Genomic DNA, 57,671 nt, shown 5'->3' on the forward strand with positions numbered 1-57,671 from the left:
GGTTTTTATTTAGTACCATGTGGTCATTTTCAACATTAAACTCTAAGTTTACCTGGTTGCTGGTTTGTTTGAGTAATTTTACTTGCAGTGTGATATTTGCCTGATGACTGAAACGGATAGTGATATTCAAAATATTGAGAATAACCTGTGCCAATCGCATTTCATCGCCTAACAAAATGTTGGGTACATTGTTTTCAACGGAAATAGATAATTCAATTTGTTTTTCTTTCAGTTTGTCAGCAAGGCCTTTGTTAATATTTATCAATAGATCGTGCAGATTAAATCGTGATGATTCCACGGTGATATTACCTGACTCAATGGCTGAATAGTCTTTAATATGATTAAAGAAGATGGCAATGTTCTCAGATGATTCAAGCATCCGGTGTAAACTACCACTTTGGTCAGATGAGGTCAGATTTTTATCAATTTTATTACCATTACTAATGAGTGTTTCTAATAACGTCTGTGTCTCTTTTATGGCATTAGCCAGGAACTTGAACTTGCTTTTGGTGATATTTTTTTGGACTTTAATTATGCCATTGCAACGACTAATGAGAAGTAGGAGATAAGCGATAATGATGACTGTGATGATAAAACAGGTTAACTCAATCCAATACATCTTGATAATGGAACTGAAATTAAAGCTATTTTTTTCTGCATAAGAACCTATTTTTAATTCTTTCATTAATTCATGAACCGGTTGATAATCGCTCGGTACAGTCCATTCTGAATAGTGTCCCTGACGTGCTACAGAAGAGGTTTGTTGAATCTGTAATAGAGCAATAATCACTTTTTTAGCGACTTTCAAGGGGACATGCTGTGCTTTTGAAAAAGGCCATTCAGGATAGAGTTCACTACTGAGTAAAAAAGGGAAGCCTTTAACTTTTTTGGCATTAATGATTTTGATGTCTTCGAGTTTTATCTTACCCTTACGCGCTAATCGCTCCAGAGAATCTGTACGCATCGTACCACCATCCACCTTGCCTTCTAAAACAGCATAAGCAATATTATCCTGAGGAAAACCACTGAATGAAAGGCTGGAGAAATCGCTGAAGGGGTCAATACCGGCACGTTTGAATTCGCGCCAAGCTACCTGAAAGCCACCAAAACCATTTTTGTTGACACCCATGAATGATTTGCCTGAAAAATCTTTAAGTTTGTTAATATCACTGCGGTCTGAACGAGTAAAAATAACAGAACCAAAATTATCCAGAGCTTTACCCTGACGAAGATTTCTTAAGGTGGCGAGGCGTGATACGCCGTATAGCCTTTCGAGTAGGACATAGTGTCCGGTGTTGGTGAGAATAAAATCAATGTCTTTATCTTTCACTAATTCATTTAATGTTTTGATGTTTTTTGGCACTAAGTTGAAATGGTATTCCGGTAGTTGTTGGTTCAGATATTGAATGGTTGGTCCCCAGCGTTTTTTGGCGACATCAGGTCCTCGAAAAGCAAGCACACCAACGGAGATGTTTTTGGGATTGAAATTGGCATAGACGCTGGAAAAAATCCCGGCACATAGAAAAAATATTACCAATAGAAGTAGGGCTTTGATTTTATTATGGTGATTCATTATAAAATTTCTCTTTTTATTTTATTTTTTTGAGTAATGAATGGGTAGCTAAAAATAATGATAAACATTGATAAATATCCGTAAAAATCAATCTGTTTATGATTAGCTTATAAATTTTTATTATTTGTTACTTGTTATTGTTATTGTTATTGTTCATGAGTCAGTATCAGTATAGTCACTGATTAACTTTTTGCCTGAAGACTCCTTCAAATTTGATATTTAAGAGCTACTAGTTTGCCTACTGGGTAGCTGAATGTCCACTTAATTTCTGAGTTTTTATGTCGGAAATTAATTTTTAATCACACTTAATTTTAATTTTTATTTAGATTGTTGCTAATCTCTTATTCTATAAAGCATTTTTCATCATTAATAAATCACTTAATTGGTCTTCTGCACCATTATGTTATGCTAATCTTCTAACAAAGATAGTATAATGCACTATATTGGTGCTTGTTTATGGTGCAATGGTTTATTATTAAAAACCTACTATTTATGTTGGTTTTTAAGTGACTGAATATTAGTATAAAAGATAGAATGTTAGTAAGTGGCATAATTAATGCTAGATAGTAGGAAATATTAATATTGAAGCTTACACTAAAAACAAGATATAAATTTATTTCAAAGTCCTCATGCAGAGAGAATGGAGCATAAAATGAAAGAAAAGCTGGTTATGATCGGTAATGGTATGGCTGGTATGCGTACTATTGAAGAAGTGCTGAAAATAGCACCTGATATGTATGACATTACTGTCTTTGGCGATGAGCCGTACGGCAATTATAATCGTATCCTACTTTCTCCTGTATTGGCTGGTGACAAGACTATTGATGAGATTATGCTCAATACCATCGACTGGTATGAAGAAAATAACGTCAAATTGCACTCAGGTGACGGTAAATTGGTCACTGAAATCAATCGTATCACTCGTACGGTCACCTCTGAAGACGGTACGGTAGAAGAATATGATCGTCTCTTGATTGCCACCGGTTCTAAGCCTTTTATTATTCCTGTACCGGGGCATGATAAGGAAGGTGTGATTGCTTTTCGTGATATTAAAGATGTCGATACCATGTTGGATGCGACCAAAAACTATAAGCATGCCACCATTATCGGTGGCGGTTTATTAGGTCTGGAAGCCGCCAATGGCATGATGCAGCATGGCATGAAAGTGACTGTAGTGCATTTGGTTGATACCCTGATGGAACGTCAGATGGATACCGTGTCAGGCAAAATGTTAAAAACATCGCTTGAAGAGAAGGGTATGGAGTTTCTTATGGAAACTCAGACGGCAGAAATCACTGGCAATGGCCGTGTTGATGGCATTAATTTTGCGGATGGTACATCCATCGATACTGACTTAGTGGTTATGGCTGTCGGTATTCGCCCTAATATCGAATTAGCACAAAAAGCAGGCTTACATTGTGAGCGCGGCATTTTGGTTAATGATACGTTGCAGACCTATGACCCAAGAATTTATTCTGTCGGTGAGTGTGTTCAACATCGTGGCAATACTTATGGTTTAGTTGCGCCTTTATTTGAAATGGCAAAAGTCTGTGCAAATCATTTGGCTCAGATGGGAATAGGTCTTTATGAAGGTTCTGTGACTTCAACCAAATTGAAAGTTACTGGCATTGATTTGTTTTCTGCCGGAGACTTTGTTGGTGATGATACAACCGAAGAAATGGTTATGCAGGATGAGACCAGTGGTTTGTATAAGAAACTGGTCTTAAAAGACAATCAATTAGTCGGTGCAGTCTTATACGGCGACACTAAAGAAGGCGCTTGGTACTTCCAGTTGATGCGTTCTGGTCAGGATATTTCAGATATTCGTGAAAAATTATTATTTGGTGAGTCGCACCTCGGTGATTCCGGTCATGGTGGCGATCACATTCAGGCGATGTCTGATGACACTGAAATTTGTGGTTGTAATGGTGTGACTAAGGGTGAGATTGTTCTCGCTATTACTAAAGAAGGACTATTTTCTTTAGATGAAGTTCGCGCACACACTAAAGCCTCGGCTTCTTGTGGTTCTTGTACTGGCTTGGTTGAGCAAATTCTGGAAACAACTTTGGGTAGTGATTATGAAACACCTGAAGCCAAGCCTATTTGTAAATGTACCACGCATTCTCATGAAGAAGTGCGTGAAGCCATTCGTGAGCGTAAGCTGACTTCGATTAAAGATGTCCGTCGTAGTCTTGATTGGAAAACCGAAGATGGCTGTCCCGCTTGTCGTATGTCATTAAACTACTATGTACAAAGTGCTTGGCATAATGAAGCGCAGGATGACCCACAGTCACGCTTCATTAATGAGCGTGCCCATGCCAATATTCAGAAAGATGGTAGATATTCGGTGATCCCTAGAATGTGGGGTGGCATGACGACACCGGACGAATTACGTGCTATCGCCAATGTCGCTGAAAAGTATGAAATTAAAGATGTTCACTTAACCGGTGGTCAGCGTATTGGTCTTTATGGTGTCGAAAAAGAAGTACTGCCAGCAATCTGGAAAGACTTAAATGATGCGGGCATGGTGTCAGGCCATGCTTATGGTAAGGCAATGCGTACGGTTAAGACTTGTGTCGGTAAGCAATGGTGTCGTTTTGGAACTCAGGATTCAACTGCCTTAGGTATTAAGCTGGAAGAACTTACCTGGGCATCATGGATGCCACATAAGTTCAAGTTAGCTGTTTCTGGTTGTCCAAGAAACTGTGCTGAAGCAACCATTAAAGATTTTGGTGTTGTCTGTGTTGATTCAGGTTATGAACTGCATATCGGTGGAAATGGTGGTATTAAAGTCCGTGCCACTGACCTGTTATGTAATGTTGCTAGCGAAGAAGAAGTTATGGAATATTGTGGTGCCTTCATTCAGTTCTATCGTGAAGATGCACATTATCTGGAACGAACTGCCCCTTGGGTTGAGCGTGTTGGCTTTAGTCGCATTGAAGAAGTTGTGGTTAAAGATGCTGAGAAACGTAAATATTATAATGAACGTTTCCTTGAAGCGCAGAAAATTTCTCAGGTTGATCCTTGGCAAGCACGTGCCACCGGCGGTGTTGCCAAGCATGAGTTTGCTTCAATCAAAGTGATTTCAGCTTAAGTATCAGTTTTCCCCTTCTGATGGAGGGGGAACTCAACATACCAAATTAATTTTTAGGATAGATAAAATGTCAAATTGGATAGAAGTCGGTCAACTAGATGAGATTCCTCAACAGGGTTCTCGCATCGTAAAAACTGCTGATTTTAATATTGCTGTGTTTCGTACTGTGAATGATGAAGTGTTTGCTATCAAAGATTCTTGCCCTCATAAACAGGGACAACTTTCTCAGGGCATCGTGCATGGCAATAAAGTCACTTGTCCTTTACATAACTGGACAATTAGCCTGGAATCCGGTGAAGCGTTAGGACCCGATGAAGGTTGTACCAATGTGTTTGCTACTAAAGTAGAAGATGGTCTGATTACAATTGACCTAGGCTAATCTCACATTAGACAAAAAAACCAATAATGTCAGCGTAAAACCGTAAGGATTCAAACCATGTTATTCGGCCGTAAGAAAAAAAATCCCATAAAGATTGTCGACAAGAAAGTTGTCGATTGGAAATACACGACTTGTGGTTACTGCTCAACTGGCTGCTCTATTCAGGTTGGCCTGAATGCAGAAGGTGAAGCCGTTTCCAGTCAGGGAGTTGCGGGCGCTGATGTAAATCGCGGTAAATTATGTGTCAAAGGTATTTTTGAACACGAATTATTTAAGTCTTCCGGACGGGGTGATATGCCTTTGGTGCGGGAGCAAATTTTTGAAGGCTATGCAGAAACTGATTGGGATTCTGCGCTGGATAAAATGGGCAGTGAAATCCAGCGAATTCAACAAACCTATGGTCGTGATTCCTTTGCGATTATATCTACCGGGCAATTACTCACTGAAGAATTTTATACCTTGGGCAAGCTCGCTCGTGGTGTCATAGGCACCAACAACTATGATGGCAATACGACTTTATGTATGGCCTCAGCCGTATCAGGCTATAAGCGTTCCTTTGGTTCCGATGGCCCACCAGGATGTTATGAAGACTTTGAACATACGGAATGTTTAATTGCCTGGGGTTCTAACCTGCCTGAGCAACATCCTATTATTTACTGGCGTATGCAAGAAGCGATGGAAAAACGTAAATTTCCATTAATTGTTGTTGATCCTCGCGTCACGATGCTGGCACAAAAAGCAGATATGCATCTGGCCATTAAGCCGGGTACCGATCTGGTTTTATTGAATGCCCTCTGTCATGTCATTCTTGAAGAAGGTCTGGAAGATAAGTCTTATATCGAAGCCCATACCAATGGTTATGAGCAATTTGAAAAGCTGGTCTCTGAGTATGATCCTACGACAGCAGCAGGCATTACGGGTATTGATGAAGATACTATTCGTAATGTGGCACGCTTGTATGCCAAGGCCGATGCTGCCATGAGCATCTGGACCATGGGTATTAATCAAAGTACTCACGGTTCTGATGGTGTGGTGGCAATTAATAATTTGAATCTGGTGACGGGTAATATTGGTAAGGATGGCGGTACCAGTCTGTCGATTACCGGACAGTGTAATGCGATGGGGACACGAGAGTGGTCTTCTTGTTCAGGTTTGCCCGGCTATCGAGCTCTGGAAAACCCCGAGCACCGTGAAGAAATTGCAGATTATTGGGGTATCGACCCTGAGTTCTTCCCGAAAAAGCGTGGACTGACTGAAACGGATATTTTTCCTGCGATTGAAACCGGACAAATTAAAGGCTTGTGGTTAGTGGCAACGAATCCCATGACCTCTATGCCTAATACGGCTCGTATTCGTAAAACATTGGAAAAACTAGACTTTCTAGTGGTTCAGGATTCTTATGCCGATGTCGAAACCACCCAATATGCACACATGTATTTACCAGCGGCGACCTGGGCAGAAAAAGAAGGCGTGTTCACTAATACGGAGCGACGTGTCAATATTGTCCGTCAGGTGATTAAGCCTAAGGGCAATTCTAAGTCGGATTTATGGATTTTTAATCATGTAGCAAAACGCTTTGCACAAGCAGAGCGAGTAAAATTTCCTGACGAACCTGAGCAAGTGTTCAATGAAATGAAGCATTTGTCCAAAGGACGTTTGGTCGATATTTCGGGCATGTCACATGATCTGATTGAAGAACAACGGGGTATACAATGGCCATTCCCTGAATCTAAATTAGCAGGTAGTGAACCTGATAATGTCACCGAGAAGGGCGATCAACGCTTATACAGTGATGGCAAATTCAGTTATGCCGATGGCAAGGCGAAATTAATTCCTTTGCCCTTTATTGATAAAAATGAAAAACCACAAAATGACTATCCGTTCTGGTTGAACACAGGTCGTGTAGTCGAGCATTTCCACTCTCGCACTAAGACCGGAAAGATTGGCAATAATAACAAATACAGTCCCATGCCTTATATGGAAATGAATCCCGATGCGGCACATGAATTAGGTGTGGTACATGGCGATTATGTACGCTGTGTGTCCAAACGGGGTGATGCGGTGGTGATGGCTCAGCTGACTCAACGTGTCCCTTATGATATGGTTTTTGTCCCATTTCATTTTCATGATTGTGTTAACCGTTTGACCTTGGGCTTGCTGGATCCACATTCCAGACAACCTGCCTTTAAACAATCAGCGGTTCGGGTAGAAACCATCGAAGATCAACAGGCAGCCTCAGAAACCTGTATGGAATCAAGGGAATTTTAAGCTATGTTTCAAATACGAGATGAAGAAAGACCCTATGCTTTTTTAACTGACAAAGAAAGCAAGAAAACAAATCGCTATGGCAAAAATATTGATTTAGTGCCCTCGGATGATGTCTTGACCGGGCAATCAATGAACATTAATGGCGATGAAGCCGTGCATGAAAATCCTAATCGCTATAAGCAGCATGGTTTTCATTTCAGTGCAGATAATTGCATTGGCTGTCATGCCTGTGAAGCGGCCTGTAGTGAAAAAAATGATAATCCTGCGCATATTGCTTTTCGTTCAGTGGGCTATGTAGAAGGCGGCACTTATCCTTCTTATCAACGCATTAATATTTCTATGGCTTGTAACCATTGTGACGATCCGGTTTGCTTAAAAGGCTGTCCTACCCGTGCTTATACTAAGTTTGCGGAATATGGCGCGGTATTACAAGATCCGGATATCTGTTTTGGTTGTGGTTATTGTACTTGGGTCTGCCCCTATAATGCACCGCAACTTGACCCCGTTAAGGGAGAAGTTTCTAAGTGTAATATGTGTGTTGATCGACTGGAAGTGGGTTTAAAACCTGCTTGTGTTTCTGCTTGTTTAGGTAATGCTTTAAATTTTGGTGTCATTGAAAATACTCCTGAAAATCGTGTCCAAGCTAAAACGGATATTCCCGGCTTGCCTAGAACCGATATCACTCAGCCAAATATCCGTTTTCAGCAGACCCGTTCAACGCATAGAGAAATGACTCGAACCGATTCTATGCCGATTAAATATCACCGTGACGATAAGACCAATAGTTTTACCTCCGTGGTGGATGATAAGCATGGTAAAAAACGAGAGTGGAATCTGGCCAAGTTGTCTTCCAGAGAAAATCCGCTGGTGCTATTTACTTTAGTCACCCAAGCCGTTGTTGGTGCTTTTATGTTATTTTTTGCCGGACCGATGCTGGGAATAGAAGCATTGGCTGTGGTTAGCAGTTCGGATGCCTTTATCTGGTTGCTAGGAATTATGCTGGGTATTGAGACTTTAGGTTTAGTGATGTCTACCATGCACTTAGGTAAGCCGCATCGTTTTTATCGTGCCTTTAATAACTTACGTTATTCACCCGTGAGTCGTGAAGTGGCTGGAGTGGCATTGTTCTTTAATAGTTTGTTGGGCTATGCCTTTTTCAGTTTGTTTAGCGCTACGCAATGGAGCGATTATACCAATCCATTAATGACTTTATGTGCTTATGCGGCATTGATAACAGGACCTATAGCGCTGTATTTCATGCATAAAATTTATCGCATTGAAGCGCGTCCTTTTTGGAATCATTGGCAGGTACTCACAGCATTTTATGGCTCTATGTTTAGCATGGGTGCCTTATTGCTGGGCTTGACTATTGTGCCTTATTTAGCTTGGCAGGCATTGCCTTATACTGAATTATTAGTTACCTTGAGCATTGTTATGGTATTGGGCTTGGGTATTGAAGCCATTGGTCATATCATGCATGCCCGTGACTTAAAAAATGCTCTATTACAAGGCAAGGGTGCTGAAGGCGCTGCGGCTCAGTTTGATCAAGAGACAAAATTTGGTAAAACTTATTGGTTGCGTAATGGCTTGCTCTTGGTGAATTTCCTGGCCTTGGTCTTATTGGGTAGTGGAGTTTTAAGTGGTGCAATTGCCTTATCATTCTGGATAGTGATTGCTATTAGTATGCTAGTCTCAGCAGTCATTGGCCGTGCTTTATTTTATGTCTTAGTGATTCCAACCACCATGCCGGGTGCTTTTTTCTGGAAGAACAAAGCCTTTCAGGAACATGCTCGTGATATCGGTTTAGCCCATCGCCAAGAGAGTGGTGTGGTTTATGAAAACCATTAAAATACGTGATCATACTCGTTCAAGAGTATCATAGAATGCTGCTGAGGCACGAAGCGCATCAACTAAACATTATTAGCCTGAGCAGAGCTTAGTCTGCTCAGATTAATATGCTTAGTACCTTAAAATAGAATGACAAGCAAATACAATGAGCAGCGAACAACCACTAAAAACCAAACTTACAAACATTATTGAAGCCTTGCAAGAAGACTTCATTGAGCGTGGTACTGCTGTTCGATTAGCCTTGTTATCCCTATTAGCCGGTGAACATTTATTGATCATTGGTGCACCCGGCACAGCAAAAAGTGAGCTCGCTCGACGCTTGCATCAAGTTATGGACGATGGGGATTATTTTGAGCGCCTATTAACAAAATTTTCTGTCCCAGAAGAATTATTTGGTCCTTTATCGATCAAATCTCTGGAACAGGATCGTTATCATCGACTCACCAAAAACTATCTACCTTCGGCTAATATTGCCTTTATTGATGAAATCTTCAAAGCTAATAGCGCTATTCTCAATTCATTACTGACGCTGCTCAATGAACGTGAGTTTGATAATGGTCAGGTGCGTGAAAAAGTCCCCTTACTCAGTGTCATTGGGGCGAGCAATGAGTTGCCGGAAGAGGATGAACTGGTCGCACTTTATGACCGTTTTTTATGTCGCTATGAAGTGCAAGCCGTTTCTGATGAAAAATTTCTGACCTTATTAACCTTGCAAGAACGTGATAGCAAGGCAATAAAAACGATGCCTAAGCTGTCACTCAATGTGCTGCATGATATTGCTCAACAATCAGCTAATATTATTTTGCCGGAAGAAGTGCTCAACCTTATTCAGTCATTAAGAATGTTTCTGGCACAGCAAAAATTGCATGTTTCAGATCGACGCTGGCGCAAAATTATAAAACTGTTAAAAGTCTCAGCCTATACCAATGGTCAGGCTCAAGTCAGTGTCTGGGATTGTTTTTTATTACAACATTGCCTATGGCAAGTGCCCGCTCAAAAACACCTTATTAATCATTGGTATCAATCCCATTTGGGTATAGGTTCAGGTTTTAATCAAGAACGCTTAGAAAAATTAGTGGCTACCTGGGAAGTGACTCTAAGTGATGAACAAAGCAAAAAAGTACAATTAAAAAATTCACTGAATGAATTACTTTATAGCAATCGTCAGGGCGAACAAACAACCATTGCTGAACAATACGCCACTCTTGAAAAGAATGGTGAGCCTTTATATCTAGCACCACCGGATAATGATGATAGAACGAACAATGAACAAGGCTATACTCGTCAAGCCTTGCGAGATGAGTTTTTTGATGATTATTATCAGCAATGTCATATTGATGGTCACTGGCAGCATATTGAAGATTATATTGCCCAGACCGACAACCAATTTCGCCAATTACTAGAAAACTCACCGCTTTATATTTCGCAACGCTATAGTCAAAGCTTTGTTGATAAGCGAGTGAGTGAAACTCAGACTTTATATGATGAGTTAAAACAATTTTCTCAAGCACTGGCTAAACAAACTGAAAATCTGGGCAATGAATTAAGTCAGCACTTGTGGGTGACTAACGATTTTATTCAACAGGCATCACAAAGTCTGCAAGAAACAATTGTAGCGGCTATGGATTTACAACAACGCTTAAAACAGGTTAATAATAGCTTTAAACGCCTGCCTGTTGAAGAACTTGAGCGTTCAGTGACTAATAACTAACATGAAGTTTCTGGCCTCTCTGGGACATTTAGATAATAAATTCCAGAGTTTGGATCAACTGCCTGATGAACTCTACCGTATAATTGTCACGCATCCTCATGGTGAACTCAGTGAACGCATCAGTGGAATTATGCAATGGCGAGAGGCCTTTTTAAACGGCCAACTCCCCGATGAAAAAAACTTACAATGGCCGGATAAAAGCATTCGACGCACGATTCTAAAACGTGTAGAAACACTGGATATTGTGCGTTATTGTGAAAATCAAATTGAACTGACTGATGCCATTTTAAAGGATGTCTGTGAAGCGATTATCACCGCCGAAGCTCATCAGGAAATTGATCCCGGCTTCGATGATAAACTGGCAAGACAACACAAACAACGTGATAAGGATACCCCCTTTGATGATCCTGATGCTACATCAGAACAGCCCGGCCAAAATAACAACACATCTCCTTCTCCTGAAACTCCATCTTTACCCCAGGAAGATTCTTCATTAGTTGAGGACTCTTTACCTGTTGAAGACTCTTTACCTATTGAGGACTCTTTACCTGTTGAAGACTCTTTACCTGTTGAGGACTCTTTACCTGTTGAGGACTCTTTACCTGTTGAGGACTCTTTACCTGTTGAGGACTCTTTACCTGTTGAGGACTCTTTACCTGTTGAGGACTCTTTACCTGTTGAGGACTCTTTATCTGTTGAGGACTCTTTACCCGTTGAAGATTCTTTAACTCTCGCTAGTAACTCTCCCCTAGAAAATGAATGGGCAGACCTAGCCAGCCAATGGCAACAACTCGAAGCCAATTTCTCCGAACTCAGCGGCTTCCTAGGACGCGGCTGGGATCTCACCCAAGGTCTACTCGCCAGCCAAGGCTGGCGTGACATTATCCGCTATCGAAAGTTGGTAAAATCACTCCCCTGGCTAGCAGATGTCATTGCCTCTTTAGGGCGCCTCAAAGAACGTCCTATTGATACCATAAATAACACCATTCAAGAATCCTCTCTTGAACAAATCACAGCCCCTATAAAACGCATTATAGAAACTGAAATCAAGCAACAATCCCCCCACATTGTCCATGAAACCTCAGGTATTCGTCGCAGTGATGATATCACCCGTATCCTACCGGCAGAATTAGCACAATTGGGACACCCGCAACTCAAGCTGCTCTGGCATGCCAAACGGGCAGAACATACCTTAATGACTTATCAAGTAGACGGTGTTTATTCAGAACATGAACCACAGGATGAAATTCAATTTGATGAGCAACTTGCTTCAGAACAAGAAACAGAAGTGATAAAAGAGACTGAACTTGCATACGGGCCTATTATTGTCTGTCTGGATAGCTCAGCATCTATGCAAGGAGAGCCTGAAAACATAGCCAAGGCAATTGTATTAGAAGCATTAAGAATAGCCTGGCAGGAACAACGTGCTTGCTATGTTTATTTGTTCAGTGGGGCTGAGCAAATGCTAACGCATAATTTAGATTTAACTCGAGGTGGTTTAGCTGAACTACTTGAGTTCCTAACACAGACTTTTCAGGGTGGAACAGACGTTGTGAGTCCTTTGTTACAAGCGATGGTAAAGCAAGCCGAAGCCGGTTGGCAGGCATCTGATATTTTATTGGTAACAGATGGCCGCTTCCCTCTGACTGATGAGCAAAAGCGACAAATCAATACTGCCAGAAAAAATTCTGAGCAACGCTTACATGCTGTATTGATAGGCAATTGGCAAGCTAATGACCTGCAAACACTCTGTGATTATTTTCATCGTGTGAGTGTGTAGCATGGGGATGCAACTAGCTTTTAATTGTTTCAGGCTTCAGCCAAACCATAAAGAGTGTATAGCCTAGTACCATGACCACTGCACCGATAAATAAGCCTACGATACCGGATAGTATCATGCCGCCAATGGCACCGATGAAGATGATTGCCATGGGCGCATCAACACCCTTGGCTAATAATATCGGTTTTAGAACATTATTCAGTAGCCCCACAGCGATATTCCAGACTAAAAAAGTCACAGCAGCGACGGTACCGGTTGTTTCGTCCGTGAAGGTATAGATTGAAATGGGAATTAAAACTAATAAAATATCAATTTGTACAATTGCCATAATAAGACAGATAAAGGCCAATACACCCGCAGCGGGAATATCCATGGCAATAAATCCCATGCCAGCTAATAAAGACTGAATAAGCGCTATACCAAGGATCCCAGTTACTACACTATTCACGGTTGATAATGACAAAGTGGTTAACTCGTTGCCTCTGCCATCGGCAACGCGATTAAAAATATTAATAAAAACGTTTTTTATTCCCTTGCCGGATACTAAGAATACCCCGGCAATGATAATTGAAATGACGAAAACAAGTATATTTAAACCGGCTCCGGCAGCTGCCGATACTCCCCATTTCATCAGCGTTTTTATTTCTGTTTTATATTGACCAATTAATGCCTTAGGATCCTGGGCGGCCTGTGACCAGATAGTATTCAGTTTTTCACCGACTAAAGGCCAGTCAGCAACACCTTCGGGGGGCGCAGGGATAACAAGCTGATCATTTTTAATGTGCTGAGACAGGGTTTGAGTGTTATCAATGAGCGCACTTGAAATGAGGATAGTCGGGGTGATGAGAATAACCAATAGAGTCAGGGTAATTATTGTGGCTGTCCAACCTGCTTTGAGCCCCACTTTCTTTTTTAGCCATAAAAAAATCGGATAAGTACCAATCGCAATGATACCAGCCCAAACAATAATACTGATAAAGGGTTTTGCTATCTGAAAACACCATAAAGATAAGATTGCTATCAAACTTATTTGAATGGCTATTTCTATGGGGCTTGAATTTTTTGTTGTCATCATGATTCCTTACTCAATGCCTTGAATATTCAGTTTTTTATTATTTATTGCCTGTATCCAAAACACTCTATACGTCGCCATCATAAACGGAAATTGTACTATCCTGGAGGAGAAGAGACAAATAATAAAAAAACAGTGATGAGAAATAGAAAGTACATAATCACTTAAGATGCTTTTCTAAATCTCAGATAGAATATTCTGATGTGTCAACACTTTTCCGGACAGTTTTCTAAATATTTTTTTGGCTGTTTCAAGTGATTTTTGTCATTTTGTATTTCCTATCATTTTAGTTTCTCATGTTAACTTTAAACAGATGAAGAGAAAGGGCTTTGCCCTCTGGAACGATAGAGCCGTTCCATTCACCCAAGGTATTTTCACAACGGTAATGATCCTGTTACAATATCTTCACGGCACAGGCTGAGGAGTCGATGGCCGTCAACGGTAATGGGCGGCATTTATGTCGCCTTTTACCCCTCTTCAATCAATCGATTTAAGCTATTTCCTGCTGTATTTCATAATCGACTGGTGACAAATAATCATTAGCCGAATGAAGTCGCTCCCGATTATAAAATACCTCAATATATTCAAATATTGCCTGCTTTGCTTCTACTCTGGTTTTGAATCGACAATGGTGCGTCAATTCAGTTTTCAAACTATGAAAAGCTCTCTGATACAGCATTGTCCCAGCAATTTCCTTTGCGGCTCATAGACTGAATTATGTTATGATCCGACAATATTTTTCTATGACTATCAGAGGCATATTGGCTACCTCGGTCAGTATGCCAAAGCAATCCATCCATTGGTTTACGCTTCCATATGGCCATCAGTAAAGCATCATTGACTAGCTTGGCTTTCATTCGCTCATCCATCGACCAGCCAACAATTTGCCTAGAGAATAAGTCAATGACAACCGCTAAATATAACCAGCCTTCCTTGGTGGCAATATAGGTAATATCACCCACATAGTAGCGATCAGGTTGAGAGACAGTAAACTCTCTTTCCAGTAAATTTGGAGATATACGCTTATTATGCTTGGAATTAGTCGTCGCTTTAAAGCGTCTCTTCGTTTTACAAAACAAACCGGCTTTTTTCATTAATCGACCAATTCTCCGGCGGCTTATATGAACGCCTTTTTCAGCCAGTTTTCTTTTAAGACGACGGGTTCCATAAGTCTTGCGACTGTCTTCAAACAGTTTTTTAGCTGCTCAGTAAGCGCTTCATTTTCTTTCTCTCTATCCGTTTTAGGAGAGCTAACCCAATCATAATAGCAACTACGGGAAACATCCATAAAACGGCACAGAATCGTTACCGGGTAATCTTTAGCCTGATCAGTTATCCATGCGTACTTCACAAAGTTTCCCTTGCAAAGTACGCTGTGGCCTTTTTAATAAATCACGCTCCTGAATCACTTTTGCCAATTCTTTTTTCAGACGTTTTACTTCATCATAAATGTGTTCATCACTTCTATTGGCTACCGTCTTCACCGGTTTGGAATATTTACTGATCCAGGTATGTAGAGTATTTACATTAACACCTAGCTCCCTGGCAGTCTGAGAAACGGGTTGATCCGTCTCATTAGCTAATTTGACAGCTGATTCTTTAAATTCTGATGTATAGCTTTTATTCGGTTTTTTTGTTTGATCATTCATTTTAGGTCACACTTTTTATCTTTTAGTTATTTTAAGTTGTGTGTCCGGTTAAGTATAGCCACATTAATTCAGGAACTACAATATAGCATAAAAGCATTTTAAAAAGTCTGTCCAATAAATATTTATAGGGCGGCCACGCTTTTTGAAACCACGCTGAAAGTGCACATAATAAACTCTTGAGTCAGCGTAGTCAGATAAAGCCATTGTGATGTGTCAACACTTTTCCGGACAGTTTTCTAAATATTTTTTGGCTGTTTCAAGTGATTTTTGTCATTTTGTATTTCCTATCATTTTAGTTTCTCATGTTAACTTTAAACAGATGAAGAGAAAGGGCTTTGCCCTCTGGAACGATAGAGCCGTTCCATTCACCCAAGGTATTTTCACAACGGTAATGATCCTGTTACAATATCTTCACGGCACAGGCTGAGGAGCCGATGGCCGTCAACGGTAATGGGCGGCATTTATGTCGCCTTTTACCCCTCTTCAATCAATCGATTTAAGCTATTTCCTGCTGTATTTCATAATCGACTGGTGACAAATAATCATTAGCCGAATGAAGTCGCTCCCGATTATAAAATACCTCAATATATTCAAATATTGCCTGCTTTGCTTCTACTCTGGTTTTGAATCGACAATGGTGCGTCAATTCAGTTTTCAAACTATGAAAGAAGCTCTCTGATACAGCATTGTCCCAGCAATTTCCTTTGCGGCTCATAGACTGAATTATGTTATGATCCGACAATATTTTTCTATGACTATCAGATGCATATTGGCTACCTCGGTCAGTATGCCAAAGCAATCCATCCATTGGTTTACGCTTCCATATGGCCATCAGTAAAGCATCATTGACTAGCTTGGCTTTCATTCGCTCATCCATCGACCAGCCAACAATTTGCCTAGAGAATAAGTCAATGACAACCGCTAAATATAACCAGCCTTCCTTGGTGGCAATATAGGTAATATCACCCACATAGTAGCGATCAGGTTGAGAGACAGTAAACTCTCTTTCCAGTAAATTTGGAGATATACGCTTATTATGCTTGGAATTAGTCGTCGCTTTAAAGCGTCTCTTCGTTTTACAAAACAAACCGGCTTTTTTCATTAATCGACCAATTCTCCGGCGGCTTATATGAACGCCTTTTTCAGCCAGTTTTCTTTTTAAGACGACGGGTTCCATAAGTCTTGCGACTGTCTTCAAACAGTTTTTTAGCTGCTCAGTAAGCGCTTCATTTTCTTTCTCTCTATCCGTTTTAGGAGAGCTAACCCAATCATAATAGCAACTACGGGAAACATCCATAAAACGGCACAGAATCGTTACCGGGTAATCTTTAGCCTGATCAGTTATCCATGCGTACTTCACAAAGTTTCCCTTGCAAAGTACGCTGTGGCCTTTTTAATAAATCACGCTCCTGAATCACTTTTGCCAATTCTTTTTCAGACGTTTTACTTCATCATAAATGTGTTCATCACTTCTATTGGCTACCGTCTTCACCGGTTTGGAATATTTACTGATCCAGGTATGTAGAGTATTTACATTAACACCTAGCTCCCTGGCAGTCTGAGAAACGGGTTGATCCGTCTCATTAGCTAATTTGACAGCTGATTCTTTAAATTCTGATGTATAGCTTTTATTCGGTTTTTTTGTTTGATCATTCATTTTAGGTCACACTTTTTATCTTTTAGTTATTTTAAGTTGTCCACATTATTCTTCGTAAAAGTCTTAATTCTGAACAACCTCAAAATCTCCTCGAATGTCAGAGCAAGTGTAATTTATATACTATGACGCCCTTGTTACATGATAACGGTGAAACGGGTATTTTATTGTTAGTGGTTTCTTTGCGAGATTTATTTGTTGAATTTGATGTGCGACTGGTGACAAATAATCATTAGCCGAATGAAGTCGCTCCCGATTATAAAATACCTCAATATATTCAAATATTGCCTGCTTTGCTTCTACTCTGGTTTTGAATCGACAATGGTGCGTCAATTCAGTTTTCAAACTATGAAAGAAGCTCTCTGATACAGCATTGTCCCAGCAATTTCCTTTGCGGCTCATAGACTGAATTATGTTATGATCCGACAATATTTTTCTATGACTATCAGAGGCATATTGGCTACCTCGGTCAGTATGCCAAAGCAATCCATCCATTGGTTTACGCTTCCATATGGCCATCAGTAAAGCATCATTGACTAGCTTGGCTTTCATTCGCTCATCCATCGACCAGCCAACAATTTGCCTAGAGAATAAGTCAATGACAACCGCTAAATATAACCAGCCTTCCTTGGTGGCAATATAGGTAATATCACCCACATAGTAGCGATCAGGTTGAGAGACAGTAAACTCTCTTTCCAGTAAATTTGGAGATATACGCTTATTATGCTTGGAATTAGTCGTCGCTTTAAAGCGTCTCTTCGTTTTACAAAACAAACCGGCTTTTTCATTAATCGACCAATTCTCCGGCGGCTTATATGAACGCCTTTTTCAGCCAGTTTTCTTTTAAGACGACGGGTTCCATAAGTCTTGCGACTGTCTTCAAACAGTTTTTTAGCTGCTCAGTAAGCGCTTCATTTTCTTTCTCTCTATCCGTTTTAGGAGAGCTAACCCAATCATAATAGCAACTACGGGAAACATCCATAAAACGGCACAGAATCGTTACCGGGTAATCTTTAGCCTGATCAGTTATCCATGCGTACTTCACAAAGTTTCCCTTGCAAAGTACGCTGTGGCCTTTTTAATAAATCACGCTCCTGAATCACTTTTGCCAATTCTTTTTTCAGACGTTTTACTTCATCATAAATGTGTTCATCACTTCTATTGGCTACCGTCTTCACCGGTTTGGAATATTTACTGATCCAGGTTGATGTACTTTGTTACTCAGCAAATTCTACATCTGCAGTGTAAACAAAATTTAATCTATGTCGAATAATTATGTAATTTTATTGTTTATGTGATGTTATTTTTGCAAAGTTTTATTTATAACTTGAAATTTAGGATCTAATTTTTTATTCTTAGCTCTTATATCTTAATGACAAGCAGAATATGACGACTCCTTTGAATAGTAGCAGTGTTACTCCCGTTCTACAGCAGTTCCTCCAAGATTATCGACATCAAATTCCTGAATTGCTTACCATTGAAAGTCAATTGTCTGAGCGATTAAGCCAAGAACGTTCCCAGAAACATTCCGATGTTATTGCCCTTTATGATGCAATTTATCCATTAGTAGAAAAAGAGTTATGGTCTACTCAGTCATTTGATGACTGCTTGCATTCATATCAACGTTTATTTCGTGAACAGGAATCTTTGCTTGCATTAGCTGAAGTTGATGAACGCCATGAGTTTATTTTAAGTATTCCTATCGCTGATAGACCGGCGCATTTACGCGGTTGTCTGGAAAGTATTTTTCAACTCTGTCAGCTCTATGCTTATGGTGGTCAAGAGCAAGGAAGTTTCTCAAAAGTTACTGTAGTCATTGTTGAGGATAGTAAGGAGCAGGTTCATATTGAGCAGGATATTCAATTAGCTCAGGAATATACTGAAAAAGGCTTAGTCGTTCATCATTATGGTTTGCAGGAACAATATGACTTAATGATGACGATTCCTGAGGTGGCACGACAAAGTGTAAGTTCAATCATTGGTGAGCCCTCGGTAGAAAATTTTTATCACAAAGGTCAGGCGGTCACACGTAATCTCAGTTATTTAAAAGCCTTGCAATTGACCTCTTTGAAGGGTGATCCTCAAGATGAAAATGTATTGTATTATTTTGTTGATAGTGACCAGCAGTTTCGTATTAATCGTACGACCGAAAAGGGTGATGAATATGTTTATGCTTTAAATTATTTCTACTATATCAACCGTGTTTTTTGTGAACATAAAATTGCCATGTTGACGGGAAAACTCATCTGTGATCCGCCTGTCTCACCCTCGGTCATGTCGGGTAATTTTCTTGATGACCTGCTGGCTTTTTTTCAGCAATTGGCAAGCTATGATGCCCATGAAAACTGTCAGTTTCATCCACAAGATAAAGTAAAACCTCATGATGCGGCCTATCATGATATGGCGCAGTTATTTGGCCTTAAACGTGATATAGATACTTATGATTATTGTTGTACGCTTAGTAACGAGCTAAAGAACGAACATAATAATATTGACTGCTTAAAAAATTTTTCTCAGCGCATTAATTATTTCTTTTTTGGTGAGCATTTAACCAGAAAAACTTATTTTACTTATGTCACACCGCAAATGAAAACCTTGCCTGCACGGACGATTTATCCGGGCAATTATATTTGTAATTTCGAGGGCTTGAAATACATCATTCCTTTTGGTGAATTACGTTTAAGAATGTCAGGTCCTACCGCAGGGCGTTTAATTCAGTCTGAAATTGGTGAGCGCTTTGCCTCTATTAATTTACCTATGTTACATGCACGTACATTGCAAGCTGACTTTAAGGACGAATATCGACCCGGGGTGGCAGAAAATGATGAGTTGATTGATTTAACCGATGAGTTTGAGCGGCAATTTTTTGGTGATTTAATGCTCTTTACTGTGGTACGTTTAAGTAAGGAAAATAGAGCGATCGAAGACTATGATGCTGAATTGTTAAGACAAGCGTTTAGTTGTGTGGAAATTGAATTATTGGCCTTGTATGAACAAAAGCACCAAAATGTATTAAATAAGTGTCAAGAATTACGGGATCTTGTTAATGATAAAAAATATTGGTGGAAGCAATCAACGCAATTGTCTGACTCGATTGAACAAGTAAATACTTTTATTAAAAGCATGCAACATAATTTCTCAATAGAGTCACAGGCTTACAAAAATATTCAATCAGCTGAGGCTCGACAAATACGCATTCAGCAGATGATTGATGTGTTGTTAAGTTATCGAAAAGACCGCGATGCTTGGGATAAGATGATCAGTGAATTTTCTTCCTATTAATGTTTTAAATGTTCATGCTATCTATTGCGTGAGCAATGATTAACTTTCTACATTGTTCAGTTTCATCTATAACTGTTTGTAATAAATGTTCTGGTAGTTCAATGTCGCTATAATTGTTTTCGTGTTTGATTATTTTTCCCTTAGTCATATTTTCAGATGAGTCTCCGACCCAGGCCTTTCCGGTTAAGGAAAATAATTGATATTCTTCTTTTAGTGGTGTTTCTAAATTGAGCCAGTTTTGTAGGCGAGGCAGGCTGTTTTGTGTATCATTACGAATAAGCTCAGCATCATAATAATAGTATGATTGTTTGTTCTTGTCGCAGAATTGAGCTAGCGCATTAATACGTTGACGGTAATATTCAAGCGCTTTTTCTGGTTCAGCATAAGGATGTGTGCCATGCTTTTTTTTAAATAGGCTAATAATGCTTTTTATACTTTGCTGAGGTTGACGAAGAGATACCAGAATTTTAATGTAGTTTGGGTCTGAGTCATATCTTAGATTTTCTAGTAATAATTCATAGCTATTATGTAATAATTTATCAAATACGTAGCGAATGCTATTAGGTTTTGTGGTATTGCTAAGTTCTTTGCTTTGTTCCAGTATTTGTTCCTGAGTTATCATATCCATTGCGGAACGATAGCTCGTATGCATTTCAAAATAGCCTTTGATCTGTGGGTGAGAGCCCAAAATATGGCCGATCAAACTGCTATTTGCCCGCATGTGACTTAATAAAAAAATATGTTTCTGGTTTTGAGGATTAACATTGTTGTTCATGTGGATACTATTTGTTTTTATTTTAGGCGTAGGATGTGGTGAGGAACGAACCGCATCAATGGTTTTAAATATGCGTCTTTGATGCGGTTCGTTCCTCACCACTGATGTGTCAACACTTTTCCGGACAGTTTTCTAAATATTTTTTTGGCTGTTTCAAGTGATTTTTGTCATTTTGTATTTCCTATCATTTTAGTTTCTCATGTTAACTTTAAACAGATGAAGAGAAAGGGCTTTGCCCTCTGGAACGATAGAGCCGTTCCATTCACCCAAGGTATTTTCACAACGGTAATGATCCTGTTACAATATCTTCACGGCACAGGCTGAGGAGCCGATGGCCGTCAACGGTAATGGGCGGCATTTATGTCGCCTTTACCCCTCTTCAATCAATCGATTTAAGCTATTTCCTGCTGTATTTCATAATCGACTGGTGACAAATAATCATTAGCCGAATGAAGTCGCTCCCGATTATAAAATACCTCAATATATTCAAATATTGCCTGCTTTGCTTCTACTCTGGTTTTGAATCGACAATGGTGCGTCAATTCAGTTTTCAAACTATGAAAGAAGCTCTCTGATACAGCATTGTCCCAGCAATTTCCTTTGCGGCTCATAGACTGAATTATGTTATGATCCGACAATATTTTTCTATGACTATCAGAGGCATATTGGCTACCTCGGTCAGTATGCCAAAGCAATCCATCCATTGGTTTACGCTTCCATATGGCCATCAGTAAAGCATCATTGACTAGCTTGGCTTTCATTCGCTCATCCATCGACCAGCCAACAATTTGCCTAGAGAATAAGTCAATGACAACCGCTAAATATAACCAGCCTTCCTTGGTGGCAATATAGGTAATATCACCCACATAGTAGCGATCAGGTTGAGAGACAGTAAACTCTCTTTCCAGTAAATTTGGAGATATACGCTTATTATGCTTGGAATTAGTCGTCGCTTTAAAGCGTCTCTTCGTTTTACAAAACAAACCGGCTTTTTTCATTAATCGACCAATTCTCCGGCGGCTTATATGAACGCCTTTTTCAGCCAGTTTTCTTTTAAGACGACGGGTTCCATAAGTCTTGCGACTGTCTTCAAACAGTTTTTTTAGCTGCTCAGTAAGCGCTTCATTTTCTTTCTCTCTATCCGTTTTAGGAGAGCTAACCCAATCATAATAGCAACTACGGGAAACATCCATAAAACGGCACAGAATCGTTACCGGGTAATCTTTAGCCTGATCAGTTATCCATGCGTACTTCACAAAGTTTCCCTTGCAAAGTACGCTGTGGCCTTTTTAATAAATCACGCTCCTGAATCACTTTTGCCAATTCTTTTTTCAGACGTTTTACTTCATCATAAATGTGTTCATCACTTCTATTGGCTACCGTCTTCACCGGTTTGGAATATTTACTGATCCAGGTATGTAGAGTATTTACATTAACACCTAGCTCCCTGGCAGTCTGAGAAACGGGTTGATCCGTCTCATTAGCTAATTTGACAGCTGATCGGTTTTTTTTTGTTTGATCATTCATTTTAGGTCACACTTTTTATCTTTTAGTTATTTTAAGTTGTGTGTCCGGTTAAGTATAGCCACATTACACATCCTACTAATGTAAATATAAATGAGCTTATTTGATCTATCCCTTTTTTACTAATATTCACACTATTTTACAATAGGTTAAAATTCAGTGATGATAAAGTGGAAGTCAGTGACTAAAAAAAATATAATAGCAGATTATTTAACCGTCTAAAATAATAAATTACTAATATTCTATGAAAATTGCTGTCAGTGAACTCATTGTTCGATTTATGGAAAATCTCGGTATTGACCATATTTTTGGTATGCCCGGCGCACATATTTTGCCTGTTTATGACAGCTTATATCATTCGTCAATTCAAACCGTATTAGCCAAGCATGAGCAAGGAGCCTCGTTTATGGCCGGAGGCTATGCGCGTGCTACGGGTAAAATTTCCGCCTGCATTACCACGGCTGGACCCGGTGCAACGAATCTGGTGACGGGGGTCGCCAATGCCTATGTCGATCAACAGCCCATGTTGATCATCACCGGTGAAACCTCGACCCATATTTTTGGTAAGGGAGGGCTACAGGAAAGCTCAGGAGAGGGGGGGAGTATTGATCAATGTGCCCTTTTTAGCAGTATTACCCAATACACAAAACTCGTGGAACGCACTGATTATTTCGCCAATGTGCTCAATCGTGTCGCTAAAATCCTATTATCGGATAATTCGGGGCCTGTTTTGCTCAGTTTTCCGTTTAATATTCAAAAAGAAATGGTTGATGAGAGCATTCTTGAGCAAATTTCAACATCGCGTAATAAACGCTATCATCAACAGCATGATATTTTAGCGGCCAATGAATTATTAACGATGATTCAAGCTGCGTCAGCACCTGTTATTGTGGCAGGTAATGGTTGTATTCTTTCCGGGGCTCAGCAAGCGGTAGCTGATCTCAGCGAGCAGTTGGGTATTCCGGTCACTTCAAGCTTAAAAGGCAAGGGCGTTGTCAGTGAGCACTCAGACTTGTCATTGGGGAGTTTGGGGGTAACCTCTTATAGTGGTGCTTATCATTATATTCTGGAACAAGCCGATCTGATTATTTTCCTAGGAGCTGGTTTTAATGAACGCACCAGCTATGTTTGGAATGAAGATTTATTAAAAAATAAGAAAATTGCTCAAATTGACAATAATTCTGAGCAGTTGGAAAAAGTATTTAAAGCCGATCTGGCAATTTTAGGTGATATTAATGTCATCATAAAGACAGTGAATGTCTCTTTGCGAAGCTTAATAAATGCTGACGAGCAAGAAAAACAACGCCAAACTATAGCCGCTACAGTGCATGCCTATCGCACCAAAGAAAATGGTCAGTCGGGCAGTGAAATTGCTCAATTGGGTTCACGCTTCCCATTAGTCGAACTGTTTTTTGCTGAATTAGAACAGCAATTTCCTGAAAAATTAATGGTATTTGATGATAATATCATTTTTGCGCAAAACTTTTTTCATGTTTCATCGGATAATCGCTATTTTCCAAACTCGGGCGTATCGTCATTAGGTCATGCAATTCCTGCTGCCATCGGTGCAGGATTTGCCTCTAAAAAACAGGGTGATAATTACCATGTTTTTGCTGTGCTGGGTGATGGTGGGTTTCAAATGTGCTGTATGGAAATTATGACTGCAGTGAATTATCAAATACCCATGACTATCGTCATGTTCAATAATTCCACCATGGGTCTGATTCGTAAAAATCAATTTCAGCAATACGAAGAGCGTTATATTGATTGTGACTTTGTTAACCCCGATTATGAGTTATTATCTCGCTCATTTGGCATTAACTATCATACCGTGAGCAATGCCGATGAAATGCAAGGCCTGTTAGCAAAATTCGACTATAAAGAGTCGATCAACCTGATTGAAATAATGATAGATAAAGATGTTTTCCCCGGCTATGTGTCACGACGTTAGTTAATACCTTAGTTAATAAAAGCAGAAGGCTGTATTTATGTTAAAAACCTTATTCCAAATCTCGTCCAACAAATGGTATTGGCTGGCTTTTCTTGCTCTGGGGATCAGTCTCGAAGGCGTGGCATTATTTTATCAATATGGCTTGGATTATATGCCCTGTGTGCTCTGCATACATATACGAGTCTGGGTTGTAGGGATGATAGCCGTGTCTTTACTTGCCTTATTTCTTTATAAGCAATGGCAGGGACTCTTATTGGCACAACTATTGATGTCTATTATAGGTGCTGGTATGTTGGAGCGTTCTTATCAGCTATTGGGTACAGAGCGTGGCTTCTTATCCGGTGCTTGTAGCATGGATTCCGGTCTGCCGGATTGGTTTGCACTGGATGTCTGGGTGCCAGTGATGTTTGAAGTGCAGGAGCCTTGCGGTTATACGCCAGAATTATTGTTTGGTGTGACAATGGCGGAGGCACTTATTGTTTTTTCTGCTATATTGTTTCTAATGAGTGCTTTATTTGTATGGGCTAATCTTGCCACTCAAATGGCTAAAAACAAATAAAGCAGGTCATGACTAAATTATCAACGACAAGGAGTGTGTTATGTCAGAACAAGCGTTTGCCAGTGGGCAGTGTTTATGTGGTGATGTTAAATTCACTATAGCTTCAGAACCAGCAATGATGGGGCAATGTCATTGTGATGATTGCCGTAAATCAACAGGTACCGGGCATGCGTCTATTGCTTTTTTTGTGAAAGATAATGTCAAAATAGACGGTAAACTGAGCACTTATACCTCAAAAGCTGATAATGGTGCGGGTATTAAGCGTTCCTTTTGTCCCAACTGTGGTAGTAGCTTATTTGCTGAAAGCACTGATAGGGACGGTGTCATTGGTGTTTTAGTGGGGGCGATTGATGATAATAGCTGGTTTAAGGCTAATTTCAGAGTGTATAACAAAAGTAAGCCAGCATGGGATCTGATGGATGATAATATTCCTGCCTTTGAAGAAATGCCGCCAGCGGCATAAGCCTTTTTAATTGTATACCCAAGTACCATGGTTATAGTTAATGCCCCGTCATTAGTTCGACCTTAATGTATTCAAGGTCTTCGGGACGGGCATGCATGACCAGAATATCATTTTCTTTTAACATTAAATCCGGGGTGGGCTCTTTGCCACGGATGCCACCACGCCTTAGGGCTGAGAAAACAATGTTTCGCCCACCTAAGTTAATATCGCCAATTTTCATTCCGATAGCACGCGATCCCGGATGCAATACTAGTGTATTAATATGCTCACTTAGCTTATTGGACTCTTCATGGGATGCTTGTTCGCCAGGAAAATAGCCTCTTAAAAAGTGATAGCGATCTTTACGCGCTCGAGCAATATCACGGGTAATTTCATTTAAGGGGACATCAAGATGTATTAATAAATGAGAGGCCATGATGATGGATGATTCTAAGGTTTCAGGGATCACATCGGTTGCGCCTTCGGCATAAAATTCATCGAGCTTAGTCTCATCAATGCTACGCACTAAGATAGGAATGTCAGAGCGCAGGCAACGCACTTGATGGATGATTTTTTTCGCAGCGGAACTATTTTTAATGGTGATTAAAATGACTCTTGCTTTCTCAATGCCGGCTGCCAATAAGATTTTTTTATGGGTGGGATCACCATAGAGTACTGTTTCACCAGCATCCTGTGCTTCTTGAATACGTACAGAATCGAGATCCAGAGCGACATAACTTTGATTTTTTTCTTCAATAAAACGCGATATATTTTGGCCTATATGGCCATAGCCACAAATAATGACATGTTGATCAATATCTGTCGTGTTGTGTTGAATATTTTCGACAATGTGTTGGCGATTTGAGCGATAGCTTTTGTTGAAAATTGCCTTGGTCCAGCGACCATTGTTAGTAATAATCCATGGCGTGAACATCATGCTAAGAATAATGGCTGATAATACTATCTGTATCGTGTCTTGCTCAATGACATTATAGGTGAGGGCTAAGGTTAATAAGGCAAAACCGAATTCACCACCCTGATTTAATACCAGTCCTGTGCGCAGAGAAACGCCTGGAGTGGCACCAAATAAATAACTCAGTCCAGCAACGATCAGTGTTTTGGCTACGATTAATAAGAGTGCAACAAGCAAAACCCAGTGTAATTGGGGTATTAGCGCACTGATATCCAGCAACATGCCCACAGTAATAAAAAACAGACCTAATAGAATATCTTGAAAGGGGCGAATATCTACTTCTATCTGATGGCGATATTCGGTTTCACTGAGCATCATACCGGCAATAAAAGATCCCAGCGCCAGTGATAGACCTGCGGCATGTGTGGCCCATGACGCAGACAGGGCAATCAGGAGAATGGATAAGGTAAATAATTCAGCAGAGCGAATATTGGCAATGGTTCTGAGTAAGGGGCGTAAAATCCAATGACCAATTGATAACATTAATAGCAAAATAGCACCACTTTTAATAAAGGCACTGATTTGCAATGATTCCATTAGGGGCTCATTACTACCCAAGGTGGGAATTAATACTAAGAGTGGGATGACAGCCAAATCCTGAAAAATCAAAATACTAATGGCGAGATGACCATGACGCGAATTTAATTCTAATTGTTCCGAGAGTTGTTTGGTCACAATGGCGGTAGAAGACAGGGCAATAATGCCACCAACAATGACGGCTTCTTTGAGGTTTTGACTAAAATACCAGTCAATAGAACCGGCAATAAAAGAAGTCAGCAGCATTTGTGTGCCACCCAGACCAAAGACCTCTTTTTTTAAGGCAATTAAGCGCGGTAGGGAAAACTCCAAACCGACGGTAAACATCAGAAAAACCACACCAAATTCGGCAATAAAACGCACACTGCCCGTATCTTCAATCAAGCCCAGAGCATGGGGGCTGACAATAATACCGACAATAAGATAGGCGAGAATAGGAGCGATATTAAAGCGTTTTAAACTGGCTATGGCGATGACTGCTAAGGTGAGCAGTAAAATGATATTTTCAAAAATAATGTTGTTCATCAATACAGTATAGCTGAGATAACTAGATGTTGGGTAGATGTTGGGTAGGAATGGACTGCTGTTGGAGAAAAAATGCTGGATTATTATTGGCGGCCAAAGACATCGTGGGTAATATTGTTAAACCATGAATGTGCATAGCGTGCTTCACGTTTTCTCATTGCTGGAGACGAATCCATGGGGGTGAGACCGCCAGCGCCTTTTATCTGCTGAATTTTATTGCCATCAAAGTGATAAACCATCGCAATAGAAATGCCATCATCTGGTGTAATAAGACTATAACAGGTGTTAATCAGTGTTGGAGTCGGGGCTGACTTGCCTTGTAGACTAGCCACGACCGCTGCTGCACAGACTTTGGCCTCAGAATTGGCGGCATAACCCGATTTAGGTAATGGAGATGCAACACTGGCATCACCAATAACATAAATATCCTGATGCCGAGTTGATTCGAAGGTTTGCTGATTAACCGGACACCAGCCTTGCTGGTTCACTAGATCGGCACTAAAGGCAATTTTTCCGGATTTTTGTGTGGGAATAATATTCAGTACATCAGCCTTATGCTCATTGCCACTGGCTAAAATCGTATTGGTCTGGGCATTAACACCCTCAATGATACCGCCTTCAGTGCCTTTAACCCATTCAATGAGGCTCTTGTCGGTGCCATAAGCATAATGCTTTTTCCAGCCTTGCATGAACAGGTCAAACTTTGCGAAGCTGTCCTTTGCATCTAAAATAAGTATTTTTGATTTGGGCTTATGATGTTTTAAATAGTGTGCGATTTGACTGGCGCGTTCATAAGGTGCTGGCGGACAACGAAAAGGGTTGGCTGGTGCTGCGATAATAACCGTCCCACCATCTTTCATTGTTTCGAGTTGTTGGCGCAGCAAAAGCGTTTGTGCTCCTGCTTGCCAAGCATGAGGTATTTTATTCGCTGCGATGTTGGCATCATAGCCATCAATTGTATGCCATTTAAAATCAATCCCTGGAGACACTATACAGCGATCATAAGCAATACGACCATTGTTTTTGGTCAGTACCTGTTTTTTATCGACATCAATGTTTTCAGCGTAGTCTTGGATAATTGTCACCCCCATTGAGGCTAAGTTTTTATAGCCAAATTTAAGCGTATCAATAGGGCGCTCGCCACTGATGACTTCATTGCTCATAAAACAAGTAAAGTAATTCGCCTTGGGTTCAATAATACTGATCTTGATATTTGGATCGGCTCTTTTTAGATAGCGAGCAGCCGTTGCACCACCAATGCCACCACCAATAATGACCACATGGCCTGCCTGCTTGCCAGCCAGCAGAATTTGGCTAAAACCTATTGTACTAACAGCGGCAGCAACACCGCTGAGTTGTATAAAATTTCTACGTGAAATTGCTGACATTATTATTTGCCTTTATTGCTGGCTAGCGTAAAAATGCATTAATGCTGAGAGGCCATCGTTGCCGGATCTTTTTAGTAGCCTGCGGACTTTTATTTTCATTTTTCTGGGCATTTTCCGGCGCTTATGTTGGAAGTCATCGAGGCTATAGCGTAAATATTCACGCCATTGTCCGGCCAGAATACCGGCATCATCGTCAGCGGAACGACCACCATCCTCGTGGCAGCGTTCACAATACTTGTCATGCAGTTTGGCACCATATTTGGCCTGTGTCACATCAAAGGCCTGAGTGTTATAACGCATTTTTTGTTGCGAAAAATAATCCGCCATCAGCTTAATTTCTTCGCTGCTATAAGCTGTTGCGATGCGACTCATAATGGTTGCATAACGGCCATCGGGATCTTTATAATCTGTCATTGCTGCAATGAAATACTCAGCAGAAATACCGGCCAAAGAGGGGGTGGCCGGACCTGAACTATTGCCGTCTGTGCCGTGACATCCCGCACAAGTATTGGCTAGGTCTAACGCTCTGTGTGGAGCAGAAAAACTATCACTTGTTATTATTAAACCAGCAAGGATTAATAAAAGGAATAATCGCTTATTCAATATTACACATACCTTTTAATACCATGTCCGTATAACTGACAATGCCGATAATTTTTCCATGCTTAACGACGGGTGCACGTGAGATGCCGAATTGTTCAAACAGACGGGCGCAATAACGGATATCCATGTCTTGACGAATCGTTAAGGCCGGTTTAGTCATCACCTCATAAACATTGGTGCGGTCTATTGATTTATCGACTGCGAGGACTTTGCGGGCAATGTCGGAAATAATCACGATACCCCATTCATCATTTTCATGGCGTTTATTGACGATGAGAGTTTTAGTTTCAACGTGCTGCATTTCATCAAGGGCCTGTTTAACGGTCTTCATGCCATCAACAAAATCCACATGATGTTTCATTACATCCTTAACGCTAATTCTTGTGGGTGTCATATTCTATCCTCTACTGTTTCACATAATTCTTTAATCTGATGAGAGACACCGACGGCATCTTCGACATCAATTTGAAAAGCAATACCGGTTCCCGGTGAATCATCAAAATGACCGACATCACTGATTATTTCCAGTACATCCCGACTCATATGTTCTTCTACTAACAGCAAGATAACATCCCGCTGGGTTTCCAGTGTCAGACCAAAAAAAGTTTTGGTTTTCTGTATGCCTTCACCTCGGGCATTATTAATGACGGTTGCACCTGTTGCACCTGCAACTCGGCTGGCATCCAGCACTGCATCGGTGACATCATCATTTACAAAAGCAATAATTAATTTAAATCGCATTGTCGCTCTCTCTTTTATTTATAGTGGATTTTGCTTGTTCATCGATGGCTTTTTTTCGCTTGCCATACCATTCGGATAATTGTGCATAGGCTAATACTGAAATAATAGGGAATAAACTGGCAAAGGCAATCAGTCCAAAACCATCTAATAACTCACTTCGTCCAGGTACTTTTGCTGCTAAGCCAATCCCTAGAGCGGCAACAATTGGTACGGTGACGGTTGAAGTGGTCACGCCACCGGAATCATAGGCCAGAGGAATAATTAATTTGGGTGAATAGAATGTTTGTATGACCACAATAATGTAGCCACCAATAATAAACCAATGCAGGGGCAATCCCGTCACAATACGCCATGAACCCAAAGAGATTCCAAAGGCGACGCCAATGGCCACGGCAATGCGTAAGCCCCAAATGCCAATTGAACCACCCGATACTTCATTGGCTTTAATGGCGACCGCCAATAGCGATGGTTCTGCAATGGTGGTACTAAAACCAATGGTAAAAGCAAACACGTAGACCCAGAAGTATTGACTCCAGTGAAAATCAATTGCCTGCATATTTTGAGCAATACTTTCAGATGCAGGGGAGAGAAAGGACTGTCGAATAAACTCAGGATCCGTTAATTGCGCTGCCATGAGTTTGCCAATTGGAAACAAGGCATCTTCTAGTCCTTGGAGAAATAAGGCTAAGCCAAATAGTACATAGAAAGAGCCAATGATAACGCGTTTAAGGTTAGGAATTTTTTTGCGGATCACAAAAAACTGGAAGCCAATAATAATGCTCGCAATAGGGAGTACATCGGTAATGGTGTGTAAAAATGTCCAGAAGAATTTAATTAATTCAGCTAATATGCCGTCCATTAATACAGCATCCCATAAGCCATGACAAAAATCATCGGTGTTAAAGACGCTAAAGCAATCAGTCCGAAACCATCCAACATAGGGTTTCGTCCCTTGATGCTTGAAGCCAGACCAATTCCTAAAGCCGTCATTAAAGGGACGGTAATTGTGGAGGTGGTGACACCGCCGGAGTCATAGGCTATGCCGATGATTTCCTTTGGTGCAATCATGGTCATGGCAACGACCAATACATAGCCTCCCATAATAATCCATTGCAATGGCCAGCCTTTGATAATCCGTAAGACACCAATTACAGCGGCAAGGCCAACGGAAAAAGCCACGGTAAACTTAAGGCCTTGAGCATATTGTTTAATGGCGATAGAGTGACCACGGGTAAGAATGTTCCAAATGAATTTAATGTCATTATTGAAATCCCATCACATAGTGATCCGGTTAAATATGAAGTAGACAAAGAGACCGGCGCAATGTTTGTTGACCGCTTTATCGGTACTGCAATGGTCTACCCTTGCAACTATGGTTATGTACCGCATACCCTGTCTGATGATGGTGATGCTGTTGATGTCTTGGTGGTTACACCGATGCCATTGCAGTTTGGTTCCGTGATTCAATGCCGTCCTATTGGTATGTTGCAGATGGAAGACGAAGCAGGAATGGATGCCAAAGTCTTGGCAGTGCCTATTGATAAATTAACCGGTATGTACTCAAACGTGAGCTCATTTCGTGATATGCCATCAACCCTACTCGATACCATTGCTCATTTCTTTGAACATTATAAAGATTTAGAGCCTGGGAAATGGGTCAAAATCAATGGTTGGGTTGGTGTTGAAGAAGCAAAGAGAGAAATCACTGAAAGCATTAAAAGCTTTCAGAACGCACCCGATAAACCTTGTTTTTAGATTGTTAGCTTGTCACTCTACAAAATACCCAGTATTAGGGTATTTGTAGGGAGCTGATGAGGCACAAAATTCACCCTAAAAACACAGTAAAATAGTATAGATTTATAAATGTCACTCTTCTTGACTTTTCTCAATAAAAATCCACTCTACAGATAGCAATTTTTCCATTAAATATTGTATTAACAATGGCTTGCGAACTAGTCGTATTTACCTACCCCATGTTGGATTTACACACTTGGGGGCATAGGTGTTAGTATGCATCCACTTAAAAGTTTTCGCCTAGTTAAGACGGTGTTGGAGCACGTTTTTCAGATACTTTTTAACTAAATTTTAAGCTTAATAACTATTCTTAAATATATAAGGAAAGGAAAAACCATGCCAACATTCGTACGCACAGAAAAGTGTGATGGCTGTAAAGGTCAGGACAGAACAGCATGTATGTATATCTGCCCACACGACTTAATGAAACTGGACAAAGACGGTTCAGAAACTGGCCACGCCATGAAATCATTTAACCAAGAGCCAGAGCAGTGCTGGGAATGTTATTCCTGCATTAAGATCTGTCCACAGAACGCCATCGAATGTCGTGCTTATGCCGATATCGTCCCTATGGGCGGTTCAGTACAGCCACTACGCGGAACTGATTCAATCATGTGGACCATCAAATTCAGAAACGGCACCATGAAGCGTTTCAAATTCCCGATACGTACCACGCCAGAAGGTTCAATTCAGCCGTATGAAGGCAAGCCTAAAGCAGATTACGCGAACATTGGTTCAGATAAAGGATTCTTCGTTAACGAAGGCAAATATCCTTATGAAGGTAACCCAGACGAATTGATTCTTCTTAAGTAATTACCTCGGTAATACGAAGCAAGAAGCACTCGCAAAAACAGAGAGCCAGTCCCTTGTCAGCCAGCGAACAAAAAGCTGAGCCAGACAACGTACATAGCTCAAACTATAGAACAATACAAACAGAGGTTATCCGAATGTCAGGAACATTTGAAAATCCAGAAGTCATCGAAGAAACGGTTGACATTCTACTTATCGGTGGTGGTATGGGCGCATGTGGCGCAGCATACGAACTAGGACCATGGATAGAAGCATCAGGCCAAGACATCTCAGTCAAGCTTGTCGATAAAGCTGCCATGGATCGCTCCGGCGCCGTTGCTCAAGGTTTATCAGCGATTAACACCTATATTGGTACCGAACAAGATCCCGCGGACTATGCTCGCATGGTTTCAAACGACTTAATGGGCATTACCCGTGATGATTTAGCGTATGACCTAGGTCGTCACGTCGATGATTCAGTTCACCTATTCGAAGAATGGGGTCTACCAATTTGGAAACAGCCTGGAGACGAAGGCAAATCATTAGCAGACGGCGGCATGCCCGTACGTTCTGGTAAATGGCAAATCATGATTAACGGTGAAAGCTACAAGTGGATTGTTGCAGAAGCGGCTAAAAAAGCCTTAGGCACAGAAAAATCCAAGAACGCGTCTTCATCGTAAAACTCGTCAACGACAAAAACGACCCCAGTCGTATTGCCGGTGCTGTTGGTTTCTCTACTCGTGAAAACAAAATCTACGTTTACACCTTCAAAGCTTGCTTATTAGTGTGTGGTGGCGCAGTGAACATCTTCCGTCCCCGTTCTGTTGGAGAAGGTACAGGTCGTGCTTGGTATCCCGTCTGGAACTCAGGTTCAACTTACTCAATGGCAGCAGAAGCTGGCGCTGAATTAACCATGATGGAAAACCGCTTCGTCCCAGCCCGTTTCAAAGACGGCTACGGACCTGTTGGCGCATGGTTCCTACTATTCAAAGCCAAAGCAACTAATGCTTTCGGTGAAGTTTACATGGACAAAAATGCCGAGCTACTGAACGACTATCCTCCTTATGGACTCGCCAAAGTACCTGCTTCTTGCCTACGTAATCACCTAATGATGAAAGAAATGCGTGAAGGCCGTGGTCCCATCTATATGGACACCGTTACAGCACTAGGCAATTTAGCAGAAACCATGACACCCAAAGAAATCAAGCACCTGGAAGCAGAAGCTTGGGAAGATTTCCTAGACATGTGTATTGGTCAAGCAGGCGTATGGGCTGGTGAGAATATCGAACCAGAAAAAACCAACTCCGAATTAATGCCTACCGAACCATACCTACTGGGTTCACACTCAGGTTGTTGTGGCATCTGGGTTTCAGGTCCTACCGATTTAGGCGCACCTGAAGCATGGTCATGGGGCTACCGCTCAATGACCACCATCAAAGGTTTATTCACCGCTGCTGATGGTGTTGGCGCATCCGGTCACAAATTCTCTTCAGGCTCTCACGCTGAAGGTCGTTTAGCCGCTAAAGCCATGGTTCAGTACTGTGTAGACAACAAAGATTGGACACCTGAATTAGACACTTCAGTAGAAGAGTTGACCTCAGATATCTATCAGCCAGTACGTACCTTCTTAGAGCACAAAGATTACTCTACAGCAATCGATATCAACCCTAACTACATCACACCAAAAATGCTTCAGTTCCGTTTACAGAAGATGATGGATGAGTACGTAGCCGGTGTTGCGACCATGTACCAGACCAATGCGAAGATGCTAGAAGTCGCAGAGCACAAGCTGGGTATGCTAAAAGAAGACGCGAAGAAAATGCGTGCTAAAGATTTACACGAGTTATTACGTGCGTGGGAAAACTATCACCGCATATTGACTGCTGAAGCACACATGAAGCACATCCAGTTCCGTGAAGAATCACGTTACCCTGGCTTCTACTATCGTATGGACTTCAACATTGTTGACGAAGAAAACTGGAAATGTTTTGTGAACTCAACCTATGACAAGAAGACACAAAAGTGGAACTGCTTTAAAGTAGAACACGTTGATGTTGTCGACAAGTCTGTCCTTATGAAGTAATGACTGCAACTTGAGTGAAAGCTCAGGTACAGTAAGGCTTAATAAGCACCAAGAAGAGCCCGTTCAATGCAAGTTGAGCGGGCTTTTTTTGTTGTCTTTTATCTTTTTACTCTGGTTGATATAAATATTCCTGAGTTCTACTATTCAACATTCCCACACCTCCCCTTGACTTTCACTGTTTAAATAACCATATCTATCGTAATGTATAATAACAAGGGCATTTTTAATGGAAGAATATAACCAGCTTGTGACGGTTATTGCGATGAGCATGGGCGTGGCGTGGGCGAGTGGAATCAACCTTTATGCGACGATTGCGATGTTGGGAATTATGGGGGCCACGGGTAATATTGACTTGCCAGCTGATTTACAGGTTTTGAGTGATCCTATGGTGATTGGTGCTGCGGGCTTTATGTATTGTGTGGAGTTTTTTGCTGACAAAATACCTGGAGTTGATACGGGTTGGGATGCAATACATACTTTTATTCGTGTGCCTGCAGGGGCTATTTTGGCAGCGGGTGCGGTAGGGGATATTTCATCAGCAGCGGGAATCACTGCGGGTATTCTGGGTGGTGGTATGGCTTTAACAACGCATTCGTTTAAAGCTGGCTCAAGGGTGTTGATTAATACTTCACCTGAGCCAGTGACGAATTGGACGGCTTCTATTGCTGAAGATTTAGCGGTTATTGCCGGTTTGTGGGCGGCTTTAAATCATCCAGTGGGATTTATTGTTTTTATGATTGTTTTTATTCTTTTTGCAATTTGGGTTTTACCTAAGTTGTGGCGAGGTATTAAGGCGGTGTTTAGAGCAGTGGGACGCTTTTTTTCTGGAAAGAGTCAGCAGGAGGCGTCTCAGGAATTTTCTGGTTTCTCAGAGAACTTATCGAAAAATGATGCCTTAAGTAAATCTGTTTTAAAGATGGGCTATAAAGAGAAAGAATGATTTTTATGATTTATATCAATTGAATTTAAAAAAAGATGTTATTTATTCTTATTTTTGTTTATAGTCGTAGGGGTAAACCCTCGATCAAATCTTTGAGAATGTTCTTATAGGGATTTGAATTGATAATTATAATTATAAAAATGGGAATATATGACAAAATCTCTGATAAAGTTTTTTGAATTTGGAATATTTATCTTATCTGCCTCGACAATTCTTTTTGGCGCATACTCTATTTATGTTTTGTAAATAAAAGTTTTAGCTCAGAAAGGTGCATTGCTCGTAGTCTTGTAATGCCGTAAACTATTGCTTCTATACCCATGATGCTTGGAAATGCAGGTTTCGTTCTTTTTGTTAAGAGATGTAACTAAAAGCCTCAATCATGTAGTACTTATACACTCAATCGGCTCTTAGTCAAAATGCCTCGCTGCATTTCCAAGTATCACGGGTATATTCTCAGTATGGGGGGCTCTATTTGTGCGTCATTTTGTCAGTGTTATTATTTCTTCTGTTATTTTCTCCCTACTTTTATTAAGTGCTGTGCCTGCGGCTGATTTTAATATCAAGCTCAGAAAAACAGATATTAATGATCTTAAGCAGCAATTAATACCGGTGTTTGAACAAAACATTGATTATTTGAAGCAATTATTATCATGCTTGGAACAAGGTCGGTCGGTTAATTTTTGTCTTAATGATTATGTTCAAGTCGTTGAACAGAATAGTACGTTTGCAAGCGAAGCAAATAGTGCTAGAAAAGATGAGATTAAAGAAAATATCAAATCTAAGCTCAAAGATGAAAATGTTCAGCCTGAAGAGTTAATGGTTGAGCTAAAAAAACTTCTGGTTCAAGCAGAAGAAGTGAAGCAATGCCTTTATGATGGTCAAACTGCTAATGAATTAAAGGATTGTATAGTCAAGTGAGTTTTTATAGGTGGATATAAAATAAGGGGTTGTTTTTTTATTAGACTTGCAAGATTTTAATTTGTTGCCTATTGTTAGTACCATGAATGCAGCATGGATAATGCCTTAGATGATCACGCTATAGATGGTTTCGTTACTTAATAAAAAATTTCATATCAACACCCCATGTTGGTATCTATTGCTGTTCTCCTTTTTACTCCCTTCTTTGAACCTTTCTGCTGACACTCTTGATACTAACACGCTTGAAGTGGTTGTTAACACCTCTGTTTTAGAAGAAACATATAGTCTGTCAGATATTCGAGCCATTTTTGCTATGCGTAAAATGCATTGGAATAATGGTGATAAAATTACGGTTTTTGTGTTGCCGGACAATAACCCTTCTCATCGTCAATTTACTAAATCTAAACTTAATATGTTTCCCCATCAATTCAGGCGCATTTGGGATCGACTTATTTTTTCAGGAATAGGTCAAGGGCCACAGGAAGTGGATTCTTTTGCTGCAATGCTAGAAGCCTTATCTACTGTCCCCGGTGCCATCGGTTATCTTAAGTCACCCATAGAAAATACAAACGTCAGGGTGTTAAATTATGAATAAATTGTTATTATTTATTTTCACTTTATTTTTGTCCACACTGAGTCTGGCTTATGAAGTGACTGATGAGTTGACTGTGCATGGTTTCTTTACTCAAAATGCTATCCATACTTCAGATAATAATATGTACGGTCAATCTGAAAATTCAGTATCAACTGATTTTACAGAGGCGGGGATTAATGCTTTTTATAAGCCTGTAAAACATATCAGTTTATCTGTTCAGGCCATGTATCGTAATGTTGGTGAGGTTGAGAATGATTCGCTGGATATAGATTATGCTTTTGTTGATTTTATCTTGGGAGAACATGATCAGGGGCAGTATGGTATTCGCTTAGGTAGAATTAAAAATCCTTTGGGTTTGTATTCTGAAACCAGAGATGTTTCATTTACTACGCCATCAATTATATTGTCTCAGGGAATTTATTATGATCGTTCTCGCTCGTTATTATTATCTACAGATGGCTTACAGCTTTATTCATCTTTCAGGTTAGGGGATGATGATCTTTTATTGAAACTGAACTATGGTGTGCCTAGAAATGACAATGATGAACTGCTAAAAGCTGTGATTCCTTATCCTACACCAGTGATTCCTTTTTCCCCTCAGGGTGATTTAGAATCATCATCTTCATCCCCTTCGCTATTGGGGCAGATAGTTTATGAGAGCAATGGTGGGGAGATGGTTTATTCATTTAGCTTTGCTAATGCAACCTTGAACTACAAGCCTAAGGGAACTGAACCTTTTCTTGATGGTAAAACTGAATTTTTTCAATACATTGCTTCTGCACAATATAATGGTGAATACTTTAGTTTAACTGGTGAATACTTATATCAGGATAATGATTTTAGTGGTTTTGGACCTTTGTTTCCTGATGTTGAACCTACCAGTGAAAGCTGGTATTTACAGGCAGGCTATCGGATAAAACCTAATTGGCAAATCTATACCCGCTATGATGAAAGTTATTTAAATAATGATGATAAAACGGGTAAAGGCTACGATGCAATTGGAGTGCCTAGACATATTGCTTATTCTAAAAGTGCGATGTTAGGTGTTCGCTGGGATATTAATCCAACTATGATGATCAGGGCTGAATACCATAATATTGATGGTACATCTTGGCTCTCTTCAGCAGATAATCCCGATAGAAGTAAAACTGAACGCTATTGGGATTTAGTGGCATTACAGTTTTCGATACGGTTTTGATAGGCAAAAAAAAGCCCGTACAGTCACCTGTACGGGCTTTTTTAATGGCTAGCATTATTTCTTTTTAGCTATTAGCAATCTTATTCAATTTTTCCGCCTGAATAATCTGACCATTCAAAGCCGCATCCTTAGCCGAACGTCCAAAGGCAACCGACATCAACGTTGAATAATACACCACAGGAATATTAAACTTAGTGCCGAACTTCTCATTGATTTTATCCTGATACACTTCAGTATTCATCTGACACACAGGGCAGGGCGTGACAATCATGTCAGCGCCATTGTCCATAGCCGATTCCAGAATCGGCTTAATCAGATTAAAGCTTTTCTCTGGCTCAGAGAAGGCTAAAGCACCACCACAACAAGAGACTTTCTTCTCATAAGTGCGGATGGGCTCAGCGCCACAGGCTTCGACCATATTATCCAGATAAGCTGGATTTTCAAATGACTCACCATCAATACCAAAGGGGCGATTGGTCTGACAACCGACATAGCCGGCAATCTTAATGCCTTCGAGCGGCTTCTTCACCTTATCCGAAATGGCCTGCATACCGATATCTTCGACCAGTACTTCCACCATGTGACGGATGTTCTTATCGTTCTTCATTTCCAGACCGGCTTCTTTAAGGGCTAAGCCCGTGCCTTCTTTGATTTTAGTGCTCTGCGCAATGCGCTCAGAGGCTTCACGCGTGGCCAACCAACAGGCCGCACAGGTGGCAACAATATCCTGCTTAGGATGCTGCTTTTCTGACAGGGCAATGTTACGTGCGGATAAAGACACACGCGGTAGTTCACCACCCCCGGCATAACCGATAGAAGCGGCACAACAGTTCCAGTCTTCAATGGTGTTGAGCTTAATGTCCAGCTCTTCACACATGGAATTCACCGAAGTCAAATAGTTAGACGATGATGCCCCGGATTGCGAGGAGCAGCCCGGGTAAAATGAGTACTCTTTCTTTTCAGACATAATAATTCCTATCCTCTACTTACTATTGGCTTCAATGGCATCGTTTTCAATCTGTGCCGCTTTTTTCAACATGGCCTGAAATCCAGACTTGTCCTTCACTCCGTGACCACCCCAGGCTTCATTAATCGCCATGCGCTTAGTCTTTAACATGTTCAGACCGAGCTTCTGGTTCGCCATGGCGGTTTTCACGCCTTCACCAAAGCCATTCATGAAATACAAGCTTAGACCCAGCTTCAATTCATTAACCCGACCTTTCTTAGTGAGGTTATCCCAGAATAACTGGCCAAACTTAGCCGTCGGCTGTGTCTTAGGTTGCAAGTTCAAACGCTTGGCATAAGATGCTAAGCCGTGCATGATGTGGGTAATCGGTAACTCACGCGGACAACGGGCAATACAGTTGTAACAAGACGTACACATCCACACCGAATCACTGGCTAGGACTGCTTCACGCTTATTAGCCCGAATCATCATAAAGATTTTTTGTGGCGTATGCTCCCAATGATCGCCCATGGGGCAAGAACCCGCACAGACACCACATTGCATACACATTTGCACCATATCGCCTTCTTCGACGTTATCGATGACTTCTTTTAAGAAGTTGCCCTCGTACTTCGTGGCCAGGGCTTGATTTAAATCACTCATTGTTACTATCTCCTTGGGGAGTCGGGTGGCTGTTAGCGTTTAGGCTAACACCACCCGAATCCCTGGCTGTTTAGAACTTGAAGGGGCTCATGCCGATTTCATCAATGGTCTTGGCCATATCATTAATCAACTCAGGCACACGATGAATGTCCGTAATAGCGTAAGCGCTTAACCATCTAGCGTTATTCAAAAAATATCTCCCCTGCCTCATAATCAATCCATCGATTAATTATGAGGCACATCAATGAAACCAGAAACCCAAGCCAACTCAAAACAATTTTGGCAAGACCACGTTAATCAATGGAATGAAAACAGTATCAGCCAGGCATCCTATTGTCAGGAACATGGGCTACCCATCAAACGTTTTGGCTATTACAAGCGTAAGTTGCTGGGTGCAACAACGCAAACCAGTGCGATGACAAAGGGGAATGGTTTTATTCAACTATCTTCCCCGACACACTATTCAGCCCGCACCTCAGCATTAATTGTAGAATTACCCAATCAGCTACGCATTGAAGGGGTGACTGCCGATAATGTACAGCTGGTAAAACAATTAGCAGGATTGTTCCAATGAAGTCAGCCATACTTCCATCACTCAGCCTGCCACAGGTGTATCTCTATCTGAAGCCTGTTGATTTTCGTAAAAGTTTTATTGGCCTCAGTGCCATTGTTGAATGTGAATTAGGTCATAATCCTTTTGCAGGCCATCTGTATGCCTTTACCAATCGTCAGCGTAATAAAATTAAATGCCTCTTCTGGGATAATACCGGTTTTGTACTCTATTACAAAAGTCTCTCAGAAGAAAAGTTCAAATGGCCAAAGGGTGAAGATGACCTGATGAATATCACCGGACAACAAATCAACTGGCTATTAGACGGCTATGATATCAGTGTCATGAAACCGCATAAGAAATTGCATTATGAGTCTGTATTTTAAGTACTTTTAGTCTATTTTTTGTTATAATAAAGCCATGCAAAACAAGGCTGAATCCACAAAAAACGACTCTATATTTTCCGCTTTTTCACACGCGGACAAGAATGAATTGTTGAGTGTCATTGAACAGAAAAACCAACGTATAAAAATACTGGAAGAAGCCCTTCGTCTGGCTCGTAGTAAACGCTTTGCACCCAGCAGTGAAAAAAGTGATGGTCAGGAACGCTTATTTGATGAAGCTGAGCAGGCGGCTGACGATGAGGGGCTCCCTGAACCTAAAACCACTTCGCCTAAGAAGAAAGAAAAAACAGGCAGGAAGCCTTTCTCAAAGACTATTCCAAGAGTCCCTGTCTTCATCGATCTGACAGATGAAGAAAAAGCCGGTGCCATTGAGGTTTTTTACACTAAAGTCAGAGAAGAGCTGGATATCATTCCAGCTAAAGTCCAAATACTGGAATACTTCCAGGAAAAAGCCGTCTTTGCAGGCACCAATGACACAGACAGTCGTTCAATGAAAGCTGCGGTCATGCCAAAACATCCATTACCTAAATCAATGGGCAGTATTCACCTGATGGCACACATCATTATCTCAAAATATGCCGATGGTTTGCCTCTGTATCGAATGGAAGGCATATTATCACGCTATGGCGGCGATATAACCCGAGCCACCATGGCCAATTGGGCTATTAAACTGGCTCATCAGTTCCAGCCGCTCATCAACCTCATGCGAGAACATCAACTGTCGGGTGACATCATCCAAATGGATGAAACGGTGCTCAAAGTATTAAAAGAGCCGGGACTCAGTGCTCATTCGAACAAATACATGTGGGTCAGTCGTGGCGGGCCACCTGGACAACCCAGTGTGCTGTTTGAATACGATCCTTCTCGTAAGAAGGAAGTACCACTGCGCCTGCTTGATGGCTTTAGCGGCTATCTGCAAACCGATGGCTATGCCGGTTACAATGCCGTGTGTGCACAAAATAATGCCACATCGGTCGGCTGCTGGGATCACACTCGCCGTAAATTCAAAGATTCTCAGACGGCACAACCAAAGAAAAAGAGCAATCAAAAGCCTACAAAAGCCGATGTGGCACTGGCCCATATCAATAGCTGTATTTAATTGAGCGTGAGATAAAAGAAGCCAGTGTTAATGAAAAATTTAAGGTTCGTCAGAAACAGAGCCTGCCGCTTCTTGAGAAAATAAGAACATGGGTCGATAACACCCTGGGCAAAGTGCCGAACGACAGCTTGACAGGAAAAGCACTCACCTATATTGATAATCAATGGCCTAAGCTGACTGTTTATTGTGAAGATGGTCGGTTGAATATCAGTAATGTGCTGGCAGAAAATGCTATCCGTCCATTCTGCGTGGGTAGAAAGGCCTGGTTATTTTCAGATACGCCAAAGGGTGCACATGCCAGTGCAGTTCATTATAGTTTTATTGAAACCGCTAAGGCCAATGATATTGAGCCATATGCGTATATGGTCTATGTATTAACCCAATTACCTTATGCGGATACGGTTGAAAAGCTGGAAGCATTGCTTCCCTGGAATTTTAAAAAATCAGAATTGGAAAAGGTAAAGAACGCTGTTCGTTAAGCGCTTACGTAATAGCGACTTCATGTACCACCACACGCTCGGCTTCCAGATTCAATGTCTGTAAAGTATCGGCAATCTTGCTCATGCGCATATGCGCCATTTCAGAGCCTTTGACGAAGTGACACTGATAATCATCACCTTTCTTACAACCCATCAAGACCACACCATCATAGCCACTATTGAGCGCATCGGTGATCCAAATGGTATTCACCGAGCCTAAACAACGTACTGGAATGACACGAACAAAGGCCGAGTATTCAAAACGGTTTTGCGCCGCCATATCCAAAGCAGGGTAGGCATCGTTTTCACAGGCCAATACTAATAAACGTGGCTTCTCATCAAACTCATCAGGAATATCACAGGCCTTAATTTGCTGGCCGACTGAATCAATGGAATAGTTCTCAAAGGAGATAACCCGTACTGGACAAGCACCCATACAGGTACCACAACGACGACAACGGGCTTCATTGTATTCAGGGAAACCCTTGTCATCAAAGCCGATGGCACCAAAGGGACATTCCATCATACAGCGTTTACACTGCGTACAGCCTTCCTTACGGAAGGTAGGGTAAGACAAATCACCGGCACGGGGGTGCGCGGCCATGCCCTTACCGGCATTTTCAATGGACTGAATGGCTTTCATCGCCGCCCCAGTTGCATCTTCTTGTGCCTGTTGGGTGTCCATAGGACGTCGAGTAGGTCCTGCGGCATAAATGCCGGTACGACGGGTTTCATAAGGGAAACAAATGAAGTGTGAGTCGTTAAAGCCGGAGACTAATTGCGGTAAGTCAGAGCCTTGACGGTATTTCAGGTTCAGAATCGATTCCACTGGAATGGCAATTTCATCAAGCACTTCCTGAGGCACTTCTTTCTTTTCGGCTTCAAACTGAACCTTCAGAGCGCTGAGCTCATCTTCACGTTCGTTGTTACGACCGGAGTTAGGTATCATGCCTGTGGCTAAGACCACTAAGTCCGCATCAATGGTGTCATCTTCATCGAGGATTAAATCCTTGAGTGAGACTTTACCATCGGCAGCAACAGCCGAAACCGTGGCTTTGCGGAAGGTGACGCCTTTGTTCTGACCACTGCGATAGAAATCTTCACCGCCCGCACCTGGGGTACGCAAGTCGGTGAATAAAATCGTGGTTTGAATATCAATACTACTGCCTTGTGCGGCTTTTTCAGCATTGTCTTTCAAATACATGGCTTGCTTGATACTGGTATTACAACAGTGACCGGAGCAATAAGACAAATGCCCGGCTTTGTCACTGCGCTGACCGGCACATTGCACAAAGACTACGTTCTTGACTGCTTTGCCGTCTGATGGACGTTTAATCGCACCACCATCAGCCGCTTTGGCTAAGGCTTCCATTTCTAATTGGGTAATGACGTCAGGTGCATCGGCATAACTGAATTCAGTCAGCTTGTTAGCATCAAATTCAGTCTGACCACTGGCCTGAATGATAGAGCCGCAGGACAGGGTTTGGGTGCTGTCATTGCTGGTGTCGGTAATTTCGATATCAAAGCGACCGGGAGCACCGTCTGAACTGCTTAAAAATGAGTTCAGGTAAATCGTCACTTTGTCATCGTCTTCGAGCATTGTCGCTAGGGCATCAACACCGGTGTCTTCGGGATCAGCATAAGGCGCACGCGTCGGTGCACGCTTATACAATTGACCTGTCGTGCCGCCTAAGGCTGCACTCTTTTCAATGAGAGATACCTGATAACCGGCACGCGCCGCTTCAATGGCAGCCGTCATACCGGTAATACCACCACCGACCACTAATACGTGGCGGTTAGTGCCTTGCTCTTCAGAAGCTTTAGGGGGTGACATGAATTTGATTTCAGCACAGCCCATACGGACATAATCTTCGGCCATCTCTTGGGTGGTTTCTTGTGCTTCTTCTTCATCCGGGCGCACCCAGATAACACCTTCACGTAAGTTAACCCGTGACATCGGCACGCCAGAGAAATTAAAGGCATCGGTTTTAGCACGACGTGAACAGGCTGCAATCACCACACGATTGGTGTCACCTGAATCCAGATCGTCCTGAATCATTTTGACGCCTTCAGCGCCACAGAGGAAATCGTGAGTCTTGGCGACGGCGACACGGCCTTCGCGGGTGGCTATCATTTCCAGTTGGTCTGTGTTCAGGCGATTGCCTAGGTCACAGCCTTTGCATATATAGGCACCTGTTTTTACTTCATCAGCCATGATTACTTAGCTCCTACTTTCTGTTGGCTGACGGCTCCAACTTGATTAATCACTTGAATCGCACGCAAGGCGCTCGCCGTGGCACTTTGTACTGCACGGTTAACATCCAGGGCGTCGGAACTACAGCCAGCGGCGAACACGCCGCCGTTCTTTGCGTCCATTTCGATAAAGCCTTCTTCGTTCATGACGATTTCCACTGGGAAGTCGCTCTGATTGACGCTAGGCTCCATACCGGTAGCCAAGACGACCAGGTCGTATTCATTGGCATAGCGGTGATAACCTTCAGTGTCCACACATTAAGGATAGGATTGTTATTATCGCCTTCGGTGACTAGGGCCACTTTGGATTTGATGAACTTCACGGTGCTATCATTTTGTACGTCACGGTAGAAGTCTTCAAAACGGTCAATGGCACGGATATCAATGTAGTAGATGTCCGAGGTGCCTTCGCTGAGGTTTTCACGTACATAGTGGGTTTGCTTCAATGAGGCCATACAGCAGATGCGTGAGCAATGCTTGAGGTAGTTACGGTCACGTGAACCGGCACATTGAATGAAGGCTATCTTCTTGGGCTCTGCGCCATCAGAAGGGCGTTGGATTTTACCGCCAGTAGGACCCATGAGGTCATTCATGCGTTCAAATTCAACATTGGTGATGACATTGGGGTAACGGTCATAGCCATAAGGTTGGATTTTGTTGGCATCATACGGACGCCAGCCAGTGGCCCAAATCACGGCACCGGCTTTAAGATCAATGGTTTCTTCGCTCATGTCCAAGTCAATGGCATTGGCTGGACAGGCGTCTTTGGCTTTGGTGGCATCTTCAGTACCGATGATGCGCGGGTCAAGGACATAGGTCTGAGGGTAGGCATTGTTATAGGCGAGATAAGCGCCTTTGCGTTGGTTCAGACCATAGTTGAATTCGTTGTCAAATTCTGCCTCGACGACTTCGCCACATTTGCCACAAGCAGTACAGTCATTGGTGACGTAGCGCGGCTTGAGGTTCACTTTGATGCTGTAGTCACCCTTGTCGCCACTGATGTCAGTGACTTCGGCCATGGTTAGAATGGTCAGATTCGGGTTGCTTTTAGCGCGACGCTGATTGATTTCCATGCCACAGGTGGGGTGACATAGTTTAGGGAAGTATTTATGCAATTGGGTGACACGACCGCCTATATAGGCGTTCTTCTCAACTAATATCACTTGCTTGCCTGCTTCAGCAGTTTCTAGGGCAGCACTGATACCGCTGATACCGCCACCGACGACCAAGATGGTCTCGTTGGTTGCTACAATATCCGACATCGAATTTCCTCCACGGAACGGATTGGTATTGATCAGTTAAAAGCAGAAGGCATTAAACCGCCTGTTTAACTTGCGAATTTTAATTTTTATTTTGATGACCGCAATAATACATCTCAATAGATATTATCACGATACCTATTCAGCAAAACTCGGTGAAGTAACTTATTCTTATGAATTAAGCTGAAAACAGCATTTTTTGTTTGCCTGATGCTTTTTAAAATTTTTTTTGTTCTTTCTTTCTAAATAGCAGGCACGGGAGATGCTGCGTTTAATCGACGCATTTTCCCTAAAATAGGTTTATTTTCTTATTTTTACAGGTCTCATCTCCTCATAATCGTCTCTGTACAATAAAAAATCCATTAAATGTTCCCAGGAGTCCATCACAAAAAAGGTAATAACCCCTCTGAACTTTTCCCACATTAATTTTTTAGAGCCAAACTTTTTACGACAAGCTTGATAAGTCCCATCGGTTAATTCAAAAATTTGATGGAAATAAAAAGCCAGCAAGGTTAACAGATACATATTAAAGCTCAGGTGCTTCTTCCCATGACCATAATTATGCTCAATGTGATAGCCTTGGTTCTTTAATGTGTTGAAACATTCGTTTTCTATTTTCCAACGACATCGACCCGCCTGGGTCATTGTTTGAATATTATGTTCACTGATCTTTATGTCGGTGACCCAGCTATTTCGGTAGATAATTTTCCCTGCGGTATTGGTGAGGGTATATTCAAAAAGTTAACTTCAATGGCATTTTTTCGCCATGTAAAGGGACATTATTTTTCCATCGATAATGATGTTGGTGCCCTTTTTCGTCAATCCAGTCCATTGATGGGAGTTCAGAAAATGCTTCAAGCCATTCAAATAAATATGTGTGATCACCAGGTTTGGCAACCAATAAATAATGCATCATTTCTTCAATTACATCTTCTATCATAGGTTGATGTGACATCAAACCATCACCACAAATCATAAATCCTTGTCTTGGATGTGCTTTAGATTAGATTGGCTATAAAACGTTTGGCTGCATTACTTTCACAATCCTGTTTTTTTGTACCATCCGTATTTTGTATTGCTTCAGGCATGACAGGGAGCACTTGTTTTTTATCGGGGTGCATAATGGCACCTTGTAAAACAGCATGACTGTAGGTTATTTCACCCGTTCTATGTTCTTTATGAAGACAACAGTCACAATGGATTTGCTTAGAGGAATAATATTGCGTGCCATCAATAACACAAAGCAATGTGTTGGGTAATATGGCATACTCTTCAAGATGCTTATGTCGTCTGAGTCGTTCAAATAAATCTTTAAATGCAGGTGCAAATGTTTTAGAGGGTATGAGATCCAAAATATCTCTTAGTTGACTATTTTTAGGAATTTTTTCAACATTAAAAAGAGTGCGTAAATTATTTTGATTCTGTTCCTCTTCCATCTGTTTCTGAAATTCACTTAAAGAGGGATCTTGAAAATACATGCAGGCAAAAGCACTCATAAGCACATCATGTTGACTGTAATCACACTTTCCTTGTACTCGGCTATCTTTGATTGCATGAAAGTGCAGTGAGATGGCCTGTTTCAGGGCAGAAAAACTTAAATGTTTTTTTTGCTGACTTAAAGAGGCCAAAATTCACAGTACCAAGCATATAAAAGGAAAATATTTTTTAACATGAAGTCATTCAACCAATTGAAAAACAAGAGTTTGATCTCTTGTTTCTCAAAATGCAAGCTTTTTATTCGATTTTTTTAATTTTGCTAAAGTTACTGCGAAAAGTTTTTTTATTTCTGCTTGGTAAGCACCACTACAACTCAATTGTTCATCTCAGCGAGAATTGCTGATACCTATTTAGGACTATAGGAGCTCGCTACCGTTATAGTCGTTATCCTAGCGATTAGGACTATAGGTAGCTTGCGTCTTGCCTCATTCTGGTTTAAGCCACACTCCATGTTACGAGCGCCACTTTATTCTGTGTACTTTTTGTCCTTCCGATTCTGCTGTCCTTTCTCAGAAGCAGGAAACCGATGCTCATTAATCGCCATTTTCTCTCGAGTAGCAGTCACTAAATCAACATCCAACTGCTCTGCAATCCTGAGCAAATAAATAAAAATATCCGCCATTTCATAACTAACATCCTTAAGTTTTTCACCACTAAGCTCTTTACTCTGCTCTGGTGTGAGCCACTGAAAGTGTTCGATCAGCTCAGCAGCTTCTGCAATTAAGGCCATAGAAAGGTTTTTAGGAGTATGGAATTGCTCCCAATCACGTTCAATCGCAAAGTTTTTTAAGTCATTAGAGATTTTTTCAATGGTATCAGGCATAAGGCTTATTCTTTAAATTCCATTCAAAACAACAAAGTAGGCTGTTTAGTTAAACAGATAATGAGTTGCAGGCTGTTTGTAGATAGTGTCCTATATCCATTAAGGAGTAGGTTTTTAAGGTCAAAAAACATGGTATGTTTATTAGATAATAAAAACAACCACAAAAATTATCTTATTAATAAATACTACTTTATTAAAGGTAAATAGAGTTGTCATGGAGAGTGTTATTAGAGCCATTTTTATAAGAATTAGCCAAAATATTTTTTGGGATAGGATGAGGTTTACCAATGCAAGTTAAAGATACAATGTGTACAGACGTAAGAACATGTAATGTTGATACGCCAATTAAAGAAATTGCGACAGTCATGTGTTTCAATAAAATCAGTGGTATGCCTGTTGTAGATGCTGAGAATAATGTTGTCGGCATTATTTCTGAGAAAGATATTCTGTGTAGCATGTTCCCTGACATGAAAGAGTTAGTGGATTCGGGTGCAAAAGCTGATTTTGAGGGCATGGAAAAAGATTATACCAGTGTGCTGGGTAAAACAGTTGGCGATCTTATGACCAGTGTTGTAGCCAGTGTTTCCCCTGACATGCCTATTTTACGTGCGGCTTCGATGATGTGGATTCGTAAAATTCGTCGTATTCCAGTGACTGAAAACAATAAATTAGTGGGTATTTTGAGCATGGGTGATGTTCATAAGGCTGTTTTCCAGGAAAGCTTGCTCCTTAATAACTAATTAATTGCCAGTGAACACAACAGCCATTGAAATTGCATTTAACCATTTCCTACTACATGTGGTAGAATATGGCGGTTTGAAAAAGTATGGGTGACATAAAATTGTCATCCATTTCCTTTATGATTAGATATGGTTAGTAATACGAATGTCCGCTGAACAAATAAAGAAAGATAAATACGTTGAACTTACTTATGCGATTTTAGATGCCAAAGGTGAGATTAAAGAACGTGTTGATATACCGGTAAAATACATTCATGGTCGCGATAGTGGCTTGTTTCCAAAGATTGAAAAAGCACTCGAAGGTGCTTCTAATGGCGCGCGTGTCGAAGTTTCTTTGAGTCAACTAGAAGGCTTCGGGCCAAGTGACCCGAATCTTATTTTTACCGATGATTTGGCTAACGTACCACCTGAAAACCGCCCGTCTATTCAAGTAGGTGCAGAAATTGAGCTGCAAAATGAACGTGGCGAAGCCAAAAAATTTACGGTGACTAACATTGAAAAGGGTAAGTTCACATTAGACGCCAATCACCCTTTGTCGGGTCAAACGATCAAGTATGTCGTGACGGTAGGTGTTGTGCGTGATGCCACAGATGAAGAGCTTAAAAATGGTGTGACACAGAATTTTACCGCCGGTGATGCAGGGACTATTCATTAATTATGTCATTCAATGATCAATTTAAAATCAAAGACTTCTCAGATAGCAATAAATGGACAGTACAACAAACCCTTGATGAGCGTTGGGGTAAAGGCAAAACTGAACTACAGCTTGCTGATGTTGAGATAAAATTACATCGTGGCGATAGAGAGCTTACTACTTGCCCAGCTTTGTTCTGGGATTTTGAGAAAACTAACTTTGTTGTTTTTAAAGTCGGTGACTCAACTTATAAGGGGCAGTTTTACTATAAGGGACGAGACCAATATGGCACTGCGGTGGAGGATTTTGATAATATCCTTGATTGTGTGGTGACAGTATTACAGGTACATGCCGATCTGGAACGAGATAAATCTCAGGACAGCAAATAAAAATTAATAAATAAGCTGATGATTTCATCAGCTTATTTTCCGAATCAAACAAATTTAAATTAATTAAATTGGAGTTAAGATGACAAAGAAGAACGCATTTTACGCCCAGTCTGGTGGCGTTACTGCTGTAATTAATGCCTCAGCTTGTGGTGTTATTCAAACAGCTCGTAAGAATAGTGATAAAATGGGTACTGTTTACGCGGGTCGTAACGGTATCATTGGTGCATTAACTGAAGATTTGATTGATACTAATCTAGAATCTGAAGAAGATATTGCTGCTTTATTGCATACGCCTTCAGGTGGTTTTGGTTCTTGTCGTTTCAAGTTAAAAAGTCTTGAAGATAATAAGCTAGAATATGAGCGTCTTATCGAAGTCTTTAAAGCACACGATATCGGTTATTTCTTCTACAATGGTGGTGGTGACTCTGCAGATACTTGTCATAAAGTATCACAACTATCTGAAAAGATGGGCTATCCTATTCAGGCTATACATATCCCTAAAACAGTTGACAATGATCTTCCTATCACTGATAACTGCCCTGGTTTTGGTTCGGTGGCAAAATACATCGCTGTTTCAGCCTTAGAAGCGAGCTTTGACGTACGTTCAATGGCTAAGACTTCAACTAAGATTTTCGTACTTGAAGTCATGGGTCGTCACGCGGGCTGGATTGCTGCTGCGGGTGGTTTGATTGAAGATCAAAATATCCCTGTGGTTATTCTTTTCCCAGAAATTGAATTTGATCAGGATAAGTTTCTAGCTCAGGTTGATGCTAAGGTTAAAGAGTACGGTTTCTGCACTATCGTTGTTTCTGAAGGTGTACATTGGGCTGATGGTCGTTTCCTTGCTGAACAGGGTACTCGCGATTCATTTGGTCACGCGCAATTAGGTGGCGCAGCGCCAGTTGTTGCTAACATCATTAAAGATGCTCTTGGCTATAAATTCCATTGGGCTGTTGCTGATTATCTGCAACGTGCAGCACGTCACTTATCATCTAAGTCTGATGTTGAACAAGCATTCGCACTAGGTGAAGCGGGTGTTAACTTCGCTTTAGAAGGTGATAATGCCATTATGCCTACCATAGATCGCATATCTAACGACCCTTATGAATGGAAAATTGGTAAAGCGCCTCTATCAGAAGTGGCCAATGTTGAGAAAATGATGCCAATGGATTACATCACTGATGATGGCTTCGGTATCACGCAAAAATGTAAGGACTATCTATTACCTTTAATTGAAGGTGAAGATTATCCTCCTTATGAAAACGGCTTACCTAAATACGTCGTTTTGAAAAACCAAAGTGTTGCCAAGAAGTTACCAAACTTCGAGATTTAAGTTGTAAAAAAGGGCTGATTATTTAATCAGCCCTTTTTTTTGATTTTTTATTGTTTTAAGAATTTTTACTTAACTTTTAAATATAGAACATAAATTTTATATTTCAAGTTATACGATAAGCTGACATAGTGTGTAGAGAATGTGCCAGATAGGTTGTTCTAAAGTAAATACACCTAAAAATACAATTAATGTATGGACACAAATAACTGTCAAACTTATATCATATTAGTGCTTATTGATGTTGATCAATGAACATCAGTGGCTTATGAATTAGACTCAAGTGGTCTTTTTATCCTGAATTCGTACTGAATTCACTTTTTAAAAACTTAGCAACGGGGAACGTAATGTCTGTTGAATTAATCTTTGCACTGGTCGCTGGAATAGCTGCCGTAGTATACGGAATCATATCCATTAAGTGGATCATGTCTCACTCACCGGGAAGTGACACCATGTTAGAAATTGCGCAAGCAATACAAGATGGAGCACAAGCTTACTTAAACCGTCAATATAAAACCATTGCAATGGTTGGTGCAGTTGTGTTTGTTGCGATTTTCATCTTTATTGGCGCTTATAGTGCTGTTGGCTTTTTAATTGGTGCTGTTTTGTCTGGAGCAACTGGTTATATTGGCATGAATATTTCAGTTCGCTCTAATTCTCGTACTGCTGAAGCAGCTAAAAATGGTATGGGCGCTGCATTCCTTGTTGCTTTCCGTGGTGGTGCTATTACCGGTATGCTCGTCGTTGGTTTAGCTCTAATCGGTATTGCCGGTTATTTCGTCATATTAACAGCAATGGGCTTGACGGTTGATGAGGCTGTTCATGCATTAATTGGTTTGGCTTTTGGTGGTTCTTTGATTTCCATCTTCGCTCGTTTGGGTGGTGGTATTTTCACCAAGGGTGCAGATGTTGGCGCTGATATCGTCGGTAAAGTAGAAGCCGGTATTCCTGAAGATGATATTCGTAACCCTGCAGTTATTGCTGATAACGTTGGCGACAACGTGGGTGACTGTGCCGGTATGGCAGCTGACTTGTTCGAAACTTATGCGGTAACAATTATTGCCACTATGTTATTGGGTTCTTTAATGGTCACTACATCAAGCGATGTTGTTAATGCGGCGGTTATGTATCCATTAGTTCTGGGTGGTGTTTCTATTGTTGCTTCAATTATCGGTATCATGCTGGTTAAATTGAGTAATGACGGAGGCAGCATTATGGGTGCTATGTATAAAGGCCTTATTGCTTCTGCAGTCGTTGCCGGCATTGCATTCTACCCCGTAACAACTTATATGCTGGGTGATACAATTCAGGTCGCTGGAACTGAGCTTGCAACTATTAACCTATACTATGCAGCACTTATCGGTTTAGCTCTAACGGGTGCGATGGTTGTTATTACTGAGTACTATACTTCAACAGAATATGCCCCTGTAAGAACCATTGCTGCCGCTTCTTTGACGGGTGATGGTACCAACGTCATCGCTGGTTTAGGTGTTTCAATGAAATCAACAGCAGCGCCTGTACTGGCTGTTTGTGCTAGTATTTGGGGTGCTTATGAACTAGGTGGTTTGTATGCGATTGCAATTGCTGCAACGTCTATGCTGTCAATGGCAGGTATTATTGTTGCCCTAGATGCTTATGGTCCTATTACTGATAATGCCGGTGGTATTGCGGAAATGGCCGATATGCCAGAAGAAATTCGTAACATTACCGATCCTCTGGATGCTGTGGGTAACACAACAAAAGCTGTCACTAAAGGTTATGCCATTGGTTCAGCAGCATTGGCTGCGCTAGTCTTATTTGCTGATTATACCCATACTCTGGAAGCGAATGGTGGCGGTGCTGTATCGTTTGATTTATCAAATCATATGGTTCTGATTGGTCTGTTTATCGGTGGTTTAGTACCGTACTTATTTGGTGCTATGGCGATGGAAGCAGTGGGTCGTGCAGCGGGTTCAGTGGTCATTGAAGTACGTCGTCAATTCAAAGAAATGCCGGGCATTATGGACAGAACTCAAAAACCTGATTATTCTAAAGCGGTTGATATGCTAACAGCAGCAGCGATTAAAGAAATGGTTATTCCTTCAATCTTACCTATTGCTGTACCTATTGTTGTTGGTTTGACTTTAGGTAAGGAAGCACTGGGAGGTGTTTTAATCGGTTCCATCGTAACAGGTATTTTCGTTGCAATCTCTATGACTACCGGTGGTGGTGCATGGGATAATGCTAAGAAATATATCGAAGATGGCAATCATGGTGGTAAAGGTTCTGATGCGCATAAAGCAGCAGTGACTGGTGATACAGTTGGCGACCCATACAAAGATACAGCGGGTCCTGCTATCAACCCAATGATTAAAATCATTAACATTGTTGCTTTGATGATGATTCCTCTTCTGTAACAAGAAGGGAAAACATATAAATAATGACTCATCAGCTTGATTGGGTCATTATTTAAGCAATTAATATTTTAAATACGTTTAATCTTTTTAACTTTTATAACTTTCATTTCAAAAGGAAAAACCATGCCAACATTCGTACGCACAGAAAAGTGTGATGGCTGTAAAGGTCAGGACAGAACAGCATGTATGTATATCTGCCCACACGACTTAATGAAACTGGACAAAGACGGTTCAGAAACTGGCCACGCCATGAAATCATTTAACCAAGAGCCAGAGCAGTGCTGGGAATGTTATTCCTGCATTAAGATCTGTCCACAGAACGCCATCGAATGTCGTGCTTATGCCGATATCGTCCCTATGGGCGGTTCAGTACAGCCACTACGCGGAACTGATTCAATCATGTGGACCATCAAATTCAGAAACGGCACCATGAAGCGTTTCAAATTCCCGATACGTACCACGCCAGAAGGTTCAATTCAGCCGTATGAAGGCAAGCCTAAAGCAGATTACGCGAACATTGGTTCAGATAAAGGATTCTTCGTTAACGAAGGCAAATATCCTTATGAAGGTAACCCAGACGAATTGATTCTTCTTAAGTAATTACCTCGGTAATACGAAGCAAGAAGCACTCGCAAAAACAGAGAGCCAGTCCCTTGTCAGCCAGCGAACAAAAAGCTGAGCCAGACAACGTACATAGCTCAAACTATAGAACAATACAAACAGAGGTTATCCGAATGTCAGGAACATTTGAAAATCCAGAAGTCATCGAAGAAACGGTTGACATTCTACTTATCGGTGGTGGTATGGGCGCATGTGGCGCAGCATACGAACTAGGACCATGGATAGAAGCATCAGGCCAAGACATCTCAGTCAAGCTTGTCGATAAAGCTGCCATGGATCGCTCCGGCGCCGTTGCTCAAGGTTTATCAGCGATTAACACCTATATTGGTACCGAACAAGATCCGCGGACTATGCTCGCATGGTTTCAAACGACTTAATGGGCATTACCCGTGATGATTTAGCGTATGACCTAGGTCGTCACGTCGATGATTCAGTTCACCTATTCGAAGAATGGGGTCTACCAATTTGGAAACAGCCTGGAGACGAAGGCAAATCATTAGCAGACGGCGGCATGCCCGTACGTTCTGGTAAATGGCAAATCATGATTAACGGTGAAAGCTACAAGTGGATTGTTGCAGAAGCGGCTAAAAAAGCCTTAGGCACAGAAAAAATCCAAGAACGCGTCTTCATCGTAAAACTCGTCAACGACAAAAACGACCCCAGTCGTATTGCCGGTGCTGTTGGTTTCTCTACTCGTGAAAACAAAATCTACGTTTACACCTTCAAAGCTTGCTTATTAGTGTGTGGTGGCGCAGTGAACATCTTCCGTCCCCGTTCTGTTGGAGAAGGTACAGGTCGTGCTTGGTATCCCGTCTGGAACTCAGGTTCAACTTACTCAATGGCAGCAGAAGCTGGCGCTGAATTAACCATGATGGAAAACCGCTTCGTCCCAGCCCGTTTCAAAGACGGCTACGGACCTGTTGGCGCATGGTTCCTACTATTCAAAGCCAAAGCAACTAATGCTTTCGGTGAAGTTTACATGGACAAAAATGCCGAGCTACTGAACGACTATCCTCCTTATGGACTCGCCAAAGTACCTGCTTCTTGCCTACGTAATCACCTAATGATGAAAGAAATGCGTGAAGGCCGTGGTCCCATCTATATGGACACCGTTACAGCACTAGGCAATTTAGCAGAAACCATGACACCCAAAGAAATCAAGCACCTGGAAGCAGAAGCTTGGGAAGATTTCCTAGACATGTGTATTGGTCAAGCAGGCGTATGGGCTGGTGAGAATATCGAACCAGAAAAAACCAACTCCGAATTAATGCCTACCGAACCATACCTACTGGGTTCACACTCAGGTTGTTGTGGCATCTGGGTTTCAGGTCCTACCGATTTAGGCGCACCTGAAGCATGGTCATGGGGCTACCGCTCAATGACCACCATCAAAGGTTTATTCACCGCTGCTGATGGTGTTGGCGCATCCGGTCACAAATTCTCTTCAGGCTCTCACGCTGAAGGTCGTTTAGCCGCTAAAGCCATGGTTCAGTACTGTGTAGACAACAAAGATTGGACACCTGAATTAGACACTTCAGTAGAAGAGTTGACCTCAGATATCTATCAGCCAGTACGTACCTTCTTAGAGCAGCACAAAGATTACTCTACAGCAATCGATATCAACCCTAACTACATCACACCAAAAATGCTTCAGTTCCGTTTACAGAAGATGATGGATGAGTACGTAGCCGGTGTTGCGACCATGTACCAGACCAATGCGAAGATGCTAGAAGTCGCAGAGCACAAGCTGGGTATGCTAAAAGAAGACGCGAAGAAAATGCGTGCTAAAGATTTACACGAGTTATTACGTGCGTGGGAAAACTATCACCGCATATTGACTGCTGAAGCACACATGAAGCACATCCAGTTCCGTGAAGAATCACGTTACCCTGGCTTCTACTATCGTATGGACTTCAACATTGTTGACGAAGAAAACTGGAAATGTTTTGTGAACTCAACCTATGACAAGAAGACACAAAAGTGGAACTGCTTTAAAGTAGAACACGTTGATGTTGTCGACAAGTCTGTCCTTATGAAGTAATGACTGCAACTGAGTGAAAGCTCAGGTACAGTAAGGCTTAATAAGCACCAAGAAGAGCCCGTTCAATGCAAGTTGAGCGGGCTTTTTTTGTACCTAATTGTCTTTGACTGAACAAAAAATAATCACCTCTTGATGCAAATTAACTTTTCATTTATCATTAAACCTAAAACAATCAGTTGAATCGTAGCGAGAGCGACTTAGGTGCTGAAGATTAAGGGTTTTACAGGTTATTTTGGCTTTATTCGTAGTCACCTACGGGTGAAGTCAAAATGTTCTGGAAAATCCTTAAGATTCAGTGCATAAGGCGGTCGCAGTAGGTTCAACTGATTTTTTTAGGTTAAACACTATGATGTTAATATTTTAAAGTGAGTTTACTTATGTCCGAAAGACCTGAAAGCTTAATTCCTCCAATGGATAGTAGCTGTAGCGCTAAAGAAATGTTTGCTTTGCGTGCCTTAGGGGATAGTATGGAGCCTGAATTTGAGCATGGCCGAGTACTAATTATCGATCCTGAAGCGGTGGTTAGGGATGGTTCTTATGTGATTGCTAAGGTGGATGATGAATTTATTTTTAGACAGCTTCGTATGTATGATAAAAAATTCTTCTTACAACCGCTGAATGATTTGTATGAAACGATTGAAATTAATGGTTTGGATGATTTGGAAGGTGTGATTGTGCAATCGGGTAATCGTCGTAAGGATATGAAAAAGCATCGCTAATATTGATGGTAGCGGCTATATTTGGGCTAACGATGTATCAATTTAAATAAGTATAATTTTCAGTGTTTACTATTGTCCTTAAATTCAGCTTTATAGTATAAAAATAGTACTTGGGTATTAGCTCACACTATTCGTTTTGTTTTCTTGATAATTCCTCTTTTCTCTCCTAGATTTATTGTGTCT

The 57,671-nt window shown here is 41.2% G+C and carries 46 protein-coding genes and 6 pseudogenes (1 of these 52 cut by a window edge); 29 read left to right on the top strand and 23 right to left on the bottom strand.

The window, feature by feature from the left end; translation table 11 throughout:
- Positions 1 to 1,573: the 5' portion of a phosphate/phosphite/phosphonate ABC transporter substrate-binding protein gene (locus JEU79_RS12235; protein WP_198264344.1), read on the bottom strand. Its footprint begins 188 nt before the window's first position; 1,573 of the gene's 1,761 nt are visible here — the first part of the coding sequence; its start codon is at positions 1,571 to 1,573; the stop codon falls past the left edge of the window.
- Between the two features lie 652 nt (positions 1,574 to 2,225).
- Between JEU79_RS12235 and nirB the strand changes: the two genes are divergently transcribed.
- The 6 genes from nirB to JEU79_RS12265 all read left to right on the top strand — a co-directional run bounded on the left by nirB (position 2,226) and on the right by JEU79_RS12265 (position 12,653).
- Positions 2,226 to 4,667 carry a nitrite reductase large subunit NirB gene (nirB, locus tag JEU79_RS12240; RefSeq protein WP_198264345.1) on the top strand — a complete coding sequence of 814 codons (2,442 nt, stop codon included), beginning with the start codon at positions 2,226 to 2,228 and terminating at the stop codon, positions 4,665 to 4,667.
- 67 nt (positions 4,668 to 4,734) lie between these two features.
- The gene (gene nirD / locus JEU79_RS12245) at positions 4,735 to 5,046 is read left to right on the top strand and encodes a nitrite reductase small subunit NirD (RefSeq protein WP_198264346.1); all 312 of its coding nucleotides are present in this window, start codon (positions 4,735 to 4,737) and stop codon (positions 5,044 to 5,046) included.
- Between the two features lie 57 nt (positions 5,047 to 5,103).
- Complete coding sequence (locus JEU79_RS12250; RefSeq protein WP_198264347.1) at positions 5,104 to 7,314, top strand: molybdopterin oxidoreductase family protein; 2,211 nt, start codon at positions 5,104 to 5,106, stop codon at positions 7,312 to 7,314.
- Positions 7,315 to 7,317: 3 nt separating this feature from the next.
- Positions 7,318 to 9,162 (top strand): DmsC/YnfH family molybdoenzyme membrane anchor subunit, encoded by a 1,845-nt coding sequence (locus JEU79_RS12255; protein WP_198264348.1) that lies wholly within the window; start codon positions 7,318 to 7,320, stop codon positions 9,160 to 9,162.
- Between the two features lie 145 nt (positions 9,163 to 9,307).
- Positions 9,308 to 10,873, top strand: a complete 1,566-nt coding sequence (locus JEU79_RS12260) for an AAA family ATPase (protein ID WP_198264349.1) — start codon at positions 9,308 to 9,310, stop codon at positions 10,871 to 10,873.
- A gap of 1 nt (position 10,874) precedes the next feature.
- A complete protein-coding gene (locus JEU79_RS12265) occupies positions 10,875 to 12,653 on the top strand; it encodes a VWA domain-containing protein (protein ID WP_198264350.1) in 1,779 nt (592 codons plus the stop codon).
- A gap of 13 nt (positions 12,654 to 12,666) precedes the next feature.
- On the opposite strand, the gene JEU79_RS12270 is transcribed toward JEU79_RS12265, so the two are convergent.
- The 5 genes and pseudogenes from JEU79_RS12270 to JEU79_RS28590 all read right to left on the bottom strand — a co-directional run.
- The gene (locus JEU79_RS12270) at positions 12,667 to 13,725 is read right to left on the bottom strand and encodes an AI-2E family transporter (protein WP_198264351.1); all 1,059 of its coding nucleotides are present in this window, start codon (positions 13,723 to 13,725) and stop codon (positions 12,667 to 12,669) included.
- Positions 13,726 to 14,215: 490 nt separating this feature from the next.
- Positions 14,216 to 15,374 (bottom strand): annotated as a pseudogene (locus tag JEU79_RS12275) (IS3 family transposase).
- A 496-nt stretch (positions 15,375 to 15,870) separates the two neighbouring features.
- Entirely contained in the window at positions 15,871 to 16,734 is an 864-nt protein-coding gene (locus JEU79_RS12280) for an IS3 family transposase (RefSeq protein ID WP_198263029.1), read from the bottom strand.
- Positions 16,735 to 16,788: 54 nt separating this feature from the next.
- Positions 16,789 to 17,031 (bottom strand): transposase, encoded by a 243-nt coding sequence (locus JEU79_RS12285; protein ID WP_198262486.1) that lies wholly within the window; start codon positions 17,029 to 17,031, stop codon positions 16,789 to 16,791.
- A 183-nt stretch (positions 17,032 to 17,214) separates the two neighbouring features.
- A pseudogene (locus JEU79_RS28590) lies at positions 17,215 to 18,233 on the bottom strand (IS3 family transposase); the annotation flags it as partial.
- A gap of 181 nt (positions 18,234 to 18,414) precedes the next feature.
- Here JEU79_RS28590 and JEU79_RS12305 point away from each other — a divergent pair.
- Complete coding sequence (locus JEU79_RS12305; protein WP_246540235.1) at positions 18,415 to 20,310, top strand: hypothetical protein; 1,896 nt, start codon at positions 18,415 to 18,417, stop codon at positions 20,308 to 20,310.
- Positions 20,311 to 20,314: 4 nt separating this feature from the next.
- Here the strand turns inward: JEU79_RS12305 and JEU79_RS12310 are convergent, their stop codons facing one another.
- Positions 20,315 to 21,184, bottom strand: a complete 870-nt coding sequence (locus tag JEU79_RS12310; protein ID WP_198264353.1) for a sulfotransferase family protein — start codon at positions 21,182 to 21,184, stop codon at positions 20,315 to 20,317.
- 293 nt (positions 21,185 to 21,477) lie between these two features.
- Positions 21,478 to 22,612, bottom strand: a protein-coding gene (locus JEU79_RS12315) for an IS3 family transposase (RefSeq protein ID WP_425511147.1) whose coding sequence is annotated in 2 segments (ribosomal slippage) — positions 21,478 to 22,375 and positions 22,374 to 22,612 — 1,137 coding nt in all. Because the reading frame shifts where the segments join, the coding sequence is not laid out codon by codon here.
- A 241-nt stretch (positions 22,613 to 22,853) separates the two neighbouring features.
- Between JEU79_RS12315 and JEU79_RS12325 the strand changes: the two genes are divergently transcribed.
- Genes JEU79_RS12325 through JEU79_RS12335 form a run of 3 tightly spaced genes read left to right on the top strand, consistent with a single transcriptional unit; the run spans position 22,854 to position 25,582 of the window.
- Positions 22,854 to 24,560, top strand: a complete 1,707-nt coding sequence (locus JEU79_RS12325) for a thiamine pyrophosphate-binding protein (protein WP_198264356.1) — start codon at positions 22,854 to 22,856, stop codon at positions 24,558 to 24,560.
- Positions 24,561 to 24,597: 37 nt separating this feature from the next.
- Positions 24,598 to 25,119 (top strand): disulfide bond formation protein B, encoded by a 522-nt coding sequence (locus JEU79_RS12330; RefSeq protein ID WP_198264357.1) that lies wholly within the window; start codon positions 24,598 to 24,600, stop codon positions 25,117 to 25,119.
- Positions 25,120 to 25,159: 40 nt separating this feature from the next.
- Entirely contained in the window at positions 25,160 to 25,582 is a 423-nt protein-coding gene (locus JEU79_RS12335; RefSeq protein WP_198264358.1) for a GFA family protein, read from the top strand.
- Between the two features lie 37 nt (positions 25,583 to 25,619).
- Here JEU79_RS12335 and JEU79_RS12340 read toward each other — a convergent pair whose 3' ends face one another.
- The 7 genes and pseudogenes from JEU79_RS12340 to JEU79_RS12370 form a co-directional block, all read right to left on the bottom strand.
- Positions 25,620 to 27,596 carry a cation:proton antiporter gene (locus JEU79_RS12340; protein WP_198264359.1) on the bottom strand — a complete coding sequence of 659 codons (1,977 nt, stop codon included), beginning with the start codon at positions 27,594 to 27,596 and terminating at the stop codon, positions 25,620 to 25,622.
- Positions 27,597 to 27,679: 83 nt separating this feature from the next.
- A complete protein-coding gene (locus JEU79_RS12345; protein WP_198264360.1) occupies positions 27,680 to 28,984 on the bottom strand; it encodes an NAD(P)/FAD-dependent oxidoreductase in 1,305 nt (434 codons plus the stop codon).
- Between the two features lie 12 nt (positions 28,985 to 28,996).
- Positions 28,997 to 29,587, bottom strand: a complete 591-nt coding sequence (locus tag JEU79_RS12350) for a c-type cytochrome (protein WP_246540237.1) — start codon at positions 29,585 to 29,587, stop codon at positions 28,997 to 28,999.
- Positions 29,580 to 29,981, bottom strand: a complete 402-nt coding sequence (locus JEU79_RS12355) for a CBS domain-containing protein (RefSeq protein WP_198264361.1) — start codon at positions 29,979 to 29,981, stop codon at positions 29,580 to 29,582. Before JEU79_RS12355 ends, JEU79_RS12350 begins: the two co-directional genes overlap by 8 nt.
- Entirely contained in the window at positions 29,978 to 30,328 is a 351-nt protein-coding gene (locus JEU79_RS12360) for a P-II family nitrogen regulator (RefSeq protein ID WP_198264362.1), read from the bottom strand. Before JEU79_RS12360 ends, JEU79_RS12355 begins: the two co-directional genes overlap by 4 nt.
- The gene (locus tag JEU79_RS12365; protein WP_198264363.1) at positions 30,318 to 31,187 is read right to left on the bottom strand and encodes a DUF1538 domain-containing protein; all 870 of its coding nucleotides are present in this window, start codon (positions 31,185 to 31,187) and stop codon (positions 30,318 to 30,320) included. The genes JEU79_RS12360 and JEU79_RS12365 overlap by 11 nt, the downstream gene beginning before the upstream one ends.
- A pseudogene (locus JEU79_RS12370) lies at positions 31,187 to 31,543 on the bottom strand (DUF1538 family protein); the annotation flags it as partial. The gene JEU79_RS12365 and the pseudogene JEU79_RS12370, both read right to left, overlap by 1 nt.
- Positions 31,544 to 31,549: 6 nt before the next feature.
- Between JEU79_RS12370 and ppa the strand changes: the two are divergent.
- From ppa to JEU79_RS12405, 7 genes and pseudogenes are all read left to right on the top strand, one after another.
- Positions 31,550 to 32,083 carry an inorganic diphosphatase gene (ppa, locus tag JEU79_RS12375; protein WP_425511148.1) on the top strand — a complete coding sequence of 178 codons (534 nt, stop codon included), beginning with the start codon at positions 31,550 to 31,552 and terminating at the stop codon, positions 32,081 to 32,083.
- 375 nt (positions 32,084 to 32,458) lie between these two features.
- Positions 32,459 to 32,935, top strand: a complete 477-nt coding sequence (gene aprB / locus JEU79_RS12380; RefSeq protein ID WP_198264365.1) for an adenylyl-sulfate reductase subunit beta — start codon at positions 32,459 to 32,461, stop codon at positions 32,933 to 32,935.
- Positions 32,936 to 33,069: 134 nt separating this feature from the next.
- Positions 33,070 to 34,994 (top strand): annotated as a pseudogene (aprA, locus tag JEU79_RS12385) (adenylyl-sulfate reductase subunit alpha).
- Between the two features lie 226 nt (positions 34,995 to 35,220).
- A complete protein-coding gene (locus JEU79_RS12390; RefSeq protein WP_198264366.1) occupies positions 35,221 to 35,934 on the top strand; it encodes a DUF4126 domain-containing protein in 714 nt (237 codons plus the stop codon).
- Positions 35,935 to 36,408: 474 nt separating this feature from the next.
- A complete protein-coding gene (locus JEU79_RS12395) occupies positions 36,409 to 36,852 on the top strand; it encodes a hypothetical protein (protein ID WP_198264367.1) in 444 nt (147 codons plus the stop codon).
- A 124-nt stretch (positions 36,853 to 36,976) separates the two neighbouring features.
- Complete coding sequence (locus tag JEU79_RS12400; RefSeq protein ID WP_214660560.1) at positions 36,977 to 37,447, top strand: hypothetical protein; 471 nt, start codon at positions 36,977 to 36,979, stop codon at positions 37,445 to 37,447.
- The gene (locus tag JEU79_RS12405) at positions 37,440 to 38,645 is read left to right on the top strand and encodes a hypothetical protein (protein WP_198264369.1); all 1,206 of its coding nucleotides are present in this window, start codon (positions 37,440 to 37,442) and stop codon (positions 38,643 to 38,645) included. The genes JEU79_RS12400 and JEU79_RS12405 overlap by 8 nt, the downstream gene beginning before the upstream one ends.
- 64 nt (positions 38,646 to 38,709) lie before the next feature.
- Here JEU79_RS12405 and JEU79_RS12410 read toward each other — a convergent pair whose 3' ends face one another.
- Together JEU79_RS12410 and JEU79_RS12415 are read right to left on the bottom strand one after the other, a co-directional pair.
- Complete coding sequence (locus JEU79_RS12410; protein ID WP_198264370.1) at positions 38,710 to 39,612, bottom strand: CoB--CoM heterodisulfide reductase iron-sulfur subunit B family protein; 903 nt, start codon at positions 39,610 to 39,612, stop codon at positions 38,710 to 38,712.
- A 15-nt stretch (positions 39,613 to 39,627) separates the two neighbouring features.
- On the bottom strand, positions 39,628 to 40,254 hold the full coding sequence (locus tag JEU79_RS12415) for a 4Fe-4S dicluster domain-containing protein (protein ID WP_198264371.1): 627 nt from the start codon (positions 40,252 to 40,254) through the stop codon (positions 39,628 to 39,630).
- A 244-nt stretch (positions 40,255 to 40,498) separates the two neighbouring features.
- Here JEU79_RS12415 and tnpA point away from each other — a divergent pair, with 244 nt between their 5' ends.
- From tnpA to JEU79_RS27470, 4 genes are all read left to right on the top strand, one after another.
- Positions 40,499 to 40,828, top strand: coding sequence for an IS66 family insertion sequence element accessory protein TnpA (gene tnpA / locus JEU79_RS12420; protein WP_198262442.1), 330 nt, complete (start codon positions 40,499 to 40,501; stop codon positions 40,826 to 40,828).
- A complete protein-coding gene (gene tnpB / locus JEU79_RS12425) occupies positions 40,825 to 41,190 on the top strand; it encodes an IS66 family insertion sequence element accessory protein TnpB (RefSeq protein WP_198262804.1) in 366 nt (121 codons plus the stop codon). The genes tnpA and tnpB overlap by 4 nt, the downstream gene beginning before the upstream one ends.
- 106 nt (positions 41,191 to 41,296) lie before the next feature.
- Positions 41,297 to 42,307, top strand: coding sequence for an IS66 family transposase (gene tnpC / locus JEU79_RS12430; RefSeq protein WP_281400891.1), 1,011 nt, complete (start codon positions 41,297 to 41,299; stop codon positions 42,305 to 42,307).
- 11 nt (positions 42,308 to 42,318) lie between these two features.
- Positions 42,319 to 42,786, top strand: coding sequence for an IS66 family transposase (locus JEU79_RS27470; protein ID WP_281401064.1), 468 nt, complete (start codon positions 42,319 to 42,321; stop codon positions 42,784 to 42,786).
- Between the two features lie 4 nt (positions 42,787 to 42,790).
- On the opposite strand, the gene JEU79_RS12435 is transcribed toward JEU79_RS27470, so the two are convergent.
- The 6 genes and pseudogenes from JEU79_RS12435 to JEU79_RS12460 all read right to left on the bottom strand — a co-directional run bounded on the left by JEU79_RS12435 (position 42,791) and on the right by JEU79_RS12460 (position 48,618).
- Positions 42,791 to 45,001: an FAD-dependent oxidoreductase gene (locus JEU79_RS12435; RefSeq protein ID WP_198264372.1), complete on the bottom strand. Its 2,211-nt coding sequence runs from the start codon at positions 44,999 to 45,001 to the stop codon at positions 42,791 to 42,793.
- A gap of 2 nt (positions 45,002 to 45,003) precedes the next feature.
- Positions 45,004 to 46,301 (bottom strand): annotated as a pseudogene (locus tag JEU79_RS12440) (CoB--CoM heterodisulfide reductase iron-sulfur subunit A family protein).
- Positions 46,302 to 46,598: 297 nt separating this feature from the next.
- Entirely contained in the window at positions 46,599 to 46,943 is a 345-nt protein-coding gene (locus tag JEU79_RS12445; RefSeq protein WP_198262538.1) for a hypothetical protein, read from the bottom strand.
- Positions 46,944 to 47,031: 88 nt separating this feature from the next.
- The gene (locus JEU79_RS12450) at positions 47,032 to 47,274 is read right to left on the bottom strand and encodes a hypothetical protein (protein ID WP_198264373.1); all 243 of its coding nucleotides are present in this window, start codon (positions 47,272 to 47,274) and stop codon (positions 47,032 to 47,034) included.
- Positions 47,275 to 47,296: 22 nt separating this feature from the next.
- Positions 47,297 to 47,926 carry a transposase family protein gene (locus tag JEU79_RS12455; RefSeq protein ID WP_198264374.1) on the bottom strand — a complete coding sequence of 210 codons (630 nt, stop codon included), beginning with the start codon at positions 47,924 to 47,926 and terminating at the stop codon, positions 47,297 to 47,299.
- Between the two features lie 335 nt (positions 47,927 to 48,261).
- Positions 48,262 to 48,618 (bottom strand): nucleotide pyrophosphohydrolase, encoded by a 357-nt coding sequence (locus JEU79_RS12460; RefSeq protein ID WP_198264375.1) that lies wholly within the window; start codon positions 48,616 to 48,618, stop codon positions 48,262 to 48,264.
- Positions 48,619 to 48,923: 305 nt separating this feature from the next.
- Between JEU79_RS12460 and JEU79_RS12465 the strand changes: the two genes are divergently transcribed.
- From JEU79_RS12465 to JEU79_RS12500, 8 genes and pseudogenes are all read left to right on the top strand, one after another.
- Positions 48,924 to 49,358 (top strand): CBS domain-containing protein, encoded by a 435-nt coding sequence (locus JEU79_RS12465; protein ID WP_246540244.1) that lies wholly within the window; start codon positions 48,924 to 48,926, stop codon positions 49,356 to 49,358.
- 145 nt (positions 49,359 to 49,503) lie between these two features.
- Positions 49,504 to 50,013, top strand: a complete 510-nt coding sequence (locus JEU79_RS12470; RefSeq protein WP_198264377.1) for an FKBP-type peptidyl-prolyl cis-trans isomerase — start codon at positions 49,504 to 49,506, stop codon at positions 50,011 to 50,013.
- 2 nt (positions 50,014 to 50,015) lie between these two features.
- Positions 50,016 to 50,381: a hypothetical protein gene (locus tag JEU79_RS12475; RefSeq protein WP_198264378.1), complete on the top strand. Its 366-nt coding sequence runs from the start codon at positions 50,016 to 50,018 to the stop codon at positions 50,379 to 50,381.
- Between the two features lie 79 nt (positions 50,382 to 50,460).
- Positions 50,461 to 51,714 carry a 6-phosphofructokinase gene (locus JEU79_RS12480; RefSeq protein WP_198264379.1) on the top strand — a complete coding sequence of 418 codons (1,254 nt, stop codon included), beginning with the start codon at positions 50,461 to 50,463 and terminating at the stop codon, positions 51,712 to 51,714.
- Positions 51,715 to 52,058: 344 nt separating this feature from the next.
- Positions 52,059 to 54,107, top strand: a complete 2,049-nt coding sequence (locus tag JEU79_RS12485; RefSeq protein WP_198264380.1) for a sodium-translocating pyrophosphatase — start codon at positions 52,059 to 52,061, stop codon at positions 54,105 to 54,107.
- Between the two features lie 123 nt (positions 54,108 to 54,230).
- Positions 54,231 to 54,707, top strand: coding sequence for an adenylyl-sulfate reductase subunit beta (aprB, locus tag JEU79_RS12490; protein WP_198264365.1), 477 nt, complete (start codon positions 54,231 to 54,233; stop codon positions 54,705 to 54,707).
- 134 nt (positions 54,708 to 54,841) lie between these two features.
- Positions 54,842 to 56,769, top strand: a pseudogene (gene aprA / locus JEU79_RS12495) (adenylyl-sulfate reductase subunit alpha).
- Positions 56,770 to 57,146: 377 nt separating this feature from the next.
- Positions 57,147 to 57,488, top strand: a complete 342-nt coding sequence (locus tag JEU79_RS12500) for a S24 family peptidase (RefSeq protein ID WP_198264381.1) — start codon at positions 57,147 to 57,149, stop codon at positions 57,486 to 57,488.
- Positions 57,489 to 57,671: the final 183 nt, after the last annotated feature.

Source organism: sulfur-oxidizing endosymbiont of Gigantopelta aegis, from assembly GCF_016097415.1.
Taxonomy (GTDB): Bacteria; Pseudomonadota; Gammaproteobacteria; order GRL18; family GRL18; genus GRL18.

What these genes read in the sequence shown, in the direction of transcription:
- nirB (WP_198264345.1), top strand. Translation starts at nt 2,226, where the DNA reads ATGAAAGAAAAGCTGGTTATGATCGGTAATGGTATGGCTGGTATGCGT.
- nirD (WP_198264346.1), top strand. Translation starts at nt 4,735, where the DNA reads ATGTCAAATTGGATAGAAGTCGGTCAACTAGATGAGATTCCTCAACAG.
- JEU79_RS12250 (WP_198264347.1), top strand. Translation starts at nt 5,104, where the DNA reads ATGTTATTCGGCCGTAAGAAAAAAAATCCCATAAAGATTGTCGACAAG.
- JEU79_RS12255 (WP_198264348.1), top strand. Translation starts at nt 7,318, where the DNA reads ATGTTTCAAATACGAGATGAAGAAAGACCCTATGCTTTTTTAACTGAC.
- JEU79_RS12260 (WP_198264349.1), top strand. Translation starts at nt 9,308, where the DNA reads ATGAGCAGCGAACAACCACTAAAAACCAAACTTACAAACATTATTGAA.
- JEU79_RS12265 (WP_198264350.1), top strand. Translation starts at nt 10,875, where the DNA reads ATGAAGTTTCTGGCCTCTCTGGGACATTTAGATAATAAATTCCAGAGT.
- JEU79_RS12270 (WP_198264351.1), bottom strand. Translation starts at nt 13,725, where the DNA reads ATGACAACAAAAAATTCAAGCCCCATAGAAATAGCCATTCAAATAAGT.
- JEU79_RS12285 (WP_198262486.1), bottom strand. Translation starts at nt 17,031, where the DNA reads ATGAATGATCAAACAAAAAAACCGAATAAAAGCTATACATCAGAATTT.
- JEU79_RS12305 (WP_246540235.1), top strand. Translation starts at nt 18,415, where the DNA reads ATGACGACTCCTTTGAATAGTAGCAGTGTTACTCCCGTTCTACAGCAG.
- JEU79_RS12325 (WP_198264356.1), top strand. Translation starts at nt 22,854, where the DNA reads ATGAAAATTGCTGTCAGTGAACTCATTGTTCGATTTATGGAAAATCTC.
- JEU79_RS12330 (WP_198264357.1), top strand. Translation starts at nt 24,598, where the DNA reads ATGTTAAAAACCTTATTCCAAATCTCGTCCAACAAATGGTATTGGCTG.
- JEU79_RS12335 (WP_198264358.1), top strand. Translation starts at nt 25,160, where the DNA reads ATGTCAGAACAAGCGTTTGCCAGTGGGCAGTGTTTATGTGGTGATGTT.
- JEU79_RS12340 (WP_198264359.1), bottom strand. Translation starts at nt 27,596, where the DNA reads ATGAACAACATTATTTTTGAAAATATCATTTTACTGCTCACCTTAGCA.
- JEU79_RS12345 (WP_198264360.1), bottom strand. Translation starts at nt 28,984, where the DNA reads ATGTCAGCAATTTCACGTAGAAATTTTATACAACTCAGCGGTGTTGCT.
- JEU79_RS12355 (WP_198264361.1), bottom strand. Translation starts at nt 29,981, where the DNA reads ATGACACCCACAAGAATTAGCGTTAAGGATGTAATGAAACATCATGTG.
- JEU79_RS12360 (WP_198264362.1), bottom strand. Translation starts at nt 30,328, where the DNA reads ATGCGATTTAAATTAATTATTGCTTTTGTAAATGATGATGTCACCGAT.
- JEU79_RS12365 (WP_198264363.1), bottom strand. Translation starts at nt 31,187, where the DNA reads ATGGACGGCATATTAGCTGAATTAATTAAATTCTTCTGGACATTTTTA.
- aprB (WP_198264365.1), top strand. Translation starts at nt 32,459, where the DNA reads ATGCCAACATTCGTACGCACAGAAAAGTGTGATGGCTGTAAAGGTCAG.
- JEU79_RS12390 (WP_198264366.1), top strand. Translation starts at nt 35,221, where the DNA reads ATGGAAGAATATAACCAGCTTGTGACGGTTATTGCGATGAGCATGGGC.
- JEU79_RS12400 (WP_214660560.1), top strand. Translation starts at nt 36,977, where the DNA reads ATGGTTTCGTTACTTAATAAAAAATTTCATATCAACACCCCATGTTGG.
- JEU79_RS12405 (WP_198264369.1), top strand. Translation starts at nt 37,440, where the DNA reads ATGAATAAATTGTTATTATTTATTTTCACTTTATTTTTGTCCACACTG.
- JEU79_RS12410 (WP_198264370.1), bottom strand. Translation starts at nt 39,612, where the DNA reads ATGTCTGAAAAGAAAGAGTACTCATTTTACCCGGGCTGCTCCTCGCAA.
- JEU79_RS12415 (WP_198264371.1), bottom strand. Translation starts at nt 40,254, where the DNA reads ATGAGTGATTTAAATCAAGCCCTGGCCACGAAGTACGAGGGCAACTTC.
- tnpA (WP_198262442.1), top strand. Translation starts at nt 40,499, where the DNA reads ATGAAACCAGAAACCCAAGCCAACTCAAAACAATTTTGGCAAGACCAC.
- tnpB (WP_198262804.1), top strand. Translation starts at nt 40,825, where the DNA reads ATGAAGTCAGCCATACTTCCATCACTCAGCCTGCCACAGGTGTATCTC.
- JEU79_RS12435 (WP_198264372.1), bottom strand. Translation starts at nt 45,001, where the DNA reads ATGGCTGATGAAGTAAAAACAGGTGCCTATATATGCAAAGGCTGTGAC.
- JEU79_RS12445 (WP_198262538.1), bottom strand. Translation starts at nt 46,943, where the DNA reads ATGACCCAGGCGGGTCGATGTCGTTGGAAAATAGAAAACGAATGTTTC.
- JEU79_RS12450 (WP_198264373.1), bottom strand. Translation starts at nt 47,274, where the DNA reads ATGATTTGTGGTGATGGTTTGATGTCACATCAACCTATGATAGAAGAT.
- JEU79_RS12460 (WP_198264375.1), bottom strand. Translation starts at nt 48,618, where the DNA reads ATGCCTGATACCATTGAAAAAATCTCTAATGACTTAAAAAACTTTGCG.
- JEU79_RS12465 (WP_246540244.1), top strand. Translation starts at nt 48,924, where the DNA reads ATGTGTACAGACGTAAGAACATGTAATGTTGATACGCCAATTAAAGAA.
- JEU79_RS12470 (WP_198264377.1), top strand. Translation starts at nt 49,504, where the DNA reads ATGTCCGCTGAACAAATAAAGAAAGATAAATACGTTGAACTTACTTAT.
- JEU79_RS12475 (WP_198264378.1), top strand. Translation starts at nt 50,016, where the DNA reads ATGTCATTCAATGATCAATTTAAAATCAAAGACTTCTCAGATAGCAAT.
- JEU79_RS12480 (WP_198264379.1), top strand. Translation starts at nt 50,461, where the DNA reads ATGACAAAGAAGAACGCATTTTACGCCCAGTCTGGTGGCGTTACTGCT.
- JEU79_RS12485 (WP_198264380.1), top strand. Translation starts at nt 52,059, where the DNA reads ATGTCTGTTGAATTAATCTTTGCACTGGTCGCTGGAATAGCTGCCGTA.
- aprB (WP_198264365.1), top strand. Translation starts at nt 54,231, where the DNA reads ATGCCAACATTCGTACGCACAGAAAAGTGTGATGGCTGTAAAGGTCAG.
- JEU79_RS12500 (WP_198264381.1), top strand. Translation starts at nt 57,147, where the DNA reads ATGTCCGAAAGACCTGAAAGCTTAATTCCTCCAATGGATAGTAGCTGT.